The sequence below is a fragment of the Paraglaciecola algarum genome (assembly GCF_021532655.1).
Taxonomy (GTDB): Bacteria; Pseudomonadota; Gammaproteobacteria; order Enterobacterales; family Alteromonadaceae; genus Paraglaciecola; species Paraglaciecola algarum.
Map to the genome: position 1 here is coordinate 1 of NZ_JAKGAS010000002.1, position 57671 is coordinate 57671.

A 57671-nucleotide genomic window follows, 5' to 3' on the forward strand; every position below is an offset into this window, starting at 1 on the left:
TCCGATTCGATGTCAACAAAATATTTTAATTTATTTTAAACTAAACACTTCGCTGCATCCCGCTAAATATAAAGCCTTAAAGGCATTACACTGACAAGAGATATACTAGATATTTCTTGTCTCGAAGGTCACCGTTTTGGCTGACTCCCCGAAGCGAGGTGCGCATTATAGAGATAACTTCTCCCACTGCAACCCCTTTTTTAATCTTTTTTACTGTTCGGTTAGTTACTGAGCAATTAGGCTAGTTAAACATCAATTTCGACCTGATTTGTCAATATTCTTTGTTATTATGATCTCAAGTAAATGAATTCACCGGACTAAGAATGACAATTAGACAGTACAAAAACACCAGCCCCAAAATTGGGAATGATACCTATATAGATAAGTCAGCTGTGTTAGTGGGTGATGTGACTTGCGCCGACGATGTGAGTATATGGCCACTTGTTGCAGCTAGGGGTGATGTTAATTATATAAATATAGGAGCTAGAACCAATGTGCAAGACGGAACTGTGCTGCATGTCACTAGAACAAGTGAAAACAACCCTAAAGGTTTTCCCTTAATTATTGGTGAAGATGTAACAGTTGGACACAAGTGCATGTTACATGGTTGTACCTTAGGTGACCGTATATTAGTAGGTATGGGAGCAATAATAATGGACGGTGTGATAGTGGAAGATGATGTATTCATTGGAGGTGGGACTTTAGTACCGCCAAATAAAACCCTGAAAAGCGGATACTTATATGTAGGCAACCCAGCCAAACAAGCTCGACCATTAAAAGAAGAAGAGATCCAATTCTTAAAACAATCAGCAGTCAATTACATCAAACTAAAAGATGAATATTTAGCAGAACCTAACAACTAATCACATATAAGGAATGAACTAACCACAGAGCATCATACATATAGATTAACAAAATTAGTTATAAATAAGATAAAACTGTTAACAATAAACATTGATACGTATATGAATCATGTATTAGTATATAAATTATGTTCTGTCGTGTTTAGAGTTTATTGTGGATTTAATTCAGTTTTTTGGTCGTTTCCATGTATTAGTCTTACATTTACCCATTGGTATTTTGCTGCTCGTTGCTCTAATTGAAATACATACCACTTTATTTCAAAAAGAAAGAGCCAAGTTACTTAACCAAGTTTGGTTTTGGGGCGCAGTTTCGGCGATCTTTGCCTGCATTCTGGGATACATGCTTTCATTAGGCGGCGGGTATAATGAAAACGCGGTATTTATACACAAGTCATTTGGCATATCTGTGGCTGTCACCGCAATCATTTGCACACTACTATTCTCCTATAAAAAGAACGTGGGGAAACTTCTAACCAGCGCTCTAGTCAGTCTGCAGTTGTTTCTACTATTCGCCACAGGCCATTACGGTGCTAACATGACTCACGGTGAAACATACTTAGTTGAGCATGCGCCTAATTTTGTAAGAACTATTGCTGGCTTTGAACCACATAAAGCACCGCGCCCAGCTATCACTCAAATTGATCAAGCAGACATTTACCTAGATATTGTACAACCCATATTAAAAGCTAATTGTGTTAGCTGCCATAACGATTCAAAAGCGAAAGGGCAATTAAACTTAGCCAATATTGAAGGCATTAAGAAAGGCGGAAAGATCGAACATACTCTTGGCGACGGAAAATTAAGCAATAGTGAACTATATAAACGCATCACCCTAGACGAACATGATAAAAAATTTATGCCTGCGGAAGGCAAAACACCTTTAACCGACACTCAAGTTAAAACAATCGCTTGGTGGATAAAGGCTGGTGCTCCAATGTCAGGAACATTACAAGCGTCTACGTTATCTAAAGAAGACAAAAAAGCCCTTTCACAAACATTGGGCCTAGCACCCGCAGACAATGCCTGGCCGCTAGCCAAGCGAACTGAAGTTCCTGGAGAAGTGATTGGTCAATTACAGAAACAAGAGTTCTTAGTTAAAACCATCGCAAGCAAAATCAATTATTTAGACGTAGATTATTCGTCAAATTTACAAGCCATTTCAGATGATGCTATTTCAGCACTTGTATCAGCAAAAGACTATATCGCGTACTTAAACTTGATTAACTCCCAAATTACTCAAGAGCAAATTGCTGAAATATCCCAGCTCCCTAATTTACTTAGATTGCGCTTAAACAAAACGCCTGTCAGTGATGAAGGGATCAGGTCCTTACAAACCTTACCCAATCTAGAGTATTTAAACTTATTTGGTACCCAAATTAGCGACTCAAGTTTACGTACCCTGACCGAGTTCCCTAGCTTAAAGCAGGTTTATGTTGGTCAAACTGGCGTAACACAAACAGCTATATCTGAAATAGTTGCAATCAAACCTGATTTACAAGTCTTTGCTTTATCCAACAAACTCGCTGAGTTTCAAGAGTCAACTAAACAAGCATTGGGCAAAGAAACTAAAAAGGCGGCCAAATAATGTCTAACAAAATATCATCAAGTAATAAAACTAAAACAGGTTTTGACTGCAGTAAACGCCAGTTTATGAAGAACAGTTCAGCGCTGAGTTCTGCATTATTATTGTCGGCCTTTAGTCAAAGTTCAGCCGCCCATGAGCCACCTAAAAAACCTTTACCAAAGGCTTCTCGTGAAAGTGCCCACGGAAAAATCATTGGCCATGGTGATTTTAAATACAAGGTAAATTACTTTTGGGGCAACTTAGATCCACATAAAGTGCCTGTAGAAAACTGTCACGGCTTAGCTTTTGATTCCAAAGGTCGCATCGTTATGGTGACGGATAACGATAAAAATAATTTCGTTATCTACAACAAAGATGGAAAACTGCTTGATGCTTGGGGCACTCAATATCCTGGCGCTCACTCAGTTAAAGTAAATCACGAAAATGGCGAAGATTTTATCTATATAGTTGACAGTGGTTGGGTGCTAAACCGCAACTGGGATGGAGTCACAACAGGTAATTGGAAATCAGCCAAAAATAAATTTATTCCGCAGCAAGGTTTTATCAGTAAATTAACCTTAGACGGCAAACTAATTTATACAATTGGTCATCCACTAACTATTGGTATTTATCAGCCCTCAGATCCATTTCGCCCCACAGACATCGCCATTGCCGACAATGGCGATTTATATATAACTGATGGTTATGGCTCTGATCGACTCATTCAATACAATCATAATGGTCAATATATCCGTCATTGGGGCGGTAAAAACAATCAAGATCCCAACTATAACTTAAGTAATACCCATGGCATTGGCATTGATGTGCGTAATCCTGCCGATCCTCATTTAGTCGTCAGCTCAAGAGCTGCGAATGAACTTAAGTTATTTGAAATGAATGGCAGATATCGCAGCACAATTCAAACCCCAGGCGCATTTGTAGGCGGCCCAATATTTAAGAACGACTACGCTTACATTCCTGTCTGTTGGTCAGTGGTTGACGGTAAACGTCAAAGCAACTCTGGCTTTATTACTATTTTGGATAAACATAATAAAGTTGTCTCAAATCCAGGTGGTACCGAACCAGTTTATAAAAACGGAAAATTACAAAATATGCATACCACCTGGGATGTATTTAATCACTGTCATGCTGTGTGTGTTGATGAGGATGAAAACTTATACGTTGGTCAATGGAACTCCAACCAAACCTACCCCATAAAATTAGAGCGAGTGTAATCAAATGTTTTCTAAATTAGTTACCGCAAAGTTCAAAACAATATCCGTACTTTCTTCAGTATTGGGCTTAGTCGCCTGTGGCAACGATTCATCTATGGATGCAGAAACAGCACTGCATGATTTGCCTGAAGTGGTTGACTACAACTTTCACATTAAACCTATTTTATCTGACACTTGCTTTTTATGTCATGGGCCAGATTTGCCTAATGCTAAAGCCGGACTTAGTTTAAATACCTTTGAACGCGCTACAACTCATGTACTCGAGTCTGGTAATCACGCCATAGTGCCAGGCAAACCTAAAAAAAGTGAAGCCTTACAGAGGATCACATCAACTGATCCCAATATAATCATGCCACCTCCAAACTCCAATTTAGTCTTGTCTGACCGTGATAAGGCCATGATTAAAAAGTGGATTAAGCAAGGTGCAGAATATAAAAAGCACTGGGCATTTATCACTCCACAAAAACCAGCATTACCCAATGTCAAAAACAAAGATTGGCCAGTTAACCCACTTGATCACTTTGTACTTAAACAAATCGAAGATAAAAACTTAACCCCATCAGAACAAGCCAGTAAAGAAACCCTCATTCGCAGAGTATCTTTTGACTTAACCGGCTTGCCACCAACGATAGAAGAAATTGACCAATACTTGGCAGACGATAGCGACAATGCTTACGAAAAAGTTGTAGACCGTTTATTAGCTAGTGATTCTTATGGTGAACGTGTGGCCACTGAGTGGTTAGACGTGGCCCGATATGCCGACACTCACGGTTATGCCACCGACCCGTTCAGAGATGTATCCCCCTATCGCGATTGGGTCATCGAAAAATTTAATCAAAATATGCCCTTCGACACATTTATTACTTGGCAACTTGCTGGCGATTTATTACCAAACGCAACAAACGAACAAAAGCTAGCCACAGCCTTTAATCGCATGCATACCCAAAATAATGAAGGTGGTCTGGTACTAGAAGAGTTTCGCGTAGAATATGTAAAAGACCGCGTACAGTCGGTGGGTACAGGTTTACTTGGCTTAACGCTACATTGCGCCCAGTGTCATGATCATAAATATGACGACGTTCCCACTAAAGACTATTACCAAACCTTTGCCATGTTTAACAACAATGATGACTCAGGGCAAATATCTTGGGATGCCAACGATATGCCAGTACCCACTATGTTGTTGCCTACAAGAGAACAAAAATCAGCACTGGAAGAAATAAATAGTAAAATAGAACAAGCTCAAGCCGAGGTGAAATCTGCGGCTCAAAACAGCGATGATGCATTTAAAATTTGGCAAATACAAAGAGCAGCCGTTGACCTGTTGGCAAGAGATGCGCTGGTTGCGCACTATCCACTGGACTCAAAGGACAGCACTAAAGAAATCCTGAATAAAGTGCGCAAAGATAAACACGGCAGAGTGTTATTTAGTTCAAATAAAAACCAAAAAACGGGGGCTGACTTAGTTTACCAAGAAGACCAAGGTCATCAGGCCATATTACTTAATGGAGATGATGCATTATATTTTCCTGACGAAAATCATTTCAACCGAGCAACACCACTTACCGTAGCCATTAAAGCTAAGTTAGCAGAGTCGACTAAAGAAGCGGCCATCTTCCATCATAATAAATCTTCCACTTTATATGCTTACAAAGGTTTCGACTTAAGTATTGTTGATGGTCACTGGTTGGTACGTTTTGCCCACACTTATCCTTACAATGCAATTGCCATGCGCTCTGAACAGCCTATTAAAACAGGCCAGTGGCAACACTTAGCGATTACCTACGACGGCTCATCAAAAGCCAGTGGCGTTAGTCTTTATATTAATGGCGAGTCTATTCCGTTAATTATTGAGCGAGATAACCTATATAAAGACATCAGTCACCCTGCAGAAGATTCCCTTGGTTTAGTGGCAGGATTAAAAGTCGGAGCGCGCTGGCGAGATCGCGGGGCTGCAGACAGTTTAGTCAGTGATTTAAAGGTTTGGTCTAGAGATTTATCAAAGGTTGAAATACAAACCAATGCGAAACAAGCCTTTGGCGAAACTTATAGCCAGTCACAAATAAACGACCCAGCTGCGTTGCAAGATTTTTACAATAAACGCTACAACCAAAACTACCTTGAAAAGGTAGCGCAGCTAACCAAGTTACGAAATGAATATAACAGCTTAAATGAACCCATTAACGAAATGATGATAATGCAAGAATTAGAGGGTGAGCGCCGTCAAAGTTACATACTAGATCGAGGCTTGTATTCAAATCATGGCGAAAAAGTTGAGCCGGGTGTACCCGAAGCCGTTTATCCTTTCGACGATTCCTTACCTAAAAATCGAATTGGTTTAGCTAAATGGCTAACGGATCCGCAACATCCGCTTGTTTCTCGCGTAATTAGCAACCGTTATTGGGCCATGTTAATGGGCGATGGCATTGTTCGCACTCCAGAAGACTTTGGTAGCCAAGGCAAACTGCCCACTCACCCTGACGCGCTAGACTGGCTCAGCCGCGAATTTGTCGACTCTGGTTGGGATGTTAAACATCTAATAAAAACCATAGCTATGTCGGCAACATACCAACAAAGCTCAGTGGCAGACAAAACATTAAAAACGATTGATCCAGAAAATACCTTGTTTGCCCGAGGCCCAAGGGTAAGACTCACAGCCGAGATGTTAAGAGACAATGTGTTAGCCGCAAGTGGGCTACTAGTGAATAAAATAGGTGGCAAAAGTGTTTATCCATACCAGCCAGAAGGTTTATGGAAAATGAACCGCGCTGAGTATAAACAAAGTAAAGGTGACGATTTGTATCGTCGTAGCATGTACACAGTCTGGAAACGTAATGCGCCGCCACCCAGCATGCATAATTTCGACACACCCACTCGAACTTATACAGTAGGTGCACGCCAAGCTACCGACACACCATTGCAAGCATTAACCATGATGAATGATTCGCAATTTGTTGAAGCTGGCCGAGTGTTGGCAGAAAAAGTCATAACAAATACAGCAGATAATAATGAACGTTTAATTCAAGTTTATCGTTTGTTAACCAGTCAATATCCTGATGAAAATGAACTAAGTGTGATGAGCGAGATGTATACCACATTCTTAGATAAATACACTCAGGCACCAGAAGAAGCTGAGCACCTATTAGCAATAGGTGAAAAATCACCTCAGCCATCATTAGGCAAAACCATAGTGGCTGCATTAAGTGCTGTTGCCAACTTAATTATCAATCATGACGCTACCGTTATAAAACGCTAAGCTGGAGATAAAAAGTGAACGAATTAAATCGCAGACAGTTTTTAAAAGCAGCGACTTTGACAGGTACCGCTGCAGGCTTATCCGGTTTGTCAGGCCTTACTCTTGCTGACAATGCCGAAGACAAAAAATTAATTTTGCCTGATAACAGCTTAAATGGGGTGTTAGGCAAACCACACATGCCAGCTAAAGCCAAACGAATGATCTACTTATTTCAAAGTGGTGGACCATCACAAATGGAATTATTCGACTACAAACCCATGTTGAATAAAATGCACGGCCAAGAAATACCTAGTGAAGTCCGTGGCGATACTAAATTGACCACAATGACAGCTCAGCAAACTTCGTTACCTTTAGTAAAATCAGTATTTAATTTTAAACAACATGGAGAATCTGGCGCTTGGGTGAGTGAGTTATTACCTCACACTGCCAAAGTAGTCGACGACTTATGTTTTATTAAGTCTGTACAAACTGACGCCATTAACCATGATCCCGCAGCCACCTTTATTCTAACTGGATTTCCAATTGCCGGCCGGCCTAGTTTAGGTGCATGGTTAAGCTATGGCTTAGGTAGTAATAACAACAACTTACCGCCATTTATTGTGTTGTTGACCAACCAAAATAAGGGCCAGCCGATATTTGCCCGACTGTGGGGTAATGGTTTCTTACCTTCAATCCACCAAGGTGTAAGGTTTAGAGCGGGAAAAGATCCTGTATTATTCGTGAATAACCCCAAAGGCATAGACAGACACGACCGACGCGAAATGTTGAGCTATCTGTCCAAATTACATGGCATTCAATACGCTAAAACCATGGATGACGAAATCCACTCGCGCATAGCTCAATACGAAATGGCTCAACGCATGCAAACCTCAGTGCCAGACGTAAATGATTTTTCTGATGAGCCAGACTGGGTATTCGATATGTATGGCCCTGATTCACGTACGCCAGGTACGTTTGCTGCCAACTGTTTGTTAGCTCGTCGTTTAGCCGAAAGAAACGTTAAGTTCACTCAACTATTCCATCGTGGCTGGGATCACCACAGCGGATTACCAGGTGGTATTCGGCAAATGTGTAGAGAAACTGATCAAGCTTCTGCTGCATTAGTCGCAGACCTAAAACAAAGAGGTTTATTAGACGACACCTTAGTGGTTTGGGGTGGAGAATTCGGCCGCACCAGTTATTGTCAGGGAAAATTTACTGAAAAAGCCTATGGACGAGACCATCACCCCAATGCCTTCACTATGTGGATGGCAGGCGGCGGAGTAAAATCTGGCATGTCTTATGGCGAAACCGATGACTTTGCTTACAACGTGACTAAAGATCCAGTGCATGTGCATGACTTACATGCCACTATCATGCATTTAATGGGAGTTGATCACGAAAGGCTTACTTTTAAATATCAAGGCCGTCGGTTCAGGTTAACCGATGTGCACGGAAAAGTGGTGAAGGATATTCTAGCTTAAAATAAACGGTTAATAGACCGTAGTTATTCAATTATAACTACGGATTAACTTGAACAAATTACACCAAACTGCATTCAGTTAAACGGCTCATTACTTTTGATAAATGGGCTTGAATAGCTGCCTTGGCTTTTTCACCATCGCGCTGCATTAATGCGTCACATACAGCCACGTGTTCATCTAGTTTAGGTGTAGATCCTTTGTCCCGTAATTTAAGATGAAACCTTTTACTCACTTCTGACAATTCACGAACTTGCCATAACCACTCGTAAATAGGTACAAGCGCTCCATTTCTAGTGGCTGTGACTATGGCTAAATGGAAAGCATGATCAATTTTTTCAGCTTCTTCAATATCGCCTTGCTCAATGGCGTCAGACATAGAGACCAATAATTGTTTAAGTTGTAAAAGCTCATCATTACTGATGCGTTGCGCGGCTATCTTAGCGGATTCAGCCTCTAGTAGCATCCGAGCTTCTAGCACTTCAAATGGTCCAGGTAAATCTTCATTAGCAATAGTAGTTGTCATTTTGCGAGATGAGTCTAAAGCATAAATGCCTGAACCAGAGCGGATCTCTACTAAACCACTCACTTCTAAAGCAATCATAGCTTCGCGAATGGTTGAACGGCTGACACCATAATCCGCGGCTAACTCTCTCTCAGCGGCAAAGCGAGCCCCTACTTTCACCTCACCATTTCGCACCATTTCAGCCAACTTATCAGCGATTTGGAGATATAACCTTTGGCTAAGGTGTTCGGCATTAGGCATAGAATGTTTCACTTTAAAAGTCGTCGTTTAATTATTTATTGAGTTGGTTGGCCAGTATAAGGTAACTCTAATGCCTATTCACTAACTCTTCGATGTTAAGCTTGCGAATACTCACTCGCTCGCAGTTCAATGTTAAACCTTTAATTGGTATCAGACCAATTGTATAACTCCCCATTTAAAATGACAATCACCTACATTTTGGCATGACCAGTAACGCTAAATTAATTCACGCAAGCAGTTATTCGAGTTAAATATTAAAACTGCTCCAAGAAGGCAATCAATGGTTGACTGGATCAGACGCTGACCTGCTATGAGCAATTATTAGGTCGTGAAATGGACTTGAATGAAGAGAAGGTCGCAAAACAATTTTTTGATACTTACGCCCGAGGATTTATGAGCACCTACTATTAGTATATTTGCAATCTTCGACCAGAATGGCATAACTCCAATTACTACAAAAAATCACCCAGTATTATTCGTTCAATATGTCTTGATTATTTTGTTTATCTTCAAGAGCCATTTTTTCACGATCAGCCTTACAGATATATTTAGGCTTTTTCTTACCTGACAATTTAGCATTCGCTTTCTTAGCTCTAGCTTTTAATATTTGATTGCCTTTTTTACGACGATTCATAATTATCTACTTATTACTTTATAGCCGAATATATTACCATCATCTCTACTTAAATTTAATTTTTTGGCTAATTTATTGTTGCATTCTTTAAATCAAAAAAGTGCTAATTAAAAAATAATAGGGTTCGTTTATAGCACTGCTTTGTTCATACAAAGTAAAAACCTTATCATTTGTTATGATCAACCTAGGAACTAACAAGATCAGAAAAAAAAATAAACAACCGTTTCGCTTTTGATGTCTAACTAATCCATGTAATTAACAATAAAACCATACTAATACCTTGGCTCTATTGCACTTTTTTGTACTGGCTAGGGGTTAAACCTACAACTCGCTTAAACTCTTTATTAAAATTAGACTTGCTACTAAAGCCTGAGTTACTGCTCACCTCAATAACACTCAATTCTGGCTGTTCGTTCATGATGCGCTTGGCCTCTGCAACTCTACGGTCATTCAAAAATTGAGAAAAACTTTTTCCATAACAATAATTAATTGCATTAGATAATTGCCGTGCAGGCACCTGTAGTTTTTTAGCCGCTTCTGTCAAAGTAATACCAAAATCACGCTGATAGATGTTCTGGGCTTCAACTAAAACTTTCCAGCGTTCAAACAACGATGTTAGTTCGATATGGTCTGCTTTTATCTGTGTGTTTTTTTCTACTGTTTTTTCGCCAAACTCGTACATCCACTCCATTAATACAGTGCGACGTAAAGCCGCGCTTATGGTAATGACGCTAATTAATAATATAAAGGAAATACCCAATGGAAATGAAACCGTTTGGGTAAGTGGTGTGCCGTTTGAAATCTCAATGTAAATGCCTATTTCGACCAAAATATTTATTAACATGACACCCGCTAGAATAAACAACCACAGGGTTGCTGTAGACGCGTAAGTACCTAAGTGACTCAAGTTTTTCGAACCGCCCCATAAAACAATCACTATCAAACAAAAATAAACGCAATAACTAGCCAGTATTGCCATATCGACCCATTTACTAAGTGGGCTCTCACTCACTATTGATAACGCCACCAGCAAAGCGGGTATGACATGCAACCAATCCCTTGTCAGCAGGGCCTGCTCTTTTGCTCGCCGGATACTTTGATAATAAAGATACAACATAGGGCCCAGCAACATGGTAATGGATGGCCTAAGGAAAAGTAGTGGAAATTGAACCTTGTGTAACTGAATAATAAACAGAGCACTTAGGGTGGCGTACATTAAATAATTAATACCAAGTAAACTAGAAGGTAATCTGCGCTTCGCTTGCACAGTAAAAAAGTGTACCGCGAGTAACAGATACAAGATCAAATTGAGAAGTTGAATATTGCTAAGCATTGCAGTCATAACCAAGAATGATAACCAACTTAATCTGAACTAAACATCTCAATTTTCATTGAAAATGCAATAAAACAGTCCTCGATCGCGTTTTAGGTCGTTAATAAGCTTATTTCGGTCAAATATGAGCCTTCAAAACTTACTTTAACTGGAACGCTCGATGACTAATAAATCTTTTTATAACCCAGCATTACACTACCACGTAAAAATTTTTCTCATGGTTAGTGCCTATATATTAATAGTGCTAACAAACATGTTAACCAATACAGTGCATGCCAACCAAGCTGATAACAACAGTCTGCTTATTCGTAATGCTCGCATCGTTTCTGGCGATAACCCAACAGCAAGTGCCACCCGCGATGTGCTTATACAAGGAAATACCATCATAGCCGTGGGCGAAAATCTACAACATCAAGGCAAAGTCATCGATGCCACAAGCAAATACCTAATACCAGGCCTGATTGACACTCATGTTCATTTAGGTGGAATACCGGGCTACAAAGATGATGGCTCAATGAACAAGGAATTGGTCGAAAATACTTTGCAACAAATTCCTCGAAACTACTTATATTTTGGTTTCACCACACTTTTAGATCTCACTGGGAGCGCAGAGTTTATTGACCAATGGAATAGCAATGAACTTGCCCCACAAGCACTGCGTTGCGCACCGGTTACCATTCCTAACGGTTACCCTATGGCTTGGTTAGATAAACATGAACAATTTCTAGTACCCCATGCTAAATATATGCTTTTTGATTCATCGCAAAAGCAGTTATATCCAACTAACTTTAACGCTGTGCAACACAGTCCTAAAGCTATAGCTAACCGAGTCAAAACCGACGGAGCTACATGCATTAAAGTATTCTATGAAACAGGTTTTGGCCCAAAGAAAGGCTTGCCAGTGCCCGCAGTAGAACTAGTTCAATCATTGGTAAAATACGCTCATGAGTTGGGTTTACCTGTCTACCTGCATGGCAATTCGCAAGTCTCTTATGAATTTGCGCTGGCCACAGGTGTAGACACAGTTGTTCACGGTATGTGGCATTGGGGCTCATTTCAAAATGCCAGCCAAGATAAACTCAAGATATTTGCCAAAAAATTTAGTAACAAAGATATTGCTATACAGCCAACCATTCAGGTAATACACGGTGAGCAAGAACTGTTTAACAACGCATACTTTGACGATGAGCGGGTAATTAACACTATGCCTGCCGATTTAATTAAGTGGTTTAAAAGCGAGCAAGGACAATGGATGACAGAAATTATGGCCGCGCAGTTTTTGTTCTCCAGTAAAAACAAAAAGGAACTTTATAGTAAAGTGAAAACAACTTACAAAACCCCGATTGAACAAGTCAATCTTATGAGCCACTTACTTGCTGAAAATGGCACCACATTGCTGTTTGGTAGCGATACGCCGAGTGGGCCTTTTTATACTCAGTTCCCTGGCATCAATGGCCGATTTGAAATGGATCGCTGGTTAGATGCAGGCTTGTCACTGCATCAGCTTTTTGCGGGATTAACCATCAATAACGCTAAAAACTTAGGCATGCAAAATACCATTGGCCAAATCAAACAAGGATTTCGTGCAAACTTACTATTGTTAGATCTCAATCCACTTAAAACGATTAATGCTTACGATTCTATTAATTGGATTATTATGAATGGCAAATTTATTGAAAGACAATCTTTGGCAGTTAGCCACGCTGAGTAGACTAACCGACAAAGTGCAAAGCTATTTCATCATTAGGAAAAAACAAAGGTAGTAGCCAAACGAAACATCTTCAATTTGTTTGGTATCTTAAAAATTAACCAACTATAGATTCAACTGATTAGCTCAATGTGCAAAAAATATGGTAATCATGAAAATATATATAAAAACCAATACTAAGGCTCCGATAATATATGAATTAAGAGCCCTTGATCGCCAGCAATATTTATAAGCCTAGTATTTATCATTCTTCAACATGCGAGCTTTTAGCACTGGCAACATTTGATTCACAATATCTGGGTGCAGAGCAGCTACGTTATTCGTTTCCTTTTCAGCACTGTTGTGGTCATAAAGTGCAACATCTTTACCGTTAAATAAGGTTAATCTATAACCTTGCATTCGTAAGGTATGATCTTTGCCTCGGTAAGAATAGGCGTATTGCCCTTTCGCTTTGGGATTGGCCACTTGATCAATGATCGAACGCCCGTGAATGTTTTGTGGATCTGGCAGACCAACCAATTTCGTTAAGGTTGGAAAGATACTAGCGGATTCGACTACTGCGGTTGTGCTCACACCACGCATAGGCATATTTGGATAAGAAATCAATAATGGTGAACGTAAACCTTCTTCATATAAATTATGTTTACCCCAAATGGCGTGTTCACCTAAGTTCCAACCGTGGTCTCCCCATAGCACCACTATGGTATTTTTATCTGCCCCAGACTCTTTCAGTTGTTTGAGTATTTTTCCTACTTGAGCATCGGCATAACTCACACTTGCAGCGTAATGGCGGCGAACTTGTTCGGCGAAAGTGTGGTCTGTAATTGGATTTTTACCCCAGCGATTATACTTCATAAATTCGCCAGACCCATGCCAAGTGGATAATCCCAGAGGTTTATTGGGATAAGGGATTTCAGGAAATTCAACGCCTTCGTACAAATCTAAATATTTTTTCGGTGCACCAAAAGGTAAGTGAGGTTTGATAATGCCTACCGCCAAAAAGAATGGAGTGTGTTTATCTTGACTCAAGAGTTTTAGTTGTTTGATTGCTTCGTCAGTAATCAAACCATCAGGATAAATACTATCACCGCCCTCTGCCGACTGAAACAAGTCCATGTCTTTTGCGTTGTTACGCACTTCACCATGAGCTAAACCGTGCATCATACCTTTAGGAGTTTGCCATTCACCAACTGGCATTAAATGCTTGGTCCATGCATTAGGCATTTCTAATTTCGTATCATCAGCCCAACCTTCGCCACCTCGACCACCGGGAAGGTGAGATACCTTCCCTACCGACACAGTGGTATAACCATGCTGCTTAAACCACTCCGGCATACTCGGTGAAACCCCTTTTAGGCCATTTTTAATCGCCTTTCCCCGTAATTGCAACGCACTGTTATTACTAGGCCCATAACGACCTGTTAATAATGAATACCTTGACGGCCCACAGCTAGGAGAGTTTACATATTGATTTAAGAATACTCTGCTATTGGCTGCTAGTTCATCAATATTTGGTGAATGAATATGCTTCGCTCCAAATGATTTCAACTCAGGACGAAGATCATCAATAAACAAAAATAGTATATTTTTTTCTTGGCTAGGCTGCTTTATTGTAATCTGAGAAACATTATTTGACGTACAACTTGATAAAAACCAAATAAAAATAAAACTGACTTTCACTTTTTTCATAGCAATTACTCGCGAGGTGTAAAGAGGAATCTATCAGACCAAAATATCAAACACAACAAACAGTGTTACATAAAAGGAGTTTTCAGATATGTCAGAATAACAAAACCTAACTAATTTATAACATTCTAACTAAATTAATTGCTTGAATCTCAATGTGACTATTTTATACTAACCCAATTGGTCAGTCCAAAGTAAAACTGAGTTATTACAATATGAAACCTTTATTTAAATTTTCTTCTGCAAAGCTAAAAACGACTGTTATAGCGTCAATATTATCACCTATATTATTACAGGCTTGCTCACTCAAAAGTCCGTCTGAGGTTTCTATGAAGCCAAATATTGAACTGCCAGCAACAGCCCCCCAAAAGTCTAATCCGGGTGACAGAGAAGGCCACGTCATGACAAAAGTGGTGCCTGAAAATATTATTCCACCAGCACCCATTTTAAACCTAGAACAAGCCATGAACTCGTTTGTAGTGCATCCTGATTTTGCGGTAGAAATAATTGCAGACAGCCCACTAGTGTTTGATCCAGTTTTTGCCATTTATGACGCAGCAGGACGTGTGTGGGTATTAGAAATGACCACCTACATGCAAGATACACTCGCCTCTGGTGAAATGGAACATGACAGCCAAATTGTGATGTTAACCGACACAGATCAAGACGGCACTATGGATACACGCCAAGTAATATTGCCCAACTTAATCTTACCCAGAGCACTAGCTTTTATAGATAAAGGTATCATCTGGGCAGACAATGTGAGCTTATATTTCTCTGAACTATCAGATAAAAACGGCAATGTGAGTGTTATTAAAACTGAGGTTGTAGATAAAGATTACGCTAAAGGAGGTAACGTCGAACATAAACCAAACGGTCTGTTATTTAGTTTAGATAATTGGTACTACAACGCTAAATCAAATAAGCGCTATCGTCCTTATCCTTTAAACGCATCGCTTCCAGCGGGTACGAAAGAAATTTACCGCAATCAATATTGGAAAATGGCTATTGGCCCCACAGAATTTAGAGGGCAATGGGGTATTAGCCAAGATGATTATGGCCGCCATTACTTTTTACATAACTCAGACCCAATACAAACTACGTCTTTTTTACCCAATGTAGCTATTAGAAATAACAAACAAGAATTTCCGAAGAGTCTGCTAGCTCAAAACATTGGCAACAATGATGTTTATCCAGTTCGTGTAACTCCTGGAATAAACCGCGGGTACATGGAAGGTATGTATGACAAAGATTATAAATTAAAGAAAAACACAGCCGCTGGTGGGCCGGTAATTTACCGAGGTAATCAATACCCAGAACAATATAGTAATATTAGTTTAGTCACCGAACCCGCTGGAAATTTAGTTCGCGCCAATAAATTTATTGAGCAAGATGGGATTGTTTCTGGCCAAAATTTATTTTCACAGCAAGAAATACTGGCTTCAACAGACGAAAGATTTCGCCCTGTAAGCACTAACAATACGCCTGATGGCACAACCATGATAGTGGATTTTTATCATGGGGTTTTGCAACATAGAACCTTCTTAACTACTTATTTATCTGATCAGATAAAGTCTCGTGATTTAGAACGAAGTAAACATATTGGGCGTCTTTACAGGTTAAAACACAAAACCTCTGCCATGCCTAAAGTGGAGTTTTTAGATAACTTGTCGGCAGCACAACTTCTGCCTTATTTAAGCCACGACAATGGTTGGCATCGAGATATGGCGCAGCAATTGTTGGTAATGAAGCAAGATAAGTCTGTGGTTAATGCATTACAAACTATAGCAACATCTAGTGCTAATCATTTAGCGCAAATAAAGGCCTTATGGGCATTGGAAGGTTTAGACAGTAATTCTTTTGAAATCCTCAAACAGGCTGCCAATACAAATAATACAAAAGTAAAACGTAGTGTTTATAGACTCATAGAGTTACTACCAACCTCTACTGCGATTAAAAATTGGTTAGTTGAAGAAAGTAAGAACGCCAATCAAGAAGCCGCTAATGTATTAGCCTTGGCTGCGGGGACACATAGAGCCTGGCAAGCAACGGCGACTATTATTAATCAATTTGGTACAAGTCCTTTTGTATTAGCTAGCTTGGCAAATAACGAAGTAGAGTTTTTAACTGCCAGCAAAACAAGCATACCAGAACAAGCTGGTAGTGAAATTGAAGCGCTTAGTAAGGTTGTTAAACAAACCTCATCAAAACTATCAGGTGCTGTCGCCAAAAGCGCGGAACGAGGTAAAAACTTATTTAATGGAGAAGCGGGCTGTTTCGGCTGCCATGGAGCCGATGGTGAAGGCAACCCAGCCATTCCCCCGCTAAACAAAAGTGAGTGGGTTACGGGTGATGCCAAAAAGTTAACCGGTATTTTATTACACGGTTACAGCGGGCCAATTAAAGTTCGAGGCAAGACTTATGATAACGGCATGGTGATGCCTGGATTAGCAGCCAACCCACACTTTAAAGACCAAGATATTGCTGATATCGCCACCTATATTCGTAATACTTGGGATAACAAAGCTAAGGCAGTCGACAAAGCAACGGTTCAAAGTGTGCGCTACCATACAAAAGAGCAATCTATCCCCTATACCGCCGAAACAATAAAAAATATCAAAGGACACTGAGACTACTATGAGTCAACAAACTATCAAACTTGGTGTAATTGGTTTAGGTAATATTGCCCAACAGCATATTAATAATGTTACTTCTGGCGCAGTTGAAAATTGCCAAATTACCGCTTTGTGTGCTCGCACTGACACCGGATTAGCCAAAGAACTTAATGCTCAACACTTTACTGATTACCGAACATTAATTGATTCAGGCAGTGTTGATACAGTACTCATTGCCACGCCTACCCTGTCTCATTTTGCTATTGCTAAATATGCCTTAGAAAAAGGCTTACATGTGATGCTTGAAAAACCTATTGGTTTGTCGAGCTGGGAAGGTGAGGAGCTGTTAAAAATTAAACCAGAAAACGTTCAGTTTGCCTTGATGTTAAACCAGCGTACTGATCCTACCTTCGAAAAAATGAAACAAGTAGTTGATAGCGGAGTATTAGGTGAGATTAAAAGAACCCATTGGACTATGACCAACTGGTTTCGCCCTGACATTTATTTTCAAGTCAGTGATTGGCGCGCCACTTGGAAAGGCGAAGGCGGCGGTTTGTTAGTTAATCAATGCATTCACAATTTAGATATTTTTCAGTGGATATGTGGTGTGCCTAATCAGATCACTGCTTTTTGTGAATTTGGCAAATATCACAATATTGAAGTAGAAGACGAAGTGACTGCTTACTTACGCTACAACAATAAAGCTACAGGGGTATTTATAGGCTCCACAGGTGAAGCTCCTGGAGTCAATCGCTTTGATATTATTGGTGATAAGGGCAGTATCCATTTTACTGTTGTTGACGGGAATGGCCAATTAACTCAAAAATTGAATGATCAAAGCACAGCCGACTTCTGCGCAAATACAGATGAAATGTTTGGCATGCCCAAAGTGACCGATTCAGATATCAGCACTGACGAAAAGGTTAATCAACATGCCATTATTATGAACAACTTTATACAAGCTATTCATGGTGGAACTAAATTAATCGCACCAGCTGAAGACGGGTTAGCGTCGTTAGATATTGCAAACGCTATGTTGCAATCTACTTGGAATAAGCAAACAGTATCGTTACCTCTAGATAGGCTTCACTATCAAACCTTGTTAAACGAAAAAGCTTCCAATTCAGAGTTACGGGTCAAATCGAAAGTAGAAGCTAAAGTCGATATGAACGCTTCGTATCGTTAAAACAGCACATTCACTAATCATAAAAATAAAGAGTATTAAATATGAGTAACAGCAGCGAAATAGCGACTCTCCAAGCTTTATCCGCAAAACCTTGGTATGCACGTGTGCCAACCTACCTAAAGTTGAGTGGCCCAGGTTGGTTACAAGGCGCCATGACATTAGGTGGCGGTAGTGCTGTTACCTCATTAACCATAGGCGCTCTTTTTGGTTACGAACTTTTGTGGGTGCAACCTGTTGCTATGATCATTGGTTGTATCATGCTGTTTGCTTTGTCACACCAAACTTTACATACCCAAGACAAACCTTTTGAAGCCATGAAAAAACACGTCAACGCGCCTATTGCTTGGGGTTGGGCAATTGCGGCTTTTGCGTCGAGTATCATCTGGGGTTTTGCCCACTACCCTTTAAGCGCGGCTATGCTGGAAGAGATTATCGTGGTAGGCACTGGTTTTTCAGTTGATAAAGATTCAGGCACAGCGCGAGATATGTACCTATTAGTATTAGCCATTATCATTTGGGCAGGTGTGGCGTTTACTGCATGGAAATACGGAGATCACGACAATGAAGGTGGCAAGAACAATGCAGTTAAATATTTCGAAAATGGCATAAAAATACTCAGCGGCTTAATCATTATAGCTTTTGCTTGGGTTGTGATTAGCGCCTCATTAAATGGCAAAGTTGATTGGGCGGCAGTAGCAGCGGGTTATATCCCAACCTCATTTCCATCAGACGCTCAAGGTGTCACTATTGTTATGGCCGCCTTAGGAAGTGCAGTAGGCATCAATATGACCTTTATCTACGGTTACACCTTACTACATAAAAAATGGACTAAAGATCATGCTGAATTATCGCGTTACGATATTGGCCTAGGTTTAGTCCTTCCTTATTTTTTAGTGACAAGTTTAATTTCAATTGCCGCCGCCGGAGCTTTTTTTGGCTCAGACTTAGACATTCAAGGCAAGTTAAGTCCTACCCAAGCTGGCACTATGTTTATGTCAGCGGGACTTGACGAAGTCACTAGTCGCCTAATTTTTGCTTTTGGTATTTTAGGCATGGCTATAGGCTCTTTGGTTATGCATATGTTGTGTTGTGGTTCTGCGGCAGCCGCAATGTTTGGCTGGGAAGAGAACAGCTTTAAATACAAACTCGCTTTATTAGCTCCTACTCCAGCAATTTTGGGCGTGTTTGTATGGTCAACCATGGGTGCTTATGTGGTAGTGCCTACTGCCGCAATTTGTGGTTTCTTACTACCGATTGCTTACATAGGCTGGGCGCTACTTAATAATAGAAAAGATTATTTAGGCGAGGCCATGCCTACAGGCACCAAACGCCTGTTTATCAATATTGCCATGGCTTTATGTATTGTGACTGTGCTTGCCAGCGTGGTTTATTCAACTTTAGTTAAAATGGGTTATATCTAATGGCAGAACCTGTCTCAAATAAAAAAAACACACCTAAAAAAGCAAATATGAAAGATGGTGCTAACTATGCGCCAGTAGGTATCAGTGAAGCAGTAGTTCAACCAGGAGAGTTTCACTTCTCGGTGGCTTACTTAGATCACGGTCATATAAATGGTCAAACTAATGGCTTAGTGCAAGCAGGTGGCACATTAAAATACGTGTATGACACTGACCCCACTCGCCTAGCCGCTTTTTGTGAAAAATACCCACAAGCAATCGTCGCCGAATCATTCGAACAAATATTAAATGATACAGATACCAAATTAGTCGCATCTGCAGCTATTCCTCATTTAAGAGCGGGAATTGGCATACGTGTTATGCAAGCTGGTAAAGACTACTTTACCGACAAGTCTCCCTTCACCACTTTAGAACAACTTGCGGAAGTTAAACAAGTTGTTCAAGACACAGGCCAAAAATATGCAGTGTATTATGCTGAGCGCCTGCACAACGAAGCTGCGTGGCAAGCAGGAGAGTTAATTAAACAAGGCGCTATAGGCCGAGTATTACAGGTAGTTAATCTTGCGCCACATCGATTAGCGAAATCCACGCGTCCAGATTGGTTTTTTGATAAAGAATGTTATGGCGGTATATTGACAGATATTGGTTCACATCAAGTTGAACAATTTTTAACTTATACAGGTGCGACCGATGCCACCATTAATTTTTCTCGGGTTGAAAACTTTAACAACAGCGATAAACCTGGCCTTGAAGACTTTGGTGAAATATCCATGACAGGCGACAATGGCGCATCTTTTTATACTCGAGTGGATTGGTTTACCCCAGAAGGACAAGCCACATGGGGTGATGGCCGTACTATTATTATTGGCACCGAAGGTAATATCGAATGCAGAAAATACAATGACGTAGCTCGCCAAGCTCCCGCATCTAAGTTGTTTTTCACTAATAATCAGCAAGAACAGGAAATTGATTGTTTAGGTCAATCAGCCTTTCCTTATTTTGGACAACTAATTTTAGATGTAATCAATCGTACTGAAAACGCCATGAGTCAAGCCCACACCTTTAAGGCTGCTGAGCTAAGTATGTCGGCACAGCAAAAAGCGGATTTAGCAAATAAATAAATTTTTTAAACTGTGTGGATACTGGGTATACATTTAGCAGAGTTTAAAGGCGTAATAACTGTATTGGGACATTTACGTAACCTACAATTATTTGATGAGACACTTTTGAGCTTGTGGTAAATTAAAATACCTCAAAAAGTAAAATGGATTTTAACATGACATTTGCCGAAGAAAAAAAATGGGCTGTTTTTTGATATATTTCTATTTTAATAGGACTAGTCGTACCTTTTTCTAGTTTTATTATTCTGGCTCTTATCTATATAAGAGCAGGGAAATACTCAAGCCTTATCAATAGAAATATAAAAGAAGCCTTAAATTTTCAAATAACACTTTTTCTAATATCAATCATATTTGTATTAGCGTACCTATCGTTAGGACTGCTTGCTCTGGTTATTCCTGTAATTGCTTTTTTTATTTTGATATTTGTATTATTCGAAATTGTAGTTGCAATAATAAAAGCCAGTAATGGTGAGACGCATCACATTAAATATTCATTGAAAATGATTAAATAATGATTACACCTTGCAAATAATCCTTAGCACCACCCGTAAGCATCACCCTATCGCCTATTAATTCACAACCCATTAAACCGCTACGACTAGACAGCTGCTTACCAATTAATTTAGAGTTATTTAATTGTTTAGCCCAATATGGCGCAAGTTCGCAATGGGCTGATCCTGTGACTGGATCTTCATTGACGTCTAACTTTGGAAAAAAACAGCGGCTAACAAAATCTGTATTTTCATCGTCAGCAATTGCCGTGACCACCACACCACGTAAATCTAAATTTAACCAACTAACAAATTGTGGTGTTAGCTTACGCACTACCTGCTCGTTATCTAACACCACCACATAATCAAAATCGGCATATACCGCCAATGGCTTGATCCCACCCAAACCAAGTAACAAATCTGCTGGTGGTTCAACGGGCGTTAATACAGATGCGGGAAAATCCATGGCATAACCCGAATCAGTTTTACTCACCACCAGCTCACCGCTTTTAGTTTGAAAGCTTATTTCTGACTTGCCATAAGCTAAATGTTGAAATAACACATGAGCCGCGGCTAAGGTAGCATGACCGCATAGATCGACCTCAGCTTTTGGAGTGAACCAACGTAGAGTGATTTCAGTGTCGGTCAGCACAAAAAAAGCCGTTTCAGACAGGTTGTTTTCTTCAGCAATTTTTTGCAGTAATACATCTGGCAGCCAATCATCCAAAGGGCAAACCGCAGCAGGGTTACCTTCAAAAACGTTCGCAGCAAACGCATCGACTTGGAAGAGTTTAATTTTCAAGACAATTCCTTTGTCATATAATTAATCAAAAATAATCAACTAAGACTCGTTTGTTAACCAAGCGCGCGCAAAACGGCTTGAGGCTCTTTAGCAACCACGTTTAGTAAAGCAAGTGCTGGGCCGTGAGGGTTGCGATCACCTCGTTCCCAGTGCCGTAGAGTTGAAACACTTATGCAGAACTTCGAAGCAAACTCCATTTGGGTTAACCCAAGACTTTTTCTTATTTCAGCCACATTGACTTCTGGGGCTCTATGAATTCTGGCATCCACCTTTTTTCCATCGTTCAGGTCTATTGCTTCTTTTAGTCCTTGAGCAATACTTTCAAATGCACTAGTCATAATATTTCTCCAAAGCTTTTGCTATCAATATTTTGATCAGTTTAGAAAGAGAGTTTCTATCGGCTTTAGTTAAATTAGCCTGCTCATTCTTGCCAAACATGGTTAGAAGATAAAGCGGAATTCGATCATCATGATAATAGTAAATAATCCGAACACCACCGCTCTTGCCTTTATTACCTTTTCTCCAACGCAACTTTCGAATACCTCCAGTACCTTCCATTACATTCCCAGCTTTTGGGTGTTCTGATAGGTAGTCGATAACACCCTTTCGCTCTGACTCGCCTAAAAGGGAGTCAGCTCGTTTGATGTACTCTGGTAATTCAGCTACTGTATTTTGCATCACACAAGTATAATCCAATGGATTACTTTAATCAAAAATTGTGCAGAGTGGCTAATGCTCAAAGCAACGGCTTGTCCGCTACAATGCCTTATAAAAATCATCTTGCCCAAGGCGCCATTTTTAAAGTAAATGATGAATTCTTAAACCTATACTCATGATCTAGTTTAGTGCAAGCATCTGCTACAAATTTGAGTGCAATAAGATAGTAGTCGAATGCCTCAATTGGTTGCCTCATCATTTCCGCATAGCGCAACTTTATAGCGTCTTTATCGGATGGTAGTTTTATCAATTCCGATGAATCCAGTTCACATCCACGTTGTTTAAGCCATTCAATAAGATCATTAAGGCAGTGACCATATTTTCCTTGGCCAGTCTTGGAGTGAATAAGCACTTTTATAGATTTTTCTATCGCTAAATGAAATTCCCAGCAAGCTACGGCTGATGACTCTGGTTTTTTTTATGAGTATATCGCTTATACCTTTCTCAAAATGCCCCCATAGACATATTCCGGGCCGATTGCTCAAGCTTACTTGAAGTCTCTATGTCTATATTTATAGCCCTTGAATAGGCAATAATTTCTGCGATTTGTTGCTTAAGGTTAGAAATTGATTTCTCCGACATATACTCAAGATTGATATTAGGCTGTATTATGTCCTCTATTTTTTCATTTTCTAGCATGTGATCTGGAAACATCATCTTTGACAATTTCCCCTCTTCCACTACGTCCGATGTTGTAGAGGGTATTTTGAGCTCTATGGGTTGTCCGTAGACGAAGGCCACTCCAAGATAGAATTTTTTTACATTGTTCTTGGTGAGATCTTTGTACTTTTCGTAATACCAATCGTTGAATATTGGTAGAACACACTCGTGATACACATTACTTTCTAGTAGTTTTTCTTTGGACTCAAAAGTCGAGTCTTGAACAAAATGCTCTACATAAAGCATTCCAGCGGCGATAAACCGACTTGGTATCGGAGTGCCCTTTGCTTCTAGCAACTCATCGATTTGGGGCATCAATTCAAAGATATGCTCCCTTAATTCATCTGACACTCAGACCCACCCCTTATCAATTTAACAATATTAATAACCGTGTTTACCGTGTATAAAATTTCACTTATTTTAGGCACAGTGGGTAAGTTATTACAACATAAAGAGTTTTACCAAATACACTATTTTAGTTATGTGTAAATGCCGCATTCACCTAAAATCTTGCGACTATACGTGTACAGAATATCAATTAGATATAAAAATGGATTCCTGCTAAAAGCATGCAGGAATGACAGGGTAAGGCTTCTAGTTTTAGCTTAGTGGCAAAAGCACATGCTTTTCACTTTAGTCTTTGTGGCGACGCCATGCTGTTGATTTTATCGCGACTACAAATTCCCCATTCAATAATTGGCTTGTCAGGTGGTCAGATAGGTACATCTGAACAAGGCAATCTTTTATAGCTGGGAGCGGCTTATTGCCGATCTGACATAAAAGGCAATTATTTAATGGAGTTGGAATTTGTTTTTAGCGCGGCTTTTCTTGTGTACTTCTTTTAGCTGTTGAAAAGAAGTGCATCGCCCAGCAGGGACGCAGGGTGAACCCCCGCAATGGATTGCGGTGAACGTAGTGAATGCTTTGTGAGCACCGCGAATGTTTGATGAGCGCAGTGAATGCCCTTGAAATACATCTAATTTGCTACTATAGCTCAGCTCGCAGAGCTTCAATAACAGCCTCAACCTCTGGCCTAACCCCACGCCACAAGTAAAAACTTTCAGCGGCTTGGCCTACTAACATGCCTAAACCATCAGAGTATTTAGTCACACCTAAACTGGCAGCATGTTTTAAAAATACTGTTGGTTTATCGCTATAACTCATGTCATACACATAACCACTATTTGCTATTACTTCATCTGGAATAGGCGGTAACTCTCCAGACAAACTGGCTGAAGTCGAATTAATAATTAAATCGAAAGGTTCATTCTGGTCCACCAAATCATCAAAGCCACAAGCTTGTAAATTCGGCTGAGGTATTAAAGATGCCAATAACTCTGCCTTGGATGTTGTGCGGTTAGCCACCAGCAATAATTCAGGCTCTAAGGCTAACAAAGATTGCAATGCCCCTCTTGCCGCACCACCAGCGCCTAACAATAAAATTCGAGCGCCTTTCTTAACCGCGTTTAAGCGTAATAAATCTTGCACTATGCCAGGGCCATCTGTGGTATCTCCCAAAAACGTTCCATCAGATTGGCGAATTATAGTATTAACCGCACCCGCTAACTTAGCACCAGACGAGAGTTGATTTACCCACTGTGCAGCTTGCTCTTTAAAAGGCGCTGTGACGTTGCAGCCTTTAGCAGCCTCATCTGCAAAAAAGCTATTTAATGAATCTTTAAAGTTTTCAATTGTGGCTAGCTGACGATCATATTCAATGTTTTGTTGAGTTTGCTTTGCAAACATTTGATGAATTTTAGGTGATTTACTTTGGGCAATGGGGTTGCCGTAAACTAGGAACTTATCTGTCATTTTTCGTGTATTTATTGGATCTGTCACTAAAGCCACTCCCTAGGCTGTAAATAATTGTCGTACAGATCAGCTTCTGCACTGCCTGGCTCTGGTTGATAGTCATATTCCCACCTGGCTAAAGGTGGCATAGACATCAAAATTGACTCGGTGCGACCACCAGTTTGCAATCCAAATAAAGTCCCCCTATCCCAAACCAAATTAAACTCCACATAGCGGCCACGTCGATATAATTGGAAATCTCTTTGCTGTTGATTAAACAGTGTATCTTTGCGCTTTTCTATAATAGGTACGTAAGCATCTAAAAAGCCATTACCGATAGCTTTCATGGTTTTGAAGCTTTGTTTGAATCCGGGTTTATTTAAATCATCAAAAAATAAACCACCTACGCCACGAGTTTCATTTCTGTGTTTAAGAAAAAAGTAGTCATCACACCATTTTTTGTATTCTGGGTACACTTCTTCCCCAAAAGGTTCACAAACACTTTTGGCCACAGAGTGCCAATGTTGCACATCTTCGAGGAATGGGTAAAAAGGCGTCAAATCAAAACCACCACCAAACCACCAAACAGGCTCTTCACCCGGCTTTTCCGCAATAAAAAATCGCACATTAGCGTGAGTAGTGGGAACAAATGGGTTATGAGGATGAATAACCAATGACACGCCCACAGCCTGAAAACTTCTACCAGCTAGCTCTGGACGAGCAGCCGTTGCTGAGGCAGGTAATTCGCCACCGTAAACATGAGAAAAGTTCACCCCACCTTGTTCGATCACATTACCATTAGTTAATACACGAGTGCGGCCTCCCCCACCTTGTTCTCGTTGCCAGTTATCTTCTATAAAACTGCCTTTGCCATCTGCCAGCTCTAACGTCTGACAAATATTGTCCTGTAGTTTTAGTAGATACTTTTTAACTTTTTCTAGATCGGGAAGTTTTTCTTCTATCATTTGACTAATTGTCTCTTATTGTTTGTCCAGTTAAACCGTTTCGTATGCAGCTAGGTTTACGTCTATTACCTAATTCGCCTGCAACAATAATAACTTGCTGAGCAAATTGTTGTTCTATTTGTTGCACTGTCGTAGCTGCCGGTTGACCAGTAATGTTGGCGCTGGTCGACACTATGGGTTTATTAAAACATTCACATAATTCTTGTACTAATGGATGTGACGTGACCCTAACCGCAATTAAATCAGAACCACCGGTAATCCACTTAGGCGCTTTTTTACTAGCTGGTAATAACCAAGTATTAGGACCTGGCCAGCTAGAGAAAATTTCTGTTCTTTTAAACATGGGGATAGCCGCATCGTCAATATAAGGCAATAGCTGAGAATAGGTTTTTGCGATTAAAATTAAGCCTTTTTCAATAGGCCGTTTTTTAAGGGCTAAGAGTTTTAATACTGCTTGTTCTTGATCAGGGTCACAGCCTAACCCATATACAGCTTCGGTTGGATAAGCAAATATCTCACCTGCTTCAAAGCTTGGTAATAATGCTTCTGGATCTAGATTTGATTTCATTCTTTAAAATACTGTTTTTATTTAGATGTGATGATACTTCATTCCGCTGAGTTTTTATAATCGCAGCTTTTTAATCGCTTTTTTTGATCATCATTTTTCTAACCATCGCTTTTATATCCGCAAAGTTTTTGAGGGCACTGCAATTTTCCGGCAGAGGATTTTTTTATCATGACTGGCCATTGACACTCTGGGCAGGACTGGGCAACTGGGGGGGAGTTTAAAACGTACTTACACTTGGGATACAAAGTACAAGAATAAAAGGATTTACCAAATTTATTCGCTCGTTTGGCTAGGTGACCTTTTTTACATAAAGGGCAATCTACATGAGTATCTTCAGCTTTTTTTGTGGATTCAATATAGTGACAAATGGGGAAATCGATGCAGCCAATGAATAAACCAAAACGGCCTTTTTTAATTACCAGTAATGACGAACACAATGGGCAAGAAGAACCATCTATTACTTTTATGTCTGCATTTTCATGCTCATGCAGTGGTTTAGAATAGTCGCATTGAGGATATTCAGTACAACCAATAAATGGCCCTGATTTGCCTCGCCTTATGCTTAACTTACCATCACATTTTGGGCATGGGCCAAACGCCTGCTCTGAGGCATGTTCGTGAGCCGAAAATAAAGAATGATCAATTTTAGACACTATTTATAAATACACGACAAATACACATTATAAAAAACACTCTTTATATTAGCGATGGTTTGTAAAGCCTTGCTGCTTAACTTTTAGTGAAGCGGCCCTTCAGGCTCGTCAAACAACAAGTCTTCCATTTGAGCATAGGCATTCTCTTTTCCAGGAACATTAAATAGCACCATGAGCACCACCCACTTCATATCTTCTAAACAAAATTCTTTAGAATCAATTTCCATCACACGGTCAATGACCATTTCACGTGTTGAAGAATCTAATACGTTGATTTGCTCTAGAAACATTAAGAAACCGCGACATTCTACATCCAATCGCATCTCTTCGTCAGGCGTATAAACACGTGTGACAAAAGAAGTAGGACCTTTTGCAAAATAAGGTTTAATGTCTGTTTCTTGCAAGGCTGCAAGTTTTTCTAACCAGGAAAGGGCCTTGTATATTTCATCGTGATGAAACCCCGCTCTAATTAGCTCATCGGTTAATTCATCTTGATCGACACGGATTTCCGTTTCGTTGTGAATGAAGTTTTCAAACAAATACATGAGGATATCGAACATACTATTTTTCCCCCAATTTAATGTAACCACCAGGAACAGCGCTAACTAAACCACACAACTCATACTCTAGTAACTTAAACATAACAGCTTCAACTGACATACCGCTCCGTTGCGCCACAATGTCTAACGGCGTAACTTCAAAATCTACACTATCTAACAATTTGTCTGATGCCAAGCTTTGAAGCTCATTTTTTTGCGATTTTATTTCATTGCTAATCAGAGACGGAAAAACCAAATGTGAAAATTCTTCATTTATATCTTGTATATTGGTAACCAATTTTGCCCCTTGTTGAATTAGATAATGGCATCCCGCAGAAATAGGATTATGAATATTTCCTGGGATGGCAAATACTTCTCTATTTTGCTCTAAAGCATACCTAGCGCTAATTAACGAGCCACTTTTAATTGCGGCCTCGACAATTAGAGTACCTTGAGACAAACCACTAATAATCCGATTTCGTCTTGGAAAGTTCTCCGGCTTACTTGGGGTACCTGGTGCAAACTCAGAAATGATGACTCCATCATTTTGTAAAATTTGTTCTGCTAATTTAATATGGCGTCGCGGATACATTTTATCAATAGCAGTTCCTAATACAGCAATAGTTATATGTTGCCGAGTCAATGCTCCTTGGTGAGAGAAACCATCAATTCCCAAAGCTAAGCCACTAGTTATTGTCCAACCACATTCACTTAATTGATGAGCAAAAGACTTAGCATTCTCTTTTCCTTGTGGGCTAGGGTTGCGACTACCCACCATGGCAATTTGTAATCGACTTAGATGTTGTGGATTTCCATACCCGTATAACAACGCTGGTGGACTAGAGATTTGTTTTAACTGCTCGGGGTAACAAGGGTGGTCAAAATATAATACAAATCTATCTTCACCAGCTGACAACCAATCCAAACTTATATTTATACGTGCTTCGTCAGGTTTGATTATCGTCTCAACCTGCTTAGGCTTAAATCCTAACTTTTTGAGCTCAGAAGATGAAAAAGTGAATAATTGTGCGAGTAGAACGCCACGTTTATTTTGCAATTTAATTAAACTGGCAACAGAGAACTTAGGTATCTGAGCCAGTTTTAGCCAATTGATTAACGAGTCTGTATCGGTGGCTTTATCTGATTTATCAACGTCCTGTTGCATATGTGATCCTTATAACTCATGGTTTAGCTACAATCATTCCTCTTTTAATAACTTTAGTTGATTCAGTGATAAGTGCATAACTAGCCTTATCAAAGGATTTGAACACTATTACTTCTCCTACTTTTAATGCAGGCTGCTCAATTTCATCGCCCATTTCAAATGCGCTACGGATAACATCACTCTCACCTTCGTATTTGGGTTGATAACCATCAATAATTCTAGGCCCTTGGCTATAAATACCCATTACTGTACCTGGAGATACTTCCATCTCACCAAGATCCAAAATAACAACGTTAAATTTGCCTAATAAGTTATGTTGCTCTAAATCACCTATGATAAAACCTATCTGATCTTCTGCAGCAATAAGTGAGATTTCGTCTTGGTCAAATTCTTGATAAGGAATGATCCTATCACCTCGTTTGATTTCTAAAGATGATTCTTGAATTTTTACTAAGCTTTGTTGTTTCAATTTAGTTTTAACCACTTTTGCTCTGGCTAAGTGTCTTACTTGCACACCAATAAGCTGACCTTGCATATCAAATAATTCGTTTTGTTTTCGAATAATACGCATTTCATCACTACGTCGTCTTAATGACTTACCTAACACTAGATTATCTTCGTAGTAACGTACTGCTCCCTCTTCATTGCCCAAAACATAAGGATGTCGCTCATAATCCTCATCACTCATGATCATTTCGTTATTGATATACGGACGGATCATAGACCATGGTAATGCGGGAATTGCCTGCGCTTGTTTAAGCTGCTTATTGCCGTCAGGTGACAGCTTAATTTTTAGCTTGTCGATATTTTCTCTGACGACTTCTAATGAGACTTCACCCTTACTATTTTTCACTAAATGTAACTCATCACCTGGGTAAATTAAGTGAGGGTTAGTGATGTGCACGTTATTTCGCCATAATTCCGGCCATAACCATGCTTTATCTAGATATAAATTTGAAATATCCCACAAAGTATCACCTTTTTTTACCACATAGCGTTCAGGCGCAGATTCTTTTAGCTGCAGCACATCAGCAAAACAATATAGCGGTAGTAAAAAAGCTATTATCGATAGCCTAACCAAATTTTTAATCATCATTGTTTAACACCTTGATGCAGTCACAGTTATGTTTTGGATCCATTTAAGCTAGAATAGCCCATGAAGCAACGGTTTAAATAGTCCAATCTATTTAACCGTATATTAAATAATACACTGGCCAGTGGTTACTCTTTTTTGAATCTAAGGTAATCATTAGCTAAATCTGTTCCTGAGTCACACTCACTTCCGTGACCCATTATAGTTGAAGAATACAATGGCAATATTAGATGTTTTGCGTTTTCCTGATGAAAGATTACGCACAGTCGCAAAAAAAGTAGACAAAATTGACACCTCAATCACAAGCTTAGTTGATGATATGTTTGAAACCATGCGTGATGAAAATGGTATTGGCTTAGCTGCCACCCAAATCAATGTACATAAACAAGTCGTTGTTATGGATGTATCGGAAGAACAAGATAATCCTTTGGTATTTATTAATCCTGAAATTACTCATATGGAAGGTAAAACCATAAGTGAGGAAGGCTGTTTATCGGTTCCAAATAATTATGCACAAGTTGAAAGAGCTGAAAAAATTACCGTGAAAGCGCTAAATAGGAAAGGCGAAAGTTTCTCTCTAGAAGCTGAAGGCTTATTAGCCATTTGCGTTCAGCACGAGCTTGATCACTTGAAAGGTAAGTTGTTTGTTGATTATTTGTCGCCGTTAAAAAGACAGAGAATTAAGAAAAAGTTAGAAAAAGAAGCCAAACTAGCGGCTAGGGGATAAATACCACTTTGAGTGCTCCATTAAAAATCATCTTTGCAGGTACTCCAGAATTTGCTGCCTTACATCTACAGGCCTTAATTGATTCTGAACATGAAGTGATTGGGGTTTATAGCCAACCCGATCGTCCAGCAGGCAGAGGCAAAAAACTACAGGCTAGTGCGGTTAAGCAGCTTGCAGTTGAACATCAATTACCTGTCTATCAACCAGGATCACTTAAAACTCTAGAGGCACAACAAGAATTAGCGGCCTTACAAGCCGATATTATGATTGTAGTTGCCTATGGTTTAATTCTGCCCAAAGTTGTTTTAGACACTCCTAAATTAGGTTGTTTAAATGTGCATGGCTCATTGTTACCAAAGTGGCGAGGAGCCGCCCCCATTCAGCGAGCAATTTGGGCTGGCGATGCTGAAACAGGTGTAACCATAATGCAAATGGATGAAGGTTTAGACACTGGCGCCATGCTACTCAAACAAGCATTAACCATTCAAGCCGATGATACTAGTGCAAGCCTTTATCAAAAACTTGCTGAAATTGGGCCGCTCGCGTTAATTGAGACCTTATGCAAATTGAGCAGTTTAACTGCTGAAATACAACAAGAGTCTCTAGCCACCTATGCCCATAAATTATCGAAACAAGAAGCTCAGATAGATTGGAACCTAGAGGCAGCACAAATAGAACGTAATATTCGCGCTTTTAATCCTTGGCCAGTAGCTTTTTTCACAGTGCAAAATAGTAATGTCAAAGTGCAGTCAGCCGAAGTAGTCAACTCAGAAAATACCGATTTAACAGCAGGACAAATTGTCCAAGCAAATAAATCAGGCATTTTAATTGCCACAGGTAAAAATCTACTAATGATTAAAACTCTACAATTACCTGGCAAAAAGCCCAACTCTGCGGCGGATATTCTAAATGGTAGAGCTGATTGGTTTGCTGTAGGCGATATTTTAGCCTCACCAATTGCCGAGTAAATAATTAGCTATGAAAAGCAAAAACATAAAAAAATCATCAAACATTAGAGCTGATGCAGCAAAAATACTTTATCAAATACTCGAAGAGGGCCAATCAGCTAGAGAATGTTTACCGGCTATTCAAGCACTGCATAAAGATCAAGATAAAGCTTGGTTACAAGAAATGGTTTATGGTGTTTTACGCCAACTGCCTATTTTACAGTTTTGGTTAAGAGAGTTGTTAGATAAGCCACTTAAAAATCGTTTTAAAATTGTAGAACACTTAATCATGCTCGGGTTCTATCAACTTGCCTTTACTCGAGTCAGCCAACATGCTGCAGTATCTGAAACTGTAGCCGCCACACAATCATTAAATACTATTGCCATGAAAGGTTTAGTGAATGGCATACTGCGTAATTTTATTCGTGAAGAAATGGCAAATCAAGCAGCTCCTAATGAGCAGATTGCATCTGGTTTACCTAAATGGTTGTATAAAAAATTATTGGCTGCATACGGTAAAAATACACCTACCTTATTAGAAAACATGCAACATAAAGCTCCTATTTGGCTGCGAGTGAATACAACAAAAACAAATAGAAAGGCCTTCTCTCAAGCGTTAACCGAGTCGGGCATTGATTTCGAAATCCCTACCAGTCACTCACAGGCTATAATTTTAAATAAAGGTTACGACGTAACATCACTACCTGGCTTTGATAATGGATGGTTTGCAGTTCAAGATGGAGCGGCCCAATTAGCCGCAGAATATATAGCTCCACAAGCTGAAGATAATATTCTGGATTGTTGCGCCGCACCTGGCGGAAAAACTTGTCATCTAATCGAATTACAACCCCAATTAAAAAGTGTTACAGCTTTAGAAATAGACAAAGTTAGAGCAAACCGTATTCAAGAAAACTTCGACCGATTAGGCCATTCAGCGCAAATTTTGACAGGTGATGCAAGTCAACCAGATTCTTGGTGGGATGGTAATTTATACGATCGCATTTTACTTGATGCTCCTTGCTCTGCGACAGGTATTATTCGTCGCCATCCAGACATAAAATGGTTACGAAAAGCAAAAGACATAGAAGTGTTAGCCTTACTGCAAAGCAACATAATAGATAAAATTTGGACCTTACTAAAACCAGGAGGCACGTTGTTATATGCCACTTGCTCAATTTTGCCTGAAGAGAATCAACAACAAATTATTCAATTTTTAGCACGTACAGCAAATGCCAAGTTAGATGAAAGCTTTGGCAACGACGCAACAAACAAACCAGGTAGACAAATTTTACCAGGAGACCTACAAATGGATGGTTTCTACTATGCCAGACTGCTAAAGTCTATTTAATAACTAGGTTTTAAGACCCAAACAAACACATGAAAATAATAATTCTAGGTGCTGGCCAAGTAGGCGCGACATTAGCCGAAAACTTGGTAGGTGAAAAAAATGAAATCACCATCATAGATTCTGATCACGAAAAGTTAAGACAGCTACAAGATCGTTTGGATTTACAGGTTGTGGCTGGGATGGGTTCTCATCCAGATGTACTAAAAAAAGCCGGTGCAGAGGACGCAGACATGTTAATTGCGGTAACCAACAGTGACGAAAGCAATATGATGGCTTGTCAGGTTGCCTATAGCCTATTTAAAACCCCGACTAAAATTGCTCGAGTGAGGTCAGAACAATACATAATCTATCAAGAACAACTTTTCAAACATCAAGATGTACCTGTTGACCATTTAATTGCTCCGGAACAACTAGTTACTCAAGCTATAAAACGTTTAATCGACTACCCAGGCGCACTACAAGTGGTTGAATTTGCTGACGGTAAAGCCAGCTTAGTGGCGGTAAAAGCATATTATGGTGGATTATTAGTAGGCCACGCTTTATCCACCATAAAAGAGCATATTCCTAATGTAGATACACGAGTTGCAGCGATTTATCGACGAGGAAAACCTATTCGCCCGTTGGGCACCACCATTATTGAAGCCGATGACGAAGTATTTTTTATCGCTGCAACTAAGCATATTCGTGCGGTAATGAGTGAATTACAAAAATTAGAATCTAGTTACAAACGAATCATGATTGCTGGTGGAGGTCTGATTGGCGCAGGGTTAGCTAAGCTACTCGAGCACAACCACAACGTAAAATTGATTGAATATAGCCCAGCTCGGGCCAAATATTTGTCTGCCCACCTAGACAAAACCATAGTGTTCTCTGGAGATGCATCTGATCACGAATTGTTAACCGAAGAAAATGTCGAACAAGTTGATGCATTTATAGCGGTAACTAATGATGACGAAGCCAATATTATGTCTGCCATGTTGGCTAAACGTCTAGGCGCACAGAAAGCCATGGTACTTATTCAAAGAGGTGCCTACGTTGACCTTGTTCAAGGAGGAGAAATAGATATAGCCTTCTCGCCACAACAAGCCACCATTTCAGCCTTACTTACTCACGTAAGGCGTGGGGACATAGTAAACGTTTACTCACTAAGACGAGGAGCAGCTGAAGCAATTGAGGCAATCGCTCATGGTGATCAAAACACTTCAAAAGTTGTAGGCAAAGAAATTCGCGAAATAAAACTTCCACCAGGAACAACTATTGGCGCAATAGTAAGGGCAGAAGAGGTAATTATTGCTCATAGCAACACAAAAATTGAACCCAATGACCATGTTATTCTATTTTTAGTGGATAAAAAGTTTATTGGTCATGTAGAGAAGCTGTTCCAACCCAGTGCATTTTTCTTTGGTTGAATTTGATTCGAGATTCATATACACACTCTAAAAAAGTTGATAAAGTTTGCTCCAGCCTAGCAGTTATATACAAAACGGAATTTACTGTTTTACCAATTAAATTGGATAGTAATGAAGTTAATCGTATCAGGCAATTTTTCATTCAAAAAACGATTACATCAAGGAAGCATACCATGCATCAATCTATGTTCTATACGAAGAAAGGCCTTGACGGCTCTAGCTTAATTCGCAGCAAATTCAAAAAACTCGTAGCCATGACATTGCTCACAACAATGATCGCTGGCTGTATGTCGACAGCCCCTAAAATGGGTGACACAGAAGGTAATACCGTAACTGGTGGGGCTGGAGGCGCAAACGCTGATGGCAGTAACGCTAGTTTAGAAAAGTGTGATGAAACCTTAGGCACCTTATCAATATTTGAAGATACTAGCCTCACCTGGTGGCGTGACTATCGCTCACGTTATCCTAAGTTAGGAAGCACTCTACCTGTCGTTAGGTTAATGATACAACAATCCAATTGTTTTGTTGTAGTTGAGCGTGGTGCGGTGATGGCTGCAATGAATAGAGAACGCCAACTGATGCAGTCGGGTCAATTACGCTCTGGTAGCAACATAGGTGGCGGCCAAATGGTAGCCGCTGATTTCACGTTAAGTCCATCGATACAGTTTTCTGCAGAGGGAACCAAGGGTCTACAGGCTATAGGGGGCGCGTTATTAGGCGGACTAGGCTCTCTAGTTGGCGGTGGACTTAAGAAAAATGAGGCGTCTACTACATTACTATTAATTGAAAACCGATCTGGCGTTCAGGTTTCAGCAGCTCAAGGTAGCGCAGGAAACTGGGACTTTAATATATTTGGCGGTTTATTTGCAGGACCTGTTGCTGGTGGAGCAAGAGGATTTTCTAGCACCCCTGAAGGCAAAATAATTACAGCTGCATTTGCTGATTCGTTTAATCAAATGGTGAAAGCATTGCGCAATTATAAGGCTCAACAAGTTAAAGGTGGTCTAGGCAAAGGCGGAAGACTAACAATTGGCGGTGAAGACGATAAAATGCCTGAAGCCACAAACGGTGCGAGTGTCATCCCAGCGCCTAAAGCAACACCTGTATATGTTGCTCCGCCTGTTGAAGTTAAACATACGGTTAGCAGAGACAGAAACCAGAACTTCAATATCGATGAATATGATGAAGATGCACTTAAAGACTATTACAATTCCCTTAAAAATGCTGCCACTATGATTTCTGCTTTTGCTACTGGAGAAGCTGCATTAGCAGCCGATGATAAGCATAAAGGTATGTTTCAAACAGCTATTAATATGTTTTCGAGTCAGTTAGAGTCTCATAAAATTGAGTTAGAATCATGGCCAATGTCAGCTAAACAAGAAGCTTGGAGAGTGATGGGAAAAAGAATCGAGTCACACACTTCATCATTCAATAAATATAAAAAGCTGGCTTTAGAAAATGAAACTTTAGAACCTCATGTACGTAATTTATTGGATAGCATTACACTGATTACTAAAGAGTCTTTATTGGGTGAATAATAGTTTAAAACAACGATTAAGGCCCGGTAGCTTACCTAGTTATCGGGCCTAATTTCGTATTAGTGAATATAAGTTAACTACGCCAAAATGTTGGAGAAAATAGTACCAGCAAAGAAAACACCTCTAATCGACCGAATAACATTCCTAATATTAACAACCACTTCCCACTATCACTTACACTAGCGTATGTGCCAGCCACGTCCCCTAAACCTGGACCTAAGTTATTTAAAGTGGCAGCTGTAGCGGTAAAGGCAGTTACATCATCCATTCCAGTCCCAATTAGGCAAACCATAATAATGACAAATACCATAGCGTATGCAGAAAAGAAGCCCCAAACCGCTTCCACTACTCTATCAGGCAACGCCCTTTCTCCTAATTTTACAGAATAAATAGCTTTAGGATGAATAAGCCTATTTACTTCTCTATTCCCCTGCACAAACAACAATAAGACACGAATGACCTTTAAACCGCCACCAGTTGATCCAGCACAGCCACCTATAAAACTTGAAAAAATTAGCATTATAGGCAGGAAAACTGGCCAACTGGAAAAGTCCGTAGTGGCAAAACCAGCAGTAGTACTAATAGAAACAGCCTGAATCAACGCTTGGTCAAACGCCACACCTGCTGAATCAAACCACTCATATTTCATCAAAACAAAAAAACAAATTAATACGAGTGTTACTTGAATAAAAAAGAATGTTTTTAATTCGGGATCATAAATATAGCCCTTCAGAGACCGCCCGCTAGCAGCCGCATAATGTAGAGCAAAATTGAGTGCAGCTATCCACAAAAACACCACGCAAACAATGTTGACACCAACACTATCAAAGTGACCAAGACTAGCGTCATAGTTGCTAAACCCGCCAATTGCAATAGTTGAAAAAGCGTGACAAATAGCATCGAACCAATTCATACCTACAGCCCAATAAGCGATAGTACAAGCAGTTGTAAGTGACAAGTATATGTACCAAAGATGTTTAGCCGTATCGGCTATTCTTGGTGTCATTTTCGAATCTTTAACTGGACCAGGCGTTTCTGCTCGATATAGTTGCATGCCACCTACCCCTAGTATGGGTAGAATAGCCACAGCTAAAACAATAATCCCCATACCACCAAGCCATTGCAATTGCTGTCGGTAAAATTGTATTGCCTTTGGAAGGTAGTCAATGCCTTCAATTACGGTAGCTCCAGTTGTGGTCAAACCAGAAAAAGATTCAAAGAATGCGTCTGTTGCGGACATATTCGGTTGTTCAAGCAATAGAAATGGTAAAGCCCCAAAACAACCAAGCACAGTCCAAAATAACACAACAATTAGAAAACCTTCCTTTGCTCTCAAATCAAATCTATAACGTCTATTTGGGTACCAGATTATCAATCCCGTAGCGAGACATAACACAAAAGCTAATAAAAAAGGTAAACCGCTCCCATCTTCATAAATAACAGAAACAATAGCAGGAGGGATCATAGTGACGCTAAGTAAAGCAATAAGTAACCCTAAAATTCGAATAATAGTACGATATTGCATGTTTTAACTTAGACTCATTTTGGTTATTGGATTTGATTGCGAATGTATTGGTTTCATTCCACTTAATTATTATCCGCTAAGCGCTAAATAAAAAGAGATAATTAAATTATTTAACTTTCTTTATGTGTTTGTTAGCGCTTACATACAATAAATAGTTTTATATTTATAAATTGATTCTTAACTACCCTATAGAGTGCATAAATAAAGGCTTATAATATTTTGATTTTATCTATGGTTAAATGGGCCTTAAATATTTTAAAAAATAACTATTAACTAAGCAAAGAAGCGTGTATCTTTTACGTCCTTTTATAGCTCTGTATATTAGCTTACAAAAATGTTATCCACATTTTAATTTTACCAATACTCCACTTTTCTTCATATTAAAATTTAAACCGTAAACATATGTTTTAATTAACATTTATCTTAATTATATATTTCATAAAATTGATTATCATTAATGATAAAATCAGCTTTTATCTACTTAGTTATCCACAGATTTTAATCATTATTAATTAGAAGCAGAATAACACTTGTGGCATTCTGTAATTTAACCATCATCTATTAAATTTTACTGAGCTTTTACTATGACAAACCAAGCAAACTTAACCACAGCCACCCCTTTAATATTAGTGGACGGTTCTTCTTATTTGTTTAGAGCTTACCATGTACCCTATTTACAAGCCTTATCCACTTCTTATGGACAACCAACTGGTGCAATTACCGGTGTCCTTAATATGATTAAGAGCTTACAAAAAGATTACCCTACTGGGAATGTAGTAGTGGTGTTTGATGCAAAAGGTAAAACATTTAGAAATGACTTGTATCCAGAATACAAAGCTAACCGCCCACCAATGCCGGATGATTTAAGAACTCAAATAGAGCCATTGCATAATATAATCAAAGCTATGGGTTTACCTTTATTAGTAATTGAAGGGGTTGAGGCCGATGACGTTATTGGCACGTATGCCCATCAAGCATCACAACTAGGTATTGAAACAATCATATCTACCGGCGATAAAGACATGGCTCAGTTAGTCACTCCTCATGTACGTTTGATTAATACTATGACTAACGTAGAACTTGATGAAGCCGGAGTGTTGGAAAAGTTTGGGGTTAAACCAGATCAAATTATCGATTACTTAGCACTTATGGGGGACAAGGTAGATAATATTCCAGGCGTAAATAAGTGTGGACCTAAAACAGCAGTAAAATGGTTAACAGAACACAAAACACTCAATCAGGTTATTGCTAATGCCGGCAGTGTAAAAGGTAAAATAGGTGAACATCTACGTGACGCGTTAGATCAACTTCCACTTTCATACGAATTAGCCACAATAAAATTAAATGTTGAACTGCCCATACAAGTTCAAGATCTAGCTGCATCACCACAAGATACTGAACGATTAATTGAGCTTGGTAAGCAATTTGAATTAAAACGTTTAGTAGCAGATGCAGAGAAAAATGCTGGAACAAGTCAACCTTCAACCAATGAAGCACAATCCGTCAAAGCAGAAGCTAGTAAGGCAAATTATGAATGCATTCTTACAGAAAAAGAATTCGACAACTGGTTAACAAAACTTCAATCAGCTGAATTATTTGCTTTTGACACCGAAACAACCAGCTTAAATTATATGGATGCAGAAATAGTAGGCGTTTCCTTTTCGGTTGCTGAAAACGAAGCTGCTTATTTACCATTCGGTCATGATTACTTAGATGCGCCAGAGCAACTGGATAGGAATGAGGTTCTGAATAAGTTAAAGCCCATTCTAGAAAATGCCAAAATTAAGAAAATTGGCCAACACCTAAAATACGATAAAAATGTATTAGCCAACTATGACATCAATCTTCAAGGTGTAGCTTTCGATACTATGCTCGAGTCATATGTTTTAAATAGTATCGCTACCAAACACAATATGGATAGCCTAGCTAACACTTACCTAGGTGTAGATACCATTCCTTTTGAAGATGTGGCTGGTAAAGGGGCTAAGCAGTTAACTTTCAATCAAATTACTCTTGAAGAAGCCACACCTTACGCCGCTGAAGATGCAGATATCACCCTTAAGTTGCACAATGTTATTTGGAAAAAATTACAATCTGAACCTAATTTAGCTAAGGTATTTGAAGAAATCGAAATGCCTCTTTCTGGTGTGTTAGCCAAAATGGAGCAGTTTGGGGTGTTAATCGACAGCCAACAACTAGGCCAACAAAGCCAAGATTTAGCAGCTAGGATCATGACCTTAGAAAAAGAAGCTCATGAATTAGCCGAGCAAGAGTTCAATTTAAGCTCCCCCAAGCAATTACAAGAAATCCTATATACTAAAATGGATTTACCGGTGTTAAAGAAAACGCCAAAAGGAGCCCCTTCAACAGCTGAAGAAGTATTGCAAGAACTGGCATTAAATTATCCATTGCCTAAAATATTGATGGAATATAGGGGATTAAGTAAATTAAAAAACACCTACACTGACAAACTTCCTAAGATGATAAACATGCGCACTGGCCGTGTGCATACCTCCTATCATCAAGCCATTGCTGCTACCGGTCGATTATCCTCTACTGAGCCAAATTTACAAAATATCCCAATTCGTACTGAAGAAGGCAGACGAGTAAGGCAAGCCTTTATCGCCAGAGACGGCTACAAAGTAGTCGCGGCGGACTATTCTCAAATCGAATTACGCATCATGGCTCACCTATCTGGTGATAGCGGATTGCTTGAGGCGTTTTCTGCCGGCAAAGACATTCATACTGCGACAGCGTCAGAAGTTTTTGATACCCCCTTGGACCAAGTATCTGTAGAACAAAGAAGAAACGCTAAGGCTATTAATTTTGGCTTAATTTATGGCATGTCTGCTTTTGGGTTATCTCGACAACTTAATATCCCTCGCCATGACGCACAAAAATATATGGATTTATATTTTGAACGATACCCAGCGGTACTGACTTACATGGAAGACACACGGGTTTTAGCTAAAGAAAAAGGCTATGTTTCTACTGTATTTGACCGCAGATTATATCTGCCAGAAATAAACGCCAGTAATGGTATGCGCAGAAAAGCAGCAGAAAGAGCTGCCATTAACGCTCCTATGCAAGGTACCGCTGCAGATATTATAAAGAAGGCCATGTTGGCAGTAGATGATTGGATTGAAAGTATAGAAAATGACGGTATCAGGATGATAATGCAGGTACATGACGAACTTGTTTTTGAAATAAAAGAACAAAAACTAGAGGAATATCAAAAAATTATCACCTCTTTGATGGAACAAGCAGTTAGCTTAGATATTCCACTAATAGTAGAAATTGGCAGTGGAGATAACTGGGACGAAGCCCACTAGTTTTACGTTTTTTAAAATTAGCATTATGAAATATAAAATCCTATGAATTTATTGTAATTAAATTACAAAACGACTTGGCTTATATGCGAGTAATCAATTAAACTTAAAGATGTAGGGTACAGAGGTAAGATTTATCTAACCTTTGCTTAAACCTCGGCATTTGCCGAGGTTTTTTTTATCTTAAAAAAATTAAATTAAATTTGAACTTTATAAATTACTGATACTCTTACTATCAGTTTTTGTGTGTCTCTATGTGTTTTGCCCTACCTTATGGTAGGGCTTTTTTTTGCTGATTAAAAAAAGATTTATTAACTTGGGAACAAATCTGAAAATACCTTGTCTGTACTTGTGGTTTTTATGTGTTTCTCAAAGTGCTTTGCCCTAAATCTTTATTTAGGGCTTTTTTTATAAAAAATTTAATCTCTAGGTATACCAAACCAAAAATCCAGCTTTTGTTGTAGATGCTCTAAACCAATACCATTCGAAGAAGAGAAAGCTTCTACTGTTACATCTCCACAAAAAGCCATCGCAGCCTCTCTCGCCATTAATACCTGTGCCTTACGTTTCCCCGATTTTAATTTATCCGCTTTTGTTAATAGGGCTAAAACAGGTAGATCGGCTGCCACAGCCCAATGAATTAATTCTTGATCTAAGTCCTTAAAGGGATGGCGAATATCCATTAAGACAACAAGCCCCTTAATACTTTCTCGTTTTTGTAGGTATTCACCTAAAGATTTTTGCCACTTTTTCTTTACAGCTAATGGAACTTGAGCAAAACCATAACCTGGCAAATCCACAAGCCTGCGACCTTCGTCCAACTCAAATACATTGATTAGTTGCGTTCTACCTGGTGTTTTACTTGTTCTTGCTAGGCTTTTTTGCCTAGTTAATTTATTCAATGCACTGGATTTACCTGCATTTGATCTTCCAGCAAAAGCAATCTCAATACCTTCATCTGCTCCTAAGTGCGATATATCGGGTGCGCTAATACTAAATTTAACTTGACTGTAATGACTCACAAAAACTCCTAACCAGCGGTAAAACACTCCGCCCAAAATTATATTGTCGTTATTATATACCTGTCTGCATTTAAAAAGCGCGGACGATTAATAACAAAGAAGATTTGAGGAATGTACAAAATTTACCAAAAATCCATTTTAACTATGATTTTTCCTGTAAAAAAATAGATAAAACTCAACTTATGTCACGAATATATTTTACTCGTCGTGTAAATGTGTAAAATAACCAGTTATAAACTAAGGATTAATCAGCTAATCAAATGCTTAACGAGATAAAAATGAAAAATATAGGCCTACTAGTTTGTTTATTTATGGGATTTAGTACTACCGCAATTGCTCAAGGTGATGCCGAAAAAGGTAAAGCCAAATCAGTAGCCTGTGGTGCATGTCATGGTGCCGACGGCAATAGTTTAATTAGCATGAACCCAAAACTAGCAGGGCAACATACTAATTATCTAGTAAAACAATTAAATGACTTTAAGTTAGCCAGTCAAACGGGCGGTAAAGAAGGTCGTAATAACGCTGTCATGAACGGTATGGCAGCTGCGTTATCAGAACAAGATATATTAGATATCTCAGCTTACTTTTCCAGCCAAACTGGTACTGACGGTGAAACACCCGAAGATGCGGTTGAACTCGGTTCTAAGTTATATTCTGGTGGAGATTTAGAAAGAGGTATTACAGCTTGTATTGCTTGCCATGGGCCTAGAGGGAATGGCACGAGTCTTTCTGGATTTCCAGATATAAGTGGCCAACATGCCGATTATATTAAGTCTCAACTTAAAGCTTTTAGGTCTGGAGATAGGGCTAACTCTTTAAATGGCATGATGGGCGATATCGCTAAAAAGATGACAGATGAGGATATTGAAATATTATCAAATTACGTAGCAGGCTTACACTAATTCGTTTTTTTGAAGGTTGATTTTCACGCACTAACAATAGCGTGCAATATTTTTACCAGAACTTAAATATTTACCTGCAATTCTTGTAAATAAGTTGTAAAAAATTGTTAATAATGTATTCTTTTCTGCGATTAAAACAACATGGAAATACAAGCAATAAGCTTGTCAAGGAAGAGCTAAGGCAATAACAATTGACCTTAGATACTGATGTCTTTGAGAAATAAGACACGGACGAATAATAAAGCATCAGGATGATCAAAATTTATCTTCGTTAATAAGAATTTAAAGTGAAGATAGAAAGGAATAATTGTTTAGGACGAGCAAACCTTGGGAGAAGTGTCTGCTGACACTCTTATCTACGAAAAAGCGATAGTTTAGGCTATCGCTTTTTTTCTACCAAAAATTCAGTCTTCATCTCAAAACTAATGTAGAATCACGGCCTAATATCGCTCTATATAGTCAGGTTGGTAAAATAATGCCTAGAAAGAAAAAGTCACGTAAGGTAGGCCAGATAGGTGCACCCAAAATATCTTCAAACATTCGCAAACCTGCTGAGAAACGCGTAAAAAAACATAAGGGTAAACCAGCTGGCAATCGAAACAGTGAAGCTGTAATCTCAAATGGCCCTAATGCAACAAAAACATTAAAAGATCCCCGTCACGGAAGTAAAAAGCCTATTGATTTATTTGCAGATAATAACTCAGCTAAAAAAGCTCCTAAACCTAAAGCCAAACACTTTTCACCGGCACAAGAGCTCGAAGCCATCGAACAAGATCCTAGATTGGCTCAGTTATTGGATAATCTCGATCTTGGTAAAAAGGTTTCTAAAGAAGACCAAAGCTTTGTTGATAAAAGTTTAGCAAGGCATAAAATTTTATGTGGATTACTTGGTATAGGTAAAGATTCAGAAACTGATGAGCAAGAACCTAATATCGAAGGTGATTTCACAGATAGTTTTGATTCAATTAGTATAGATGATTATAAAGACTAATAAGTATGGTTATTACTTTAATATCACTCGCTGTAATTTTATTAGTTTGCCTTGCATTTTATGCAGGGCAATTATTATTTAGACTAAAGAAACAAAATCTAGCGAGACGGAAGAAAACCCAAGTAAGACTCGATGACATTAGTCAAAGCATACAAACCATTGCAAAAGCAACTAATCAAGGACAATGCGATATGTCGGAAGCTTGCATAAGGATTTATCACTTATTAGAAGCTTTGCCTCTTTTAAATAAACCTGATTTTGCAAAGCAATATTCTAGTCTATACAAACTTTATGATGAGATAAGAGATCTCCCCACACACCAAGCTCGTAAAGAGCAATCAAAGATAGATACCCGAAAACAAGATATCCATAGAGAAATGCTCGAAGCTAAACTTCGACCACAATTACTACATGAAATATCTGAATTGACTCGATTTTCAGTAAAAGATTTTTAATTCTTTTATTTAAGCTTTCCTATCTAACAGGCACTTTATAATAATAAAAGTAATCATTGTATGATAATTTACCGTACCAGTGGCTTACATAAATGCATAACAAATAATGGTACAGCAAAAAAATCGACCCATTTTAAGTCTGCCATTAAGGTCAATTCAAAACTAAAGCTTTTTACAGAAGCTCTATCCCGCCACTCATTTAGGATTGTTGTTCCATCTACAAATTGTCAAATATAGTCAGAAAAGCTTGCCCCTCTTTGTTCTATTTCTAAATAAGATTTTGCATTCTTTATTATAGATTGAATTTCCAATTTATTTGTTACAATACCTTTATTTTGCATTAGCTATTCTTCATCTTTTAATCTGGATATTTTAACTGGATCAAAATTAGAGAATACTTGTTCATAATTAGATTACTTTTTAAAAATAGTAATCCAACTTAGCCCAGCTTGTTGACAGTCTAAACAAAGTTTAGCAAACAATTCCTGGCTTTCGATAACCGCCCTTCCCTGTATTTAGTCATGATAATCTTGATAAACTTTGTCCTTGCCAACCCAACTACTGCGAATATTTCCCATTAATTCCGTCCATTAAGTATTTAAATGCACTATTAATTGTGCTTAAGCCTACATACAAGCGTTTACAAAAGGTATACTTGCGGACGTTTTTTTGAATTTTATTTATTAATGGCAGGACGATGCAGAAGTTTGATTGTAAGACATTTCAAGGCCTAATATTGGCGCTCCAAGATTACTGGGCACGCCAAGGCTGCGTAATCATTCAACCCCTTGATATGGAAGTAGGTGCAGGCACATTCCACCCTATGACATTTTTAAGGTCAATAGGCCCTGAGCCAATTAGTAGTGCATACGTCCAACCTTGCAGAAGACCCACAGATGGTCGATATGGAGAAAATCCAAATCGACTACAACATTATTACCAGTTTCAAGTAATGTTAAAACCTTCTCCTGACAACATACAAGAGCTGTATTTAGGCTCTCTAAAAGAATTAGGTTTTGATCCTTTAGTTCATGACATTAGATTTGTAGAAGACAATTGGGAGTCACCTACGTTAGGCGCATGGGGGCTTGGTTGGGAAGTATGGTTAAACGGAATGGAAGTTACTCAGTTTACCTACTTTCAACAAGTTGGCGGTTTAGAATGTTCACCTGTAACCGGTGAGATTACTTACGGGCTAGAACGTTTAGCTATGTACATCCAAGGAGTTGATAGTATTTACGATCTTGTTTGGACAGATGGGCCTATGGGTAAAGTTACTTATGGGGATGTATTTCATCAAAATGAAGTTGAGCAATCAGCTTACAATTTTGAACATGCTGACGTAAAAGCATTATTTGCAACTTTTGATCAATGTGAAAAAGACAGTCAACACCTAATTGAACAGAATCTTCCATTACCGGCTTACGAACAAGTTATGAAAGCATCTCATGCATTTAATCTATTAGATGCTAGACATGCAATATCTGTAACCGAACGTCAGCGTTATATTCTACGAGTAAGAACACTTTCCAAAGCCGTTGCTCAAACTTATTTCGAAGCGCGAGAATCCCTTGGCTTTCCAATGTGTAAGAAGGAGCTGTAGCCATGAGAATAGAAAATTTATTAGTTGAGATTGGCACAGAAGAATTACCACCAAAATCACTGGCTAAATTAGCAACTGCCTTTAGAGATAATATTGACAGTCAGTTTAGCGACAACGACTTGTCATTCAGTTCGGTAAATTGGTATGCGTCGCCAAGAAGATTAGCCGTAATGGTTGAAGGTTTGTCTGAATACCAAGCTGATAAAATAGTCGAAAAGCGTGGCCCTGCGGTTAGCGCAGCATTTGACCAAGATGGCCAAGCGACAAAAGCAGCACAAGGCTGGGCTAGAGGAAATGGAATTGACGTAGCCGAAGCTAGCCGGTTAAAAACCGATAAAGGTGAATGGCTACTTTATAAGGCAGAGGTTAAAGGCCAAGCGGTTAAAGATCTTTTAGCACCTTTGGTGGAAAAAGCCTTAAAAGCGTTACCAATACCTAAGCCCATGCGCTGGGGGGCAAAAAGCACACAATTTATTCGTCCAATTCATACAGTCACTATTTTATTCGGTGATGAGTTAATTGAAGGCAGCGTATTAGGCGTTACTTCATCAAGGCTAATTAAAGGTCACAGATTTCACTCCGACCAACCTTTTGAGTTAACTAAAGCTGATAACTACCTTGCAGAGTTAGAGCGTCATTTTGTGATTGCAAAGCATGATGTTCGTAAAGCTAAAATACTTAATCAAATTGAAGCTGCCGCTACCAAAGAAAATGCAACTGCCGACATAAACGACGATTTATTAGAAGAAGTAACATCCCTCGTTGAATGGCCAATAGCGTTAACAGCAAGTTTTGAAGAGTCCTTCCTTGCAGTTCCTAAAGAAGCGTTAATCTACACAATGAAAGATGACCAAAAGTATTTTCCATTGCTAGATGAAAACGGACAACTTAAGTCTCGTTTTGTTTTTATCACCAACATCGAGAGTAAAGAGCCTCAAGCTATTATTAGTGGCAATGAAAAAGTCATTAGACCTAGATTAGCTGACGCTGAATTTTTCTTTAATACCGATAAAAAGAAAACTTTGGAATCACGTTTAGAAAGCCTAAAAACGATCTTGTTCCAAAAGCAACTGGGTACGGTATTCGAAAAATCTGAACGTATAGCTTTGATGGCCAAAGAAATCGCCTCTATGCTTGGTGCAGATGAACAAGCAGCATACCGCGCTGGCTTGTTATGTAAAACAGACCTTATGACCAATATGGTAATGGAGTTTCCTGATGTTCAAGGTGTTATGGGCATGCACTATGCGCGTATAGATGGTGAATCTGAAGCTGTTGCTCTCGCCCAAAACGAACAGTACAAACCTCGTTTTGCCGGTGATGAACTACCTAATTCTGAAGTTAGTATTTGTGTAGCCCTGGCCGATAAAATTGACACCCTCGTAGGCATTTTTGGTATCGGACAAACACCCAAGGGAGACAAGGACCCTTTTGCCTTAAGAAGAGCTTCTATTGGTATATTACGTATCATAGTAGAAAAATCTTTAAACTTAGATTTAATCGACTTGGTTGAAGCTTCCATTGCCACATTCGCTGACAAAATTGAATCTAAAGAGTTAAATGCTAAAGTAACTGATTTTGTATTAGCTCGTTTTAAAGCTTGGTATGCAGAACAAGGCGTTGGTGCAGAAGTTGTACAATCGGTTGCAATTAACCGACCCACTCGCCCAGCAGATTTTGCAGCTCGAATCGAAGCAGTTAAGTCTTTTAATTCATTGGAATCAGCAGAGGCTTTAGCCGCGGCAAACAAAAGAGTGGCTAATATATTAGCTAAAAACCCAATTAGCGAAGTCACTGCACTGCAAAACAACTTATTAATAGAACCAGCAGAAATTGCCTTATCAAAAGCTTTAACCAGTGTTGAAGAACGTATAAAGCCACTACTAGAACAATCGGATTATAAAAATACGCTAACAACACTTGCTGAATTAAAGGAGCCAATAGATGACTTCTTTGAAACCGTTATGGTGATGGCAGAAGATGAAGCAACTAAAATAAATCGTTTAAACCTTCTATCTAGGTTGAGAGCATTATTTTTGTGCTGTGCAGACATTTCTGTATTGGGTTAAAAGGGCCATATTGGTATGATAAATTTAAAAGCGGCCACATTTTTAGCACTAAGTAGCCTGTTGAGTGGCTGTGCTAGTACAGCTATCGAAACCTTTATTCAAGAAAAGGATTATAGCGGATTATACTTAAGAGGTGTTTTTTCTTGGTGGGAAGCGGATGAAAAATACAAGTTAGTTGAAATTGCGAATAATACATATTCCACAAATATAGAATTAATTGCCGATGGCCAGCCCTATGACTTTAAATTTGCTGACGCTGATTGGACGCCCGGATTCAATTGTGGATATCGTAATACCAGAGACCAAATTGTAGCTGTTGGAAACACTGTTAGCGCTGATTGTGAATCAACAGATGAAAACTTTCGTTTTACTCCGGCCGAAACAGGGACTTACAAATTTACTATAGATTTCAGCGGATTTGGTTCTCCGTCTGTTTTAGTGGAATTTGTAGAAACCTAGTCAGAAAATTTCCGCAATATTATAAATTACTAAGACATTGTTTATAATTTTTAGAAATAAAAAAGCCATTTCTTATTAAGAAATGGCTTTTTTGTTACTTAAAGTATAGAAAGAAACTACACGTCTAAGTTTGCTACTTTAAGAGCATTCTCTTCAATGAAAGCTCGGCGGGGTTCCACTTGGTCACCCATCAATGTGGTAAATAGCTGGTCAGCACCAATGGCGTCTTCAATGGTTACTTGTAGCATTCTACGAGTAGAAGGATCCATTGTGGTTTCCCATAGTTGACCAGGGTTCATCTCACCCAGCCCTTTATAGCGCTGAATATATTGTCCTCTTTTAGACTCAGCCATCAACCAATCTAACGCCTCTACAAAACTAGAAATAGGTTTAGTTTTATCATTTCTTTGTACATAACCACCTGTTTCAATCATGCCATTAATAGCCTGATTAAGTTCTTTTAACTTTTTATACTCATTAGATTCAATAAACTCTTTATCTAGTTTGTATTCAGTGTCTATACCATGCAGTCTAATAATAACTACCACATACCAATTATTTCTCTCCGAGTCGTGACGAATTTCAAATGTATAAGTCGCGCCATCAATTTCATCGGCAGTTAATTCAGAAGTAAAAGATTTAGCAAATTCTTGTAATTTTTCTTCGCTGTTTACGTAGTCAGATTCCAGAGTATTGCTATAAACAAGCTTATTTAGAATAACCTCTGGCATTAATCGACTAATACGAGAAATCATAGCCATTGTAGACTGATATTGCTGTACAAGCTTTTCTAGCGCTACTCCAGACATAGCCGGAGCATCAGGATTAACGTGTAAAGAAGCATTATCTAATGCAATGGAAGTCAGGTATTTAGTTAAAGAATCGTCATCTTTTAAATATTGCTCTTGTTTACCTTTTTTTGTTTTATATAAAGGAGGTTGCGCAATATAGATATATCCACGTTCAATAATTTCAGGCATTTGACGGTAAAAAAACGTTAACAATAATGTACGAATATGTGACCCATCGACATCAGCATCGGTCATAATAATTATACGATGGTAACGTAATTTTTCAGGATCATATTCGTCACGTCCTATTCCACAGCCTAAAGCAGTAATAAGTGTAGCAACCTCTTGAGATGACAACATTTTGTCAAACCTAGCTTTCTCAACATTCAGTATTTTACCTTTTAGAGGAAGAATGGCTTGGTTTTTACGATTACGCCCCTGCTTAGCAGAGCCGCCAGCAGAGTCCCCTTCCACTATATACAACTCAGATAGGCCAGGATCTTTTTCTTGGCAATCAGCTAGTTTTCCAGGAAGCCCAGCTAAATCCAAAGCCCCTTTACGACGAGTCATCTCTCTTGCTTTTCGAGCGGCTTCTCTTGCTCTGGCGGCGTCTATTATTTTACCAACGATAATTTTACTTTCAGCTGGATTTTCTAATAGGAACTCTTGAAGTTTCTCACCCATAACAGTTTCAACTGCAGGCCTAACTTCAGAAGAAACAAGTTTATCTTTAGTTTGAGACGAGAATTTAGGATCAGGTACTTTAACAGAGATGATAGCCGTTAAGCCCTCTCTTGCATCGTCACCACTAGTACTTGTTTTAGCTTTCTTAGAAAGGCCTTCTTTATCCATATAACTATTTAAAGTTCTGGTAAGTGCACCTCTAAACCCAGCTAAATGACTACCGCCATCTTTTTGAGGAATATTATTAGTGAAACAGAAAACATTTTCTTGGAAGCTATCATTCCATTGCATGGCAACTTCAACAGATATTCCATCTTCTTCTCTGTGAGATTCAAAATAGAATATTTTTTGATGAACAGGAGTTTTATTTTGATTTAAATATTCAATAAAAGCTGTAATTCCACCTTCATATTCAAAACGGTCAACTTTCCCATTCCTTTCATCTTCTAATATTATGCAAACACCCGAGTTCAAAAATGATAACTCTCGTAGCTTTTTAGCTAAAATATCATAATGAAATTCAACATTTGTAAACGTTTCTTCGCTTGGCCAAAATCGAATACTAGTGCCAGATGTTTCAGAATCACCAATAACTGAAAGTGGTTCTTTTGGCTCACCATGTTGATATTCTTGTTCGTGCAACTTGCCAGAACGTCTAATTTGAAGTTGTAGTCTCTTTGAAAGAGCATTAACTACTGAAACGCCTACACCATGTAGTCCACCAGAAACTTTGTAAGAATTATCATCAAACTTACCCCCAGCGTGTAGTACAGTCATAATTACTTCTGCTGCGGATACACCCTCTTCTTCGTGAACTTCTGTTGGTATACCACGACCATCATCTCTGACAGACACAGAACCATCAATATGTATTTTTACATTAATGCTTGAACAGTGCCCGGCTAAAGCTTCATCTATCGAATTATCAACTACTTCGAAAACCATATGGTGAAGACCAGTACCATCATCGGTATCTCCAATATACATTCCTGGCCTTTTTCTTACCGCATCAAGTCCCTTTAGCACTTTTATACTCGACGAATCGTATACGTTTTCTTCTGCCATCTAATTAAATCTCCTCTTTCACCTGACCATGTTCCACGTGAAACACTGTTTTTTCGTTATAATTATTTAAAAAATCTAATTGCTTTACGTCAATCGCGGTAACAAATAATTGTGAACCAGACTGACTTAGCTTATTAATAAATACTTTTCTTTTTTCTCGATCTAGCTCAGCGCCAATATCATCTAATAAAAATATACTCGTCTTTGCAGTAGCTTGTTGTAAATATTGAGTTTGGGCTAATTGAAGTGCTGCAACTAACATTCTTAATTGCCCTCTAGATAACAACTCTTGAGCTGCCAAACCTTGAGATTTTATTTTCAAATCTGCTTTGTGTGGACCTGAACTTACATAACCATTTTTTTTATCTTTTTCTTTATTTTTTTCAAGAGCCTCTTTTAATGACAGGCCCTTTTCCCATCCCCTATAATACGAAATTTCGAATGAAAACTCAGGTAAAAAGTCAGCTAAATTCGATTTAATTGCGTCTATTAACCTTTCATTAAGCAGCTCTGTTCTTACTTGAGTCAACCACTCACCTTTAGCTACAAACAAGTCAATCCAGTAGTCATAATTGGAATTTACAGTTTGGTTTCGATAAAGTGCATTAAGTTGTTTAAGGCTTCGTTTGAAGTTTTGAGCGTCTACACTAAAAGAATGTTCCACGTGAAACAACAGCCAATCCAAATAACTTCTTCTTAATTTAGGAGCACCAATCAGTAAATCAGAACTTTGAGGTGTAAATATTTGAACGGGTAAACAACTAACTAAATCCGTGGCTCTTCGGCTTTTAACTCCGTCAATGTTAACAATACAAACATCTTCTGAAGACCGAAAAATGCCGAACCTTTGTTGTTTTTGAAGTACATCGATAGATGAACAAAAAACAGTGAACTCTGACTCCCCTGCTTTTATAACATTTTTATGTTTACTCGTTCTAAAGGACCGAGCAAAACCTAAATAGTGAAGGGCTTCTAAAATACTAGATTTTCCCGTGCCATTTTCGCCTATAAAAACATTTAGCTTACTATTAGGAGAAAACGACAGGTCTTTGAAGTTTCGGAAATTACTAATCTGGACCTTGTCCAGTTTCATCTAATGAGTACTTCTATAATTATATTCTATGCTTCTATAATCTCATTGGCATAATAACGTAAAGAGCAGAATCATCTTTAGCATCTTCTATAAGTGCACTACTGTTAGAATCAGCAAGGGTAATCAACACATCTTCTCCGCCCAACCCATTCATAACATCTATCAAATAAGCTACGTTGAAGCCAATTTCAAGTTCATCACCACTATAATCCACATCAACAATTTCTTCAGCTTCTTCTTGTTCTGGATTGTTAGCTGTAATCTTAAGTTCTGCGTTAGATAGATTTAAGCGTACGCCTTTAAATTTTTCATTTGATAAAATTGAAGCTCGAGAAAAAGCTTGTTTCAAAACATCTTTACTAGATTCAATTTTTTTATCACCATCTTTAGGTAATACGCGGCGATAATCTGGAAAGCGACCATCTACCAATTTACTAGTAAAGATAAAGTCTGTTGAAAATATTCTAATGTGATTAGAACCTACTTGTACTTTAACTAACTTTTCGTTGTCTTCAATTAGGCGAATAATTTCTAAAACACCCTTTCTTGGAATAATAACTTGTCTGTTAGCTAATGTGGCGTTTTCATAAGTCATGCGACATAGGGCTAATCTATGCCCATCTGTGGCAACTGTGCGAATCAAATTATCTTCGGTTTCCAAAGACATACCATTTAAATAATAACGTACGTCTTGTTGTGCCATACAAAAATATGTACTGTCAATTAGTCGCTTAAGGGCTGTTTGTGAAATTTCAAACTCCAACTCACCTTGCCAATCTTCTAAATTTGGATAATCTTCGGCAGACAGTGTTGATAAACTGAAACGACTACGTCCTGATCTAAGTAATGCTTTATTGCCGTCTACACTAAAATCAATATTACTACCATCAGTAAGCCCTTTACAAATATCCAACAACTTTTTAGCTGGAACCGTAATTTCACCTTCCACGAAGTCACCTGTTAAAGTGACGTTTGATATCAACTCTACTTCCAAATCAGTGCCTGTCAACCAAAGTGAGTTTTCACTAACCTTAATTAATACATTAGATAAGATTGGAAGTGTGTGGCGACGTTCAACGGCACCTGATACAAGTTGTAATGGTTGTAAGAAGTTTTCCCTACTAATACTAAATTTCATTTTATTACTCATGAATTACTATGAAGAAAGTGTACGAATTAGATTCTGATAGTCTTCTTTTATATCATGACTTTCTTCTCTAAGCTGAACTATTTTTCGACACGCATGTAACACAGTTGTGTGATCACGACCACCAAACGCATCACCAATTTCAGGCAAACTGTGATTGGTCAATTCTTTTGATAATGCCATAGCCATTTGCCTCGGTCTGGCGACACTTCGACTTCTGCGCTTTGACAAAATGTCTGCCATCTTAATTTTATAATATTCTGCTACAGTTTTTTGAATATTATCAATTGTGACTAGTTTTTCTTGTAACGCCAATAAGTCACGTAGCGCTTCTCTAACAAAGTCTATGGTGATGGGCCTGCCGGTAAAGTTAGCATTAGCAATTACCCTGTTCAATGCCCCTTCTAACTCTCGAACATTAGAACGTAAGCGTTTAGCAATAAAAAACGCTACTTCGTCTGGCAAAAATATTTTATTTTCAACAGCTTTACGCATCAATATAGCAACACGGGTTTCCAATTCTGGAGGCTCAATAGCAATTGTTAACCCCCAACCAAATCGAGACTTAAGTCGATCTTCAACACCTGCAATTTCTTTTGGGTATCTATCTGAGGTCAATATTATTTGTTGATTCCCCTCTAACAAGGCATTAAAGGTATGAAAAAACTCTTCTTGTGAACGTTCTTTATTAGCGAAAAATTGAATATCATCAATCAGTAATGCATCTACAGATCTGTAATAACGCTTAAATTCTTCTATGGCGTTGTTTTGCAGAGCTTTTACCATATCTTGAACAAAACGTTCTGAATGCATATAAACAACAGTAGCGTTTTTCTTCTTATCCATGATGCCATTTCCAACAGCATGTAATAAGTGCGTTTTACCAAGCCCAGTCCCGCCATAAATAAATAATGGATTGTAAGCGCCACCAGGATTATCGGCTACTTGCTGTGAAGCTGCTCTAGCAAGCTGATTAGACTTACCTTCTACGAAATTATCAAATTTGTAAGTTAAATTAATATTACTTTTATGATTATTATCAGGCTCATTATCAACTTGGTTTAAATGAACATTTGGCTTAACTATGGAGGACCCTAAGTTAACTTGTTCAAGGCTAGTAACATTTTGACTAAAATTTGCGCTAGAATTAACTGGATTTAATACAACTTTGCCTGTGTTTACCTCAAATCGAAGTTGCGGCGTTTCGTGCTCACAAAATTCTGTTATTAAATTAGTGATTTGTGCAAAGTACTTATCTCTAACCCAATCTAATACAAAACGGTTTGGTGCAAACAAAGTAATATGGCCATCTTCATGTTTAGCTTGCAAAGGTCTTATCCACATACTGAATTGTTGAATAGGCAAATCTTGTTGTAACCTTTCCAAACATTGATTCCATATTGACATTAAAAAATACACTCCAGGCTTTTAAAATTAAGCTTTTAAAAGAAAAATATACAAAATTAAAAAGAAGAACTGAAATCAACAGCTGCACGAAATTTAACCAAGCATTTGAATATTTAAATAAGGCTGTGGATTATCTCGTTAATCCTACCAACAAGGCAACAAACTTTTAGATATAAGTTGAAATATGGATATATCTATTTGTTTTATAAAAAATTAACTAATTTAAATTTATAATTAGATCGTCAATTAGATATATTAAAAGTGACTGATTATTATTAATTTTATGTCTACTTTAGGCAAACATTGTGGATAAAATGTACATAAAACATTTTATATCATTAGATTCAACGAATAAACTCAATATTGAATTGACTAAACACGATAAATACTGAAGTAAATGATTGACAAAGACTTGAGTGATCTCTATTATTCAGCGTCATTTTTGAGCGCGGTGTATTCCAAAGGTTGGTTTGCACATCAATGCTCATTTTGTTTAAACCTTATGGGATTTTAGGTCATGAAAAGAACTTTTCAACCAAGTAACTTAAAGCGTAAGCGTTCACACGGTTTCCGTGCCCGTATGGCGACTAAAAATGGCCGCAAGGTTATTGCTAATCGTCGTGCCAAAGGCCGTGCTCGTTTATCAGCTTAATTATCCAAGGTGGGTGAAAATAAATTTTCTCGGGAGCTAAGGCTACTTACTCCCACCCACTTTGAATATGTTTTCAATAACGCTATTCCATCTGTTTCATCTCAACTTACCTTATTAGCAAGATTCAATAATTCCGACAATCCTCGTTTAGGCATCACCTTGTCTAAAAAACGAGTCAAATTCGCACACGATAGAAATAGAATTAAACGAATTATCCGTGAGAGTTTTCGCTTACAAAGACAATCATTTCCAAATATTGATATAGTAGTAGTTGGAAAAAGTGGCTTAGATAAAATGTCAAATCAGGAAATATCTTTCTTACTTGGTAAATTATGGAAAAAGTTAGCAAAGCGTTGCGAAAAATCCCGATCGGTATAATTAAATTCTATCAGATCGTTATTTCTCCAATGTTGGGACCAACATGTAGGTTTCATCCAAGTTGTTCTTATTATGCTATCAGCGCAATAACACAACATGGAATAATTAAAGGTAGCTGGTTAAGCATTAAACGTATATCTAAATGCCATCCACTACATTCGGGTGGAAATGATCCGGTGCCTGAGAAAAAACAAAATAAATAATGAATTTATTCTTAATGCCCATATTAAGAGTAGGTTATTAACAAAAAAGTAATATCGCAGTGGTTTAATGGTTTTAATAACTAAGTCACATTAATAAAAAGTAGTTAATTTAGAGTATTTTATGGAATCCCAACGCAGTTTTATATTAATTGCCCTAGCCTTTGTCACCTTTATGTTATGGCAACAATGGCAAGTAGATTATGGCCCTAAACCAATTGAACCAGCACAAACTGCTTCACAAAACAACACGGTTCAAAGTTCAGCTGATGTACCTCAAGCTTCTTCGAATGGTCAAACTTTATTACCAAGCACAACTCAAGCTGGCAAAGTAATATCTGTCAAAACCGATTCTCACATTATTAGTATTAATACGGTCGGTGGCGATGTTATTTCGGCTGATTTGGTGAAATACCCAGTTGAGCAAGGATCTGATGACTCGTATAGCTTATTAAGACCTAGTGGAAGTGAGTTATTTATTGCTCAAAGTGGTTTAATTGGGAAAAACGGTCCAGATGCAAATAAGGCAGGACGACCTACCTACACTACAGGCCAAGATAGTTTTGTTCTGGAAGGTGAAACACTAACTGTTCCGTTAAATTTAGTTACTCCTGATGGACTAAAAATAACTAAAAACTTTATTTTTAATAAAAACAGCCATGCAATTAACGTTAACTACATTATCGAAAACAACAGTAGTGATTCTAAGCAACTACAGCAATATGCTCAACTTAAACAAAGTATGCTAAAGGAAGATGGCAGTATGTTTATGCCAACATACAGAGGAGCAGCATATTCCACCGAGGAAGACAAATACGAAAAATATGGTTTTGATGACATGGCAGACAAAAATCTAAAAGAAACCACTCCTGCTGGATGGGCCGCCATGATCGAACATTACTTTGTATCAGCTTGGGTCCCACCTCAAAACGAAACAAATAACTTGTATAGCCGAGTATTACAAAATACTAATGGCGTAATTGGGTTTACTGGTCAATCTGTGAATATTAATGCTGGTGAAACAGCACAAATTAATAGTGTTTTGTATTTAGGGCCAAAAGACCAAGATACATTAGCTTCTTTAGCACGCGGACTTGATTTAACTGTAGATTACGGTTTCTTGTTTATGATATCTCAACCGTTATTTACCTTTTTAAAATTCATTCATAGTTTGGTAGGAAACTGGGGCTTCGCCATTATTATTATCACTATTGTTGTTAAAGGAGCCATGTATCCTTTAACTAAAAAACAATACGAATCTATGGCTAAAATGCGTGTACTTAAACCTAAGATGGATGCCCTTAAAGAGCGTTATGGCGACGATAAGCAAAAAATGCAGCAAGCTATGATGAAAATGTATAAAGAAGACAAAGTTAATCCTATGGGTGGCTGTTTTCCACTTTTGTTACAAATGCCTATCTTCTTAGCTTTATATTGGGTACTGCTAGAAAGTGTTGAAATAAGACATGCAGATTTTATATTCTGGATAACAGATCTAAGCTCCAAAGACCCATTCTTTGTTTTACCAGTGTTAACCGGCGTAAGTATGTATTTGCTGCAAAAACTTCAGCCTATGACTATGACTGATCCAATGCAGCAAAAAATCATGCAATTTATGCCAGTTGCTATGAGTTTGTTCTT

48 protein-coding genes and 1 pseudogene (1 of these 49 running past the window's edge) are annotated in these 57671 nt (G+C 38.6%); 27 read left to right on the forward strand and 22 right to left on the reverse strand.

Annotated elements, in window-relative coordinates; translation table 11 throughout:
• Positions 1–323: 323 nt before the first annotated feature.
• From L0668_RS03490 to L0668_RS03510, 5 genes are all read left to right on the forward strand, one after another.
• Positions 324–863: a gamma carbonic anhydrase family protein gene (locus L0668_RS03490; RefSeq protein WP_235310691.1), complete on the forward strand. Its 540-nt coding sequence runs from the start codon at positions 324–326 to the stop codon at positions 861–863.
• Positions 864–1017: 154 nt separating this feature from the next.
• On the forward strand, positions 1018–2448 hold the full coding sequence (locus tag L0668_RS03495; RefSeq protein WP_235310692.1) for a c-type cytochrome domain-containing protein: 1431 nt from the start codon (positions 1018–1020) through the stop codon (positions 2446–2448).
• Positions 2448–3662 carry an NHL repeat-containing protein gene (locus tag L0668_RS03500; protein ID WP_235310693.1) on the forward strand — a complete coding sequence of 405 codons (1215 nt, stop codon included), beginning with the start codon at positions 2448–2450 and terminating at the stop codon, positions 3660–3662. The genes L0668_RS03495 and L0668_RS03500 overlap by 1 nt, the downstream gene beginning before the upstream one ends.
• A gap of 4 nt (positions 3663–3666) precedes the next feature.
• Complete coding sequence (locus L0668_RS03505) at positions 3667–6918, forward strand: DUF1553 domain-containing protein (RefSeq protein WP_235310694.1); 3252 nt, start codon at positions 3667–3669, stop codon at positions 6916–6918.
• Between the two features lie 14 nt (positions 6919–6932).
• Positions 6933–8381: a DUF1501 domain-containing protein gene (locus L0668_RS03510; protein ID WP_235310695.1), complete on the forward strand. Its 1449-nt coding sequence runs from the start codon at positions 6933–6935 to the stop codon at positions 8379–8381.
• Positions 8382–8439: 58 nt separating this feature from the next.
• On the opposite strand, the gene L0668_RS03515 is transcribed toward L0668_RS03510, so the two are convergent.
• The 3 genes from L0668_RS03515 to L0668_RS03525 all read right to left on the reverse strand — a co-directional run bounded on the left by L0668_RS03515 (position 8440) and on the right by L0668_RS03525 (position 11111).
• On the reverse strand, positions 8440–9156 hold the full coding sequence (locus L0668_RS03515) for a FadR/GntR family transcriptional regulator (RefSeq protein WP_235310696.1): 717 nt from the start codon (positions 9154–9156) through the stop codon (positions 8440–8442).
• 460 nt (positions 9157–9616) lie between these two features.
• Entirely contained in the window at positions 9617–9778 is a 162-nt protein-coding gene (locus tag L0668_RS03520) for a DUF2986 domain-containing protein (RefSeq protein ID WP_235310697.1), read from the reverse strand.
• Between the two features lie 286 nt (positions 9779–10064).
• Positions 10065–11111 carry a helix-turn-helix domain-containing protein gene (locus tag L0668_RS03525; RefSeq protein ID WP_235310698.1) on the reverse strand — a complete coding sequence of 349 codons (1047 nt, stop codon included), beginning with the start codon at positions 11109–11111 and terminating at the stop codon, positions 10065–10067.
• Positions 11112–11271: 160 nt separating this feature from the next.
• On the opposite strand from L0668_RS03525, the gene L0668_RS03530 reads away from it, so the two are divergent.
• Positions 11272–12822, forward strand: coding sequence for an amidohydrolase family protein (locus tag L0668_RS03530; protein WP_235310699.1), 1551 nt, complete (start codon positions 11272–11274; stop codon positions 12820–12822).
• Between the two features lie 231 nt (positions 12823–13053).
• Here L0668_RS03530 and L0668_RS03535 read toward each other — a convergent pair whose 3' ends face one another.
• Positions 13054–14508, reverse strand: a complete 1455-nt coding sequence (locus tag L0668_RS03535) for a sulfatase (RefSeq protein ID WP_235310700.1) — start codon at positions 14506–14508, stop codon at positions 13054–13056.
• Positions 14509–14834: 326 nt separating this feature from the next.
• Here L0668_RS03535 and L0668_RS03540 point away from each other — a divergent pair, with 326 nt between their 5' ends.
• The 5 genes from L0668_RS03540 (at position 14835) to L0668_RS20840 (ending at position 21357) form a co-directional block, all read left to right on the forward strand.
• Positions 14835–17135, forward strand: coding sequence for a PVC-type heme-binding CxxCH protein (locus tag L0668_RS03540; protein ID WP_235310701.1), 2301 nt, complete (start codon positions 14835–14837; stop codon positions 17133–17135).
• Between the two features lie 7 nt (positions 17136–17142).
• Positions 17143–18306: a Gfo/Idh/MocA family protein gene (locus tag L0668_RS03545; protein WP_235310702.1), complete on the forward strand. Its 1164-nt coding sequence runs from the start codon at positions 17143–17145 to the stop codon at positions 18304–18306.
• 41 nt (positions 18307–18347) lie between these two features.
• Positions 18348–19727, forward strand: coding sequence for a divalent metal cation transporter (locus L0668_RS03550; RefSeq protein ID WP_235310703.1), 1380 nt, complete (start codon positions 18348–18350; stop codon positions 19725–19727).
• The gene (locus tag L0668_RS03555; RefSeq protein ID WP_235310704.1) at positions 19727–20845 is read left to right on the forward strand and encodes a Gfo/Idh/MocA family protein; all 1119 of its coding nucleotides are present in this window, start codon (positions 19727–19729) and stop codon (positions 20843–20845) included. The genes L0668_RS03550 and L0668_RS03555 overlap by 1 nt, the downstream gene beginning before the upstream one ends.
• Before the next feature lie 209 nt (positions 20846–21054).
• The gene (locus L0668_RS20840) at positions 21055–21357 is read left to right on the forward strand and encodes a magnetosome magnetite crystal formation protein family (RefSeq protein ID WP_349815627.1); all 303 of its coding nucleotides are present in this window, start codon (positions 21055–21057) and stop codon (positions 21355–21357) included.
• Here the strand turns inward: L0668_RS20840 and L0668_RS03560 are convergent.
• The 11 genes from L0668_RS03560 to L0668_RS03610 all read right to left on the reverse strand — a co-directional run bounded on the left by L0668_RS03560 (position 21350) and on the right by L0668_RS03610 (position 30292).
• Positions 21350–22138 carry a PhzF family phenazine biosynthesis protein gene (locus L0668_RS03560; protein WP_235310705.1) on the reverse strand — a complete coding sequence of 263 codons (789 nt, stop codon included), beginning with the start codon at positions 22136–22138 and terminating at the stop codon, positions 21350–21352. The two genes, L0668_RS20840 and L0668_RS03560, sit on opposite strands and share 8 nt — an antisense overlap.
• A gap of 53 nt (positions 22139–22191) precedes the next feature.
• A complete protein-coding gene (locus tag L0668_RS03565) occupies positions 22192–22476 on the reverse strand; it encodes a helix-turn-helix domain-containing protein (protein WP_235310706.1) in 285 nt (94 codons plus the stop codon).
• Positions 22469–22816, reverse strand: a complete 348-nt coding sequence (locus L0668_RS03570; protein WP_235310707.1) for a type II toxin-antitoxin system RelE/ParE family toxin — start codon at positions 22814–22816, stop codon at positions 22469–22471. The genes L0668_RS03565 and L0668_RS03570 overlap by 8 nt, the downstream gene beginning before the upstream one ends.
• 483 nt (positions 22817–23299) lie before the next feature.
• On the reverse strand, positions 23300–23866 hold the full coding sequence (locus L0668_RS03575) for a hypothetical protein (protein ID WP_235310708.1): 567 nt from the start codon (positions 23864–23866) through the stop codon (positions 23300–23302).
• Positions 23867–24502: 636 nt separating this feature from the next.
• The gene (aroE, locus tag L0668_RS03580; protein WP_349815626.1) at positions 24503–25354 is read right to left on the reverse strand and encodes a shikimate dehydrogenase; all 852 of its coding nucleotides are present in this window, start codon (positions 25352–25354) and stop codon (positions 24503–24505) included.
• The gene (gene hemF, locus L0668_RS03585; RefSeq protein ID WP_235310709.1) at positions 25354–26271 is read right to left on the reverse strand and encodes an oxygen-dependent coproporphyrinogen oxidase; all 918 of its coding nucleotides are present in this window, start codon (positions 26269–26271) and stop codon (positions 25354–25356) included. Before hemF ends, aroE begins: the two co-directional genes overlap by 1 nt.
• A 4-nt stretch (positions 26272–26275) precedes the next feature.
• The gene (gene tsaC, locus L0668_RS03590; RefSeq protein WP_235310710.1) at positions 26276–26839 is read right to left on the reverse strand and encodes an L-threonylcarbamoyladenylate synthase type 1 TsaC; all 564 of its coding nucleotides are present in this window, start codon (positions 26837–26839) and stop codon (positions 26276–26278) included.
• 98 nt (positions 26840–26937) lie between these two features.
• A complete protein-coding gene (locus tag L0668_RS03595) occupies positions 26938–27492 on the reverse strand; it encodes a DNA topoisomerase family protein (RefSeq protein WP_235310711.1) in 555 nt (184 codons plus the stop codon).
• 83 nt (positions 27493–27575) lie between these two features.
• Positions 27576–28052 carry a DUF494 family protein gene (locus tag L0668_RS03600; protein WP_235310712.1) on the reverse strand — a complete coding sequence of 159 codons (477 nt, stop codon included), beginning with the start codon at positions 28050–28052 and terminating at the stop codon, positions 27576–27578.
• 1 nt (position 28053) lies between these two features.
• Positions 28054–29196, reverse strand: coding sequence for a DNA-processing protein DprA (dprA, locus tag L0668_RS03605; protein WP_235310713.1), 1143 nt, complete (start codon positions 29194–29196; stop codon positions 28054–28056).
• 16 nt (positions 29197–29212) lie between these two features.
• Positions 29213–30292, reverse strand: a complete 1080-nt coding sequence (locus L0668_RS03610; RefSeq protein ID WP_235310714.1) for a LysM peptidoglycan-binding domain-containing protein — start codon at positions 30290–30292, stop codon at positions 29213–29215.
• Positions 30293–30506: 214 nt separating this feature from the next.
• Between L0668_RS03610 and def the strand changes: the two genes are divergently transcribed.
• The 5 genes from def to L0668_RS03635 all read left to right on the forward strand — a co-directional run bounded on the left by def (position 30507) and on the right by L0668_RS03635 (position 36258).
• Positions 30507–31016, forward strand: a complete 510-nt coding sequence (gene def / locus L0668_RS03615; RefSeq protein ID WP_235310715.1) for a peptide deformylase — start codon at positions 30507–30509, stop codon at positions 31014–31016.
• A gap of 8 nt (positions 31017–31024) precedes the next feature.
• On the forward strand, positions 31025–31984 hold the full coding sequence (fmt, locus tag L0668_RS03620) for a methionyl-tRNA formyltransferase (protein ID WP_235310716.1): 960 nt from the start codon (positions 31025–31027) through the stop codon (positions 31982–31984).
• 10 nt (positions 31985–31994) lie between these two features.
• Positions 31995–33311, forward strand: coding sequence for a 16S rRNA (cytosine(967)-C(5))-methyltransferase RsmB (rsmB, locus tag L0668_RS03625; RefSeq protein ID WP_235310717.1), 1317 nt, complete (start codon positions 31995–31997; stop codon positions 33309–33311).
• A gap of 29 nt (positions 33312–33340) precedes the next feature.
• A complete protein-coding gene (gene trkA, locus L0668_RS03630; protein WP_235310718.1) occupies positions 33341–34720 on the forward strand; it encodes a Trk system potassium transporter TrkA in 1380 nt (459 codons plus the stop codon).
• 173 nt (positions 34721–34893) lie between these two features.
• Positions 34894–36258: a CsgG/HfaB family protein gene (locus L0668_RS03635; protein WP_235310719.1), complete on the forward strand. Its 1365-nt coding sequence runs from the start codon at positions 34894–34896 to the stop codon at positions 36256–36258.
• Between the two features lie 73 nt (positions 36259–36331).
• On the opposite strand, the gene L0668_RS03640 is transcribed toward L0668_RS03635, so the two are convergent.
• Complete coding sequence (locus L0668_RS03640) at positions 36332–37783, reverse strand: TrkH family potassium uptake protein (RefSeq protein WP_235310720.1); 1452 nt, start codon at positions 37781–37783, stop codon at positions 36332–36334.
• Between the two features lie 584 nt (positions 37784–38367).
• On the opposite strand from L0668_RS03640, the gene polA reads away from it, so the two are divergent.
• Positions 38368–41115: a DNA polymerase I gene (gene polA / locus L0668_RS03645; RefSeq protein WP_235310721.1), complete on the forward strand. Its 2748-nt coding sequence runs from the start codon at positions 38368–38370 to the stop codon at positions 41113–41115.
• Positions 41116–41531: 416 nt separating this feature from the next.
• On the opposite strand, the gene yihA is transcribed toward polA, so the two are convergent.
• Entirely contained in the window at positions 41532–42134 is a 603-nt protein-coding gene (yihA, locus tag L0668_RS03650) for a ribosome biogenesis GTP-binding protein YihA/YsxC (RefSeq protein ID WP_235310722.1), read from the reverse strand.
• A 278-nt stretch (positions 42135–42412) separates the two neighbouring features.
• Here yihA and L0668_RS03655 point away from each other — a divergent pair, with 278 nt between their 5' ends.
• From L0668_RS03655 to L0668_RS03665, 3 genes are all read left to right on the forward strand, one after another.
• On the forward strand, positions 42413–43036 hold the full coding sequence (locus L0668_RS03655; protein ID WP_235310723.1) for a c-type cytochrome: 624 nt from the start codon (positions 42413–42415) through the stop codon (positions 43034–43036).
• A 475-nt stretch (positions 43037–43511) separates the two neighbouring features.
• Positions 43512–44027 carry a Der GTPase-activating protein YihI gene (gene yihI / locus L0668_RS03660; protein WP_235310724.1) on the forward strand — a complete coding sequence of 172 codons (516 nt, stop codon included), beginning with the start codon at positions 43512–43514 and terminating at the stop codon, positions 44025–44027.
• A 5-nt stretch (positions 44028–44032) separates the two neighbouring features.
• Positions 44033–44482 carry a DUF2489 domain-containing protein gene (locus L0668_RS03665; protein WP_235310725.1) on the forward strand — a complete coding sequence of 150 codons (450 nt, stop codon included), beginning with the start codon at positions 44033–44035 and terminating at the stop codon, positions 44480–44482.
• 227 nt (positions 44483–44709) lie between these two features.
• Here L0668_RS03665 and L0668_RS20845 read toward each other — a convergent pair.
• A pseudogene (locus L0668_RS20845) lies at positions 44710–44964 on the reverse strand (DNA-3-methyladenine glycosylase I).
• Positions 44965–45179: 215 nt separating this feature from the next.
• On the opposite strand from L0668_RS20845, the gene glyQ reads away from it, so the two are divergent.
• Genes glyQ through L0668_RS03685 form a run of 3 tightly spaced genes read left to right on the forward strand, consistent with a single transcriptional unit; the run spans position 45180 to position 48613 of the window.
• Positions 45180–46085, forward strand: a complete 906-nt coding sequence (glyQ, locus tag L0668_RS03675) for a glycine--tRNA ligase subunit alpha (RefSeq protein WP_235310726.1) — start codon at positions 45180–45182, stop codon at positions 46083–46085.
• A gap of 2 nt (positions 46086–46087) precedes the next feature.
• On the forward strand, positions 46088–48154 hold the full coding sequence (gene glyS / locus L0668_RS03680) for a glycine--tRNA ligase subunit beta (protein WP_235310727.1): 2067 nt from the start codon (positions 46088–46090) through the stop codon (positions 48152–48154).
• A 15-nt stretch (positions 48155–48169) separates the two neighbouring features.
• Positions 48170–48613: an early set domain-containing protein gene (locus L0668_RS03685; protein WP_235310728.1), complete on the forward strand. Its 444-nt coding sequence runs from the start codon at positions 48170–48172 to the stop codon at positions 48611–48613.
• A gap of 116 nt (positions 48614–48729) precedes the next feature.
• Here the strand turns inward: L0668_RS03685 and gyrB are convergent, their stop codons facing one another.
• From gyrB to dnaA, 4 genes are read right to left on the reverse strand one after another with little or no spacing between them, the layout of a single operon-like run.
• On the reverse strand, positions 48730–51153 hold the full coding sequence (gene gyrB / locus L0668_RS03690) for a DNA topoisomerase (ATP-hydrolyzing) subunit B (RefSeq protein WP_235310729.1): 2424 nt from the start codon (positions 51151–51153) through the stop codon (positions 48730–48732).
• Between the two features lie 4 nt (positions 51154–51157).
• The gene (recF, locus tag L0668_RS03695) at positions 51158–52246 is read right to left on the reverse strand and encodes a DNA replication/repair protein RecF (protein ID WP_235310730.1); all 1089 of its coding nucleotides are present in this window, start codon (positions 52244–52246) and stop codon (positions 51158–51160) included.
• 34 nt (positions 52247–52280) lie between these two features.
• On the reverse strand, positions 52281–53384 hold the full coding sequence (dnaN, locus tag L0668_RS03700; RefSeq protein WP_235310731.1) for a DNA polymerase III subunit beta: 1104 nt from the start codon (positions 53382–53384) through the stop codon (positions 52281–52283).
• Positions 53385–53402: 18 nt separating this feature from the next.
• Complete coding sequence (gene dnaA, locus L0668_RS03705) at positions 53403–54800, reverse strand: chromosomal replication initiator protein DnaA (protein WP_235310732.1); 1398 nt, start codon at positions 54798–54800, stop codon at positions 53403–53405.
• A 517-nt stretch (positions 54801–55317) separates the two neighbouring features.
• On the opposite strand from dnaA, the gene rpmH reads away from it, so the two are divergent.
• From rpmH to yidC, 4 genes are all read left to right on the forward strand, one after another.
• Entirely contained in the window at positions 55318–55452 is a 135-nt protein-coding gene (gene rpmH / locus L0668_RS03710) for a 50S ribosomal protein L34 (RefSeq protein WP_007615483.1), read from the forward strand.
• A gap of 9 nt (positions 55453–55461) precedes the next feature.
• Complete coding sequence (gene rnpA / locus L0668_RS03715; RefSeq protein WP_235310733.1) at positions 55462–55830, forward strand: ribonuclease P protein component; 369 nt, start codon at positions 55462–55464, stop codon at positions 55828–55830.
• Entirely contained in the window at positions 55785–56033 is a 249-nt protein-coding gene (gene yidD, locus L0668_RS03720; RefSeq protein ID WP_235310734.1) for a membrane protein insertion efficiency factor YidD, read from the forward strand. The genes rnpA and yidD overlap by 46 nt, the downstream gene beginning before the upstream one ends.
• A 121-nt stretch (positions 56034–56154) precedes the next feature.
• Positions 56155–57671, forward strand: partial view of a membrane protein insertase YidC gene (yidC, locus tag L0668_RS03725; RefSeq protein ID WP_235310735.1) — the 5' portion only. The gene runs 115 nt beyond the window's last position; 1517 of the gene's 1632 nt are visible here — the first part of the coding sequence; the start codon lies at positions 56155–56157; the stop codon falls past the right edge of the window.

Coding starts and splice junctions, on each gene's coding strand:
- L0668_RS03500 (WP_235310693.1), top strand. CDS start 2,448: ATGTCTAACAAAATATCATCAAGTAATAAAACTAAAACAGGTTTTGAC.
- L0668_RS03535 (WP_235310700.1), bottom strand. CDS start 14,508: ATGAAAAAAGTGAAAGTCAGTTTTATTTTTATTTGGTTTTTATCAAGT.
- rsmB (WP_235310717.1), top strand. CDS start 31,995: ATGAAAAGCAAAAACATAAAAAAATCATCAAACATTAGAGCTGATGCA.
- L0668_RS03530 (WP_235310699.1), top strand. CDS start 11,272: ATGACTAATAAATCTTTTTATAACCCAGCATTACACTACCACGTAAAA.
- polA (WP_235310721.1), top strand. CDS start 38,368: ATGACAAACCAAGCAAACTTAACCACAGCCACCCCTTTAATATTAGTG.
- def (WP_235310715.1), top strand. CDS start 30,507: ATGGCAATATTAGATGTTTTGCGTTTTCCTGATGAAAGATTACGCACA.
- hemF (WP_235310709.1), bottom strand. CDS start 26,271: ATGATAGAAGAAAAACTTCCCGATCTAGAAAAAGTTAAAAAGTATCTA.
- dprA (WP_235310713.1), bottom strand. CDS start 29,196: ATGCAACAGGACGTTGATAAATCAGATAAAGCCACCGATACAGACTCG.
- L0668_RS03525 (WP_235310698.1), bottom strand. CDS start 11,111: ATGCTTAGCAATATTCAACTTCTCAATTTGATCTTGTATCTGTTACTC.
- L0668_RS03520 (WP_235310697.1), bottom strand. CDS start 9,778: ATGAATCGTCGTAAAAAAGGCAATCAAATATTAAAAGCTAGAGCTAAG.
- L0668_RS03640 (WP_235310720.1), bottom strand. CDS start 37,783: ATGCAATATCGTACTATTATTCGAATTTTAGGGTTACTTATTGCTTTA.
- recF (WP_235310730.1), bottom strand. CDS start 52,246: ATGAAACTGGACAAGGTCCAGATTAGTAATTTCCGAAACTTCAAAGAC.
- L0668_RS03600 (WP_235310712.1), bottom strand. CDS start 28,052: ATGTTCGATATCCTCATGTATTTGTTTGAAAACTTCATTCACAACGAA.
- L0668_RS03490 (WP_235310691.1), top strand. CDS start 324: ATGACAATTAGACAGTACAAAAACACCAGCCCCAAAATTGGGAATGAT.
- L0668_RS03570 (WP_235310707.1), bottom strand. CDS start 22,816: ATGCAAAATACAGTAGCTGAATTACCAGAGTACATCAAACGAGCTGAC.
- L0668_RS03540 (WP_235310701.1), top strand. CDS start 14,835: ATGAAGCCAAATATTGAACTGCCAGCAACAGCCCCCCAAAAGTCTAAT.
- tsaC (WP_235310710.1), bottom strand. CDS start 26,839: ATGAAATCAAATCTAGATCCAGAAGCATTATTACCAAGCTTTGAAGCA.
- L0668_RS03665 (WP_235310725.1), top strand. CDS start 44,033: ATGGTTATTACTTTAATATCACTCGCTGTAATTTTATTAGTTTGCCTT.
- L0668_RS03655 (WP_235310723.1), top strand. CDS start 42,413: ATGAAAAATATAGGCCTACTAGTTTGTTTATTTATGGGATTTAGTACT.
- L0668_RS03565 (WP_235310706.1), bottom strand. CDS start 22,476: ATGACTAGTGCATTTGAAAGTATTGCTCAAGGACTAAAAGAAGCAATA.
- dnaA (WP_235310732.1), bottom strand. CDS start 54,800: ATGTCAATATGGAATCAATGTTTGGAAAGGTTACAACAAGATTTGCCT.
- glyS (WP_235310727.1), top strand. CDS start 46,088: ATGAGAATAGAAAATTTATTAGTTGAGATTGGCACAGAAGAATTACCA.
- L0668_RS03610 (WP_235310714.1), bottom strand. CDS start 30,292: ATGATGATTAAAAATTTGGTTAGGCTATCGATAATAGCTTTTTTACTA.
- trkA (WP_235310718.1), top strand. CDS start 33,341: ATGAAAATAATAATTCTAGGTGCTGGCCAAGTAGGCGCGACATTAGCC.
- L0668_RS03555 (WP_235310704.1), top strand. CDS start 19,727: ATGGCAGAACCTGTCTCAAATAAAAAAAACACACCTAAAAAAGCAAAT.
- L0668_RS03685 (WP_235310728.1), top strand. CDS start 48,170: ATGATAAATTTAAAAGCGGCCACATTTTTAGCACTAAGTAGCCTGTTG.
- glyQ (WP_235310726.1), top strand. CDS start 45,180: ATGCAGAAGTTTGATTGTAAGACATTTCAAGGCCTAATATTGGCGCTC.
- gyrB (WP_235310729.1), bottom strand. CDS start 51,153: ATGGCAGAAGAAAACGTATACGATTCGTCGAGTATAAAAGTGCTAAAG.
- yihI (WP_235310724.1), top strand. CDS start 43,512: ATGCCTAGAAAGAAAAAGTCACGTAAGGTAGGCCAGATAGGTGCACCC.
- L0668_RS03550 (WP_235310703.1), top strand. CDS start 18,348: ATGAGTAACAGCAGCGAAATAGCGACTCTCCAAGCTTTATCCGCAAAA.
- rpmH (WP_007615483.1), top strand. CDS start 55,318: ATGAAAAGAACTTTTCAACCAAGTAACTTAAAGCGTAAGCGTTCACAC.
- L0668_RS03545 (WP_235310702.1), top strand. CDS start 17,143: ATGAGTCAACAAACTATCAAACTTGGTGTAATTGGTTTAGGTAATATT.
- dnaN (WP_235310731.1), bottom strand. CDS start 53,384: ATGAAATTTAGTATTAGTAGGGAAAACTTCTTACAACCATTACAACTT.
- L0668_RS03635 (WP_235310719.1), top strand. CDS start 34,894: ATGCATCAATCTATGTTCTATACGAAGAAAGGCCTTGACGGCTCTAGC.
- yidD (WP_235310734.1), top strand. CDS start 55,785: ATGGAAAAAGTTAGCAAAGCGTTGCGAAAAATCCCGATCGGTATAATT.
- L0668_RS03505 (WP_235310694.1), top strand. CDS start 3,667: ATGTTTTCTAAATTAGTTACCGCAAAGTTCAAAACAATATCCGTACTT.